Origin of the sequence: Streptomyces sp. NPDC006997 (assembly GCF_040635175.1) — a bacterium.
Classification (GTDB): Bacteria; Actinomycetota; Actinomycetes; order Streptomycetales; family Streptomycetaceae; genus Streptomyces.
In genome coordinates, this window is the sequence record NZ_JBEYHH010000014.1 from 115343 (window position 1) to 169348 (window position 54006).

The following is a 54006-nucleotide window of genomic DNA, read 5'->3' on the forward strand; positions in this document are numbered from 1 at the left end:
CCCGACGACGTCCTCGGCCACGCCGCGATCCGCCGCGCCGTCGCCCCGGTCAGGGTCGCCACCGGGGAACACGCCCAGAACCGGATCGTGTTCAAGCAGCTGCTCCAGGCCGGAGCCGTCGACGTCGTCCAACTCGACGCCGCCCGCGTCGGCGGCGTCAACGAGAACCTCGCCGTCCTGCTGCTCGCCGCCAAGTTCGGCGTGCCGGTCTGCCCGCACGCGGGCGGCGTCGGCCTGTGCGAACTCGTCCAGCACCTGGCGATGTTCGACTACCTGGCGGTCTCCGGCACCACCGAGGACCGGGTCGTCGAGTACGTCGACCATCTGCATGACCACTTCCTCGACCCGGTGGTGATCCGGGACGGGCACTACACGGCACCCACCGCGCCGGGCTTCTCGGCCGCCATGCGGCCGGAGTCGCTCGCGCGGTACACCTATCCGGACGGCGCCTACTGGGCCACCGCGGCGGGGAGGACGACGGCATGAGCGACTTCACGGGCCTGACGGCCCTGGTCACCGGCGGCGCCTCCGGCATCGGCCGGGCCACCGCCGAACTCCTCGCGGCACGCGGCGCCCGGGTCGCCGTACTCGACCTGGACCCGTCAGCGGTCGGCCCGCCGCTGCTCGGCTACCGCGCCGACGTCACCGACGACCACGACGTCCGTACGGCGCTGGCGGCGGCCGTCGCCGACCTCGGCGGCCTCGACGTGCTGGTGAACAACGCCGGGACCGGCGCCCGGGGGACCGTCGAGGACAACGACGACGCCGAGTGGCACCGCGTCCTCGACGTCAACGTGGTCGGCATGGTCCGGGTGGCGCGGGCCGCGCTGCCGCACCTGCGGCGCTCCGCGCACGCCGCGATCGTGAACACCTGCTCCGTCGCGGCCACCGCGGGGCTGCCGCAGCGCGCGCTCTACAGTGCGACCAAGGGGGCCGTGCTCTCCCTGACCCTGGCGATGGCCGCCGACCACGTCCGCGAGGGGATCCGTGTGAACTGCGTCAACCCGGGCACCGTGGACACCCCGTGGGTCGGCCGTCTGCTGGACGCGGCCGACGACCCGGCCGCCGAACGCGCCGCGCTGGAGGCCCGCCAGCCCACGGGACGGCTGGTGTCGGCGGCGGAGGTCGCGGGCGCCGTCGCCTACCTCGCCAGCCCGCTGTCCGGCGCCACCACCGGCACCGCCCTCGCCGTGGACGGCGGGATGCAGGGCCTGCGTACGCGGCCGGTGACCCGGTGAACGCGCTCGCGGGCAGGGGCGTCGAGGTGACCGCCCTCGGGCTCGGCACGGGCGGCATGGGCAACCTCTACACGGTGGTGAGCGACGAGGAGGCCCACCAGGCCGTCACCGCCGCCTGGCGGCAGGGCGTCCGGTACTTCGACACCGCGCCGCACTACGGCCTCGGCCTCGCCGAACGCCGCCTCGGCGCGGCCCTGCGCGACCACCCGCGCGGCGAGTTCACCCTCTCCACCAAGGTCGGCCGCCGCCTCGAACCCACCGGTGACGCGGCCCCGGGCGACGACCTCGCAGGCGGCTTCGCCGTCCCCGCCACCCACCGCCGCGTCTGGGACTTCACCGCCGACGGCATCCGCCGCACCCTCGACGCCAGCCTCGAACGGCTCGGCGTCGACCACGTCGACATCGTCTACCTGCACGACCCCGACGACCACGCCGAAGTGGCCTTCCGCGAGGGCTACCCGGCGCTGGAGCGGCTGCGCGCGGAGGGCGTCGTCGGCGCGATCGGCGCGGGCATGAACCAGACGCCGATGCTGACCCGCTTCGTGCGCGACACCGACGTCGACGTGGTGCTGTGCGCCGGGCGCTACACCCTCCTCGACCAGTCCGCCCTCACCGACCTGCTGCCCACGGCAGTGGACCGCGGTACGGCGGTCGTCATCGGCGGCGCCTTCAACTCCGGGCTGCTGGCCGACCCCCGGCCGGGCGCCCGCTACGACTACGCCGCCGCGCCGCCCGAGCTGCTGGACCGCGCCCTGCGCCTGAGGTCCGTCGCCGCCCGGCACGGCACCACCCTGCGCGCCGCCGCCCTCGCCTTCTGCGCCGCCCACCCGGCCGTGGTGAGCGTGCTGGCGGGGGCCCGCTCGGCCGCCGAGGCCGACGACTGCGCCGAGCAGTTCCGCGCCCCGGTGCCCGCGGCCTTCTGGCGGGAGCTGAGGGAGAGCGGCCTGCTCCCGCCGGACGCCCCCGTGCCCGCCACGGAGACGCCGTCATGACCGGCGTGGACGCCCACCACCACGTCTGGGACCTCTCCGTCCGGGACCAGCCCTGGCTGAACGCGCCCGGACTCGCCCCGCTGCGGCGGAACTTCACCGCGGCCGACCTCGAACGACCCGCCCGCGCCGCAGGAGTCTCCCGCACCGTCCTCGTCCAGACGGTCACCGTGCCCGAGGAGACCCCCGAACTCCTCGCCCTGGCCGCCGACCACGACCTGGTCGCCGGTGTCGTCGGCTGGACCGACCTCACCCGCCCCGACGCCGCCGACGAGATCGCCCGGCTCCGGGAACTCCCCGGCGGGCGGTACCTGAAGGGCATCCGGCACCAGGTGCAGGACGAGCCCGACCCGGACTGGCTGCTGCGCGCCGACGTACGCCGGGGCCTGACCGCCGTGACCGCCGCCGGACTCGCCTACGACCTCGTCGTACGGCCCCACCAACTCCCCGCCTGCGCCCGCGCCGCCGCCGAGCACCCCTCCCTCACCTTCGTCCTCGACCACCTCGGCAAGCCGCCCGTCGCCGACGGCCACCTCGAACCCTGGGCCACCGCCCTGCGCGCCCTCGCCGCCCTCCCCCACACCGTCGCCAAACTCTCCGGCCTCCTCACCGAGGCCGCCCCGCACTCCCGGAACGCCGCCGCGCTCCGCCCGTACGCCGACACGGCCCTGGACGCCTTCGGCCCCGACCGCCTGATGTTCGGCTCCGACTGGCCGGTGTGCACCCTCGCCGCGCCCTACGGCGACGTCGTCGAGCTGACGGGCGACCTGCTCACCGGCCTGGGCAGGAGCGAGCGAGCGGCGGTCCTCGGCGGCACGGCCAGCCGGGTGTACGGGCTCTCACGGGCGGAGTAGCCCCCTGTGTCAGACTCCCTGGCATATTCGGTGATGAGGCAGGGGTGGGCCATGCGTGGGGTGGGAGCGACCGTCGCGGTGCTGGCGGTGGCCGTGGCGTTGACCGGCTGCGGTGGTGGTGGCGGTGACGGGGCGGCGGAGAAGCCCACCGCGAGCGCGCGTGCGGCCGAGGCCACGGGCACGGACGTGGACACGGCTGCGGTGACCAGCCGGGAGGTGCGCCGTGACATCCGCGCGGCGGCCCAGGCGGCGGGGGAGGGGCGGTTGCGGTTCGTCGAGGTGCCCGGCCGCCTTCGGGACAAGGTCAACCTCTGCGACGCGTACGCCTTCCTCCAGACGGAGAGCGAGCCGGAACGCGTCAGGACCGAACGGGTCCGCGCTGTCCTGGAGGGCCGTGGCTGGCTGGTGGACGGCGACCTCCCGGTCGAGGAGGACGGCGCCTACGGCTGGACCATGAGCAAGGGCCAGTGGACGATGTTCCTGGCCGCGGGCGAGGTCCCCGAGGGCGCGGGGATCGCGCTCAGCGCGTCTGCCTCCCGCTGCGAGCTGTGGGAGCCGTCGCCCAGGACCACCGGGATCGCACCACCGGAGCCGCCCACCCCGCCCGCGCTGCGCTGAGTCCGTCACATCAGCCGCGTCGGTGGCAGGTACTCCCGTACGAAGCTCCGCTCCCAGCACGCGCCCGTCTCGCGGAGTTCGGGCCAGGTGGTGAAGCGGTAGTGGAACAGGCGGGCGCGGACGAAGCGTGGGGGGTCGTCGGGTGGGAACGGGGAGCGGCGCAGGAGCTTCAGGGTGGGGCGGTCGTTCTCCAGCAGCCGTTCCACCAGCGCCGCGAACCACGCCCCGGCGTAGCCCGGTGACAGCGCGGCGAACCACATCAGCCAGTCCAGGCGCAGGTGGTAGGGCGCGAACTGGCGCGGCCAGTGCCGTGGGTCGCCGGGCTTGCCCCTGAACTCGTACTCCCGCCAGTCGGAGTCCTCGCGCGGGGCGGCGTCCGAGGTGCCCTCGATCACCACCTCGTAGCGGACCCGGCTGACGCTGCCGAACGCGCCGTAGGTGTTCACCAGGTGCAGCGGGTCGAAGGAGCGGTTCATCACCTGGCTCCGGGAGACCATGTTCCGTACCGGCTGGTAGCTCAGGAACAGCAGCAGCGCGGCCACGGCGAGGACCACCACGACGTACCAGAGGGGCGCGTCCGGTGTGGTCGGCGGGTCCGTCGGGAAGCGGATCGCCGACAGGGCCAGCACGATGGTGATCCAGTTCAGCCAGGAGAAGTTGCCGGACAGCACCAGCCACAGCTGGGTGACGGCCATCAGCGCGGCGGCGGCCGTGGAGACCGGATGCGGGACGAACAGCAGCACCGGGACGACCAGCTGGGTGACGTGGTTGACCGCCACCTCGGCGCGGTGCACCGGCTTCGGCAGCCGGTGGAAGAACCAGCTCAGCGGGCCCGGCATCGGCTGGGTCTCGTGGTGGTGGTCCAGGCAGGTCAGCTTCCGCCAGCACTCGTCCCCGCGCATCTTGATCAGCCCGGCCCCGAACTCCACCCGGAACAGGACCCAGCGCAGCAGGAACAGCACCACCACCGGCGGCGCCACCTCGTCGTTGCCGAGGAACACCGCGAGGAAGCCGACCTCCAGCAGCAGCGACTCCCAGCCGAAGGAGTACCAGGTCTGGCCGACGTTGACGATCGACAGGTACAGCAGCCACGGCACCAGCCACAGCAGCATCCCGCCCCACAGCGGCAGCAGCCCGTCGAGCCCCGCCAGCAGCGCCGCCGACACCGCGCAGCCCGCCCAGGCCCACAGCGCGTAGAACCGGTCGGAGTAGTGCAGGTGGAAGACGCTCGGCGACCGCCGGAACGGCACCCGTGCCACGAACCGGGGGACCGGCAGCATCCCGCGCTCCCCGAGCAGCGCCCGGAACTGCAGGGCCGCCGTCAGGAAGGCGACGAGGTAGACCGCGGCGAGCGCCCGCTGGAAGACCAGTCGGCTCAGCCAGTAGTCGGAAGCGGTGAACCAGTCCACGGCCGTGCGCTCTCCTCCGTAGCGGGACCGCGTTCCTCGGTTGCGGTACCCGTGCGAGTGAAGCAGACAATAGTGACGAATCAGGACGATATCGAGCGGAAGAGAGCGGTGCGTACCTCCACCGGAATCCTGGCCACCGCCTGTCTGCTCTGGGTGGCGCTCCTCGTCACCGGCTGCGCCGACGGCGGCGGCAGCGGGACGGGCCCGGCCCTTCTCCTGCACCCCGCCGCGGCCCCGGGGCCGGACCCCTTCACCCGCTCCACGGCCACCACTCCGGCTACCCCGGCCGCGCCGCCCCGAACGCCGGGCGCACCACCGGCCCGGACCGGCCCGCGCACCCTCTCCGGCGGCACCCCCGGCCTCTACGGCGGCACCCGGCGGACCCTCAGCTGCGACGTCGAGCGGCAGACCGACCTGCTCACCCGGGACCCGGCCCGCGCGGGCGCCTTCGCCCAGGCCACCGGGGTGGCCCGGGAGGAACTGTCGGCCTATCTGCACTCCCTCACCCCGGTCGTCCTGCGCGCCGACACCCGGGTCACCGACCACGGGTACCGCGCGGGCCGCGCCCGGGTCCGGCAGGCCGTCCTCCAGGCGGGCACCGCCGTCCTGGTCGACGAACGGGGGCTGCCCCGGCTGCGCTGCGCCTGCGGCAACCCGTTGGCCCCGCCGCTCGCGTTGCCGCACGGCGCGGTCACCGGGGGCAGACCCTGGCCGGGATACCGGGCCGCCGGAATCGTGGTGGTGACCCGGGCGCCCCGGGTGATGGCCGGCCTCACCCTCCTCGACCTCACCCACGGCACCTGGCTCGAACGGCGGATCGGGCACGCGGTCCTGCACGACCGGGGGCTGCCGCCACCGCCGCGCACGGAAGCGCCGGTGACACCGGAGGCGCCGGTGGCCGAGAGTCCGGTCGAGGCCGAGAGTCCGGCCGAGGGGGAGACGCCGGGGACGCCGAGCGGGTCAGCGGAGCCCTCCGGCACCCCCGCGCCCACCCCCACCCCCACCCCCGTCCCCACCCCCGTCCCCGAGACCGTCCCCGACACCCCCGACCTCCCCGACGGCGGCGGACTGATCCCGGACGCCACCGACGAACCCGGTGAACCGGAGGAACCCGACGACCCCTCCCCGCCCGTCGAATGAGACGACGACAAGTCGAAGAATCGGTCGAACACTGGCAAGGTGGGCGCATGGCTGATCGGGGAGCGAGCGCCCTTTCCCTCCCGGACGACTGGCCCGCCCACCCGGACCCGATCCTGGCGCTCAACCGCATGGGCAGCTTCGACTGGGACCTGGACACCGGACTGATGGCCATGGACGCCCAGGCCCACGAGATCTTCGACCTGCGCCCCGACGAATACGACGACGACCCGGACACCCTCGGCAAACGGGTGCCGCCCTTGGAGGCCAGACGGCTCGACACCTACGTCTCCCGGGCGCTGAAGGAGGGCAGCGAGAACTACGGTGCCTACTTCCGTGTCCGCCGCCGCGACGGCACCCTGCGCTGGGCCCACACCCAGGGCTACATCCGGCGCGACGAGAACGGCCACCCGCGCCGGATCATCGGCATCGTCCGGGACGCCACCCAGGAGCTGAGCGACACCGCGGCCCGCCGGGACCAGGCCGCCCGCGACGACGCCCGGCGCCAGCAGACCAACGTCGTGGAGCTGACCACGGCCGCCCTCGCGCACGCCCGTACCGTCCAGGACGTCATCGACGTGCTCAAGGACACCCGCGGCCTGAGCCACCTCGGCGCCACCAGCCTGGTGATGGGCCGGGTCGAGGCGCACCGCATCCGGCTGATCGCCGAGGGCCCGGCGGGCAGCTTCGTGCCCGGCACCCTGGTCACCGGCATCGACGAGCAGTACCCGATGAGCGAGGTCGTCCGCACCCTGCGCCCCCGCTTCATCGAGTCCCCGGAGGACTTCGCCGAGAGCTACCCGCTGCTGTGGCCGCACATCACCGACCTGCACATCACCTCGGCCGCCTATCTGCCGCTGATCGTGCAGACCCGGCCGATCGGCGCCATGGGCCTGCTCTACAGCGACCGCCGCGGCTTCACGCCCGAGGAGCGCAACATCCTCATCGCGCTCGGCAGCAGCATCGCGCAGAGCCTCCAGCGGGCGATGTTCTACGAGCAGGAGAAGGACCTCGCCGAGGGACTCCAGCAGGCGATGCTGCCGCGCACCATCCCCAGCGTGCGTGGCGCCGACGTGGCCGTGCGCTACCGCTCCGCGGAGATCGGCGGCTCCCTCGGCCGGGACATCGGCGGTGACTGGTACGACCTGATCCCGCTGCCGGGGGGCCGGGTCGGCGCCGTCATCGGCGACGTCCAGGGCCATGACACGCACGCCGCCGCCGTCATGGGCCAGCTGCGGATCGTGCTGCGCGCGTACGCCGCCGAGGGGCACACCCCGGCCACCGTGATGGCCCGCGCCTCGGTCTTCCTGCACGAACTGGACACCGACCGCTTCGCCACCTGCCTGTACGCGGAGGCCGACCTGGGCACCGGGGTGGTGCAGGTGGTGCGCGCCGGGCACATCGACCCGCTGGTGCGGGCCGTGGACGGCTCCTGCCGCCGGGTGCCCGTCGACGGGGGGCTGCCGCTCGGCCTCTCGGCGGAGTTCGGCAGCCTGGAGTACCCGGTCTCGACCCTGGAACTGGACCCCGGCCACACCCTGCTGCTGTGCACCGACGGCCTGGTGGAGCAGCCCGGCACCGACCTCGACGACGGGATACAGATCCTCACCGGCCTCGTCGCCACCGGCCCCGACGACGTACGCGACCTCGCGGACCGGCTGATCGAGGTGGCCGGGGAGCGCGGCGGCGAGGACGACGTGGCGCTGCTCCTGCTGCGCCGCCGCGGCCTGGACGCGCCGCGGACCGGCGGCCGTCTCCAGCAGCACGTCGCGCCCGGCGACCCGGAGGCGCTCACCCAGGCCCGGCACATGATCCGCGCCGCGGTCCGCTCCTGGGGCGCCGCGGACCGGGCCGACGAGATCGAACTCGTCGCCGACGAACTGGTCACCAACGCGCTGATGCACACCGAGGGCGCCGCCGTCCTGACCCTGCGCGTCCTCACCGGTGGCGACCGGCGGCTGCGCGTCGAGGTCGAGGACACCTCCAGCGCCCTGCCCCGCCGCCGGGAGGCGGGCGAGTCCGGGGTGTCCGGGCGCGGACTGCTCCTCGTCGACCTGCTCGCCGACGTCTGGGGCGTGGAGGCGCGCGGCGGCGGCAAGGCGGTGTGGTGCGAGTTCGTGGTGCCGGTACGGCGCTGAGCGCCCGCCCGGCGTCCCTGGCACCCTGGACGTATGCCGGAACTGCCCGAGGTGGAGGCGCTGAAGGACTTCCTGACCGAGCACCTCGTCGGTCGCGAGATCGTCCGCGTGCTGCCCGTCGCCGTCAGCGTCCTGAAGACGTACGACCCACCCCTGTCCGCCGTCGAGGGCCACGAGGTCACCGCCGTGCGCCGGTACGGCAAGTTCCTCGACGTCGTCACCGGCGGCGGCCCGCACCTGGTGACCCATCTGGCCCGCGCGGGCTGGCTCCAGTGGAAGGACCGCCTGCCCGACGGCCCGCCCAGGCCCGGCAGGGGACCGCTGGCGCTGCGGGTGGCCCTGGCGGACGGCGCGGGGTTCGACCTCACCGAGGCGGGCACCCAGAAGCGGCTCGCGGTGTACGTCGTGGCCGACCCGGAGCAGGTGCCGGGGGTGGCCCGGCTCGGACCCGACCCGCTCGCCGACGACTTCGACGAGGCGCGGCTCGCGGCGCTGCTGAAGGACGAGCGGCGCCGGATCAAGGGCGCGCTGCGCGACCAGGGCCTGATCGCCGGGGTGGGCAACGCGTACAGTGACGAGATCCTGCACGCCGCGCGGATGTCCCCGTACAAGCTCGCCGCCACCCTCACCCCCGAGGACGTCACGACGCTGTACCAGGCGCTGCGGGGCACCCTCACCGAGGCCGTGGAGCGGTCCCGGGGGCTCGCGGCGGGGCGGCTGAAGGCCGAGAAGAGGAGCCGCCTGCGCGTGCACGGTCGGACGGGGGAGCCCTGCCCGGTGTGCGGCGACACCATCCGCGAGGTGTCCTTCAGCGACTCCTCGCTCCAGTACTGCCCCACCTGCCAGACGGACGGCCGACCGCTGGCCGACCGTCGGCTGTCCCGGCTGCTGAAGTAGGGGTACCGCGCCGGGTCAGGGGGCGGTGAGCGTCACCAGCCGGGTCCCCTCCGTGGTCCGCACCTCGTAGTGGTCGATCTCGTCGAGGTGCAGGGCCGCGCCGCCGTTCACGGTGTGGGGGCGGGCGTCCCGCCGGGGCACGGTCCAGGTGGTGACGGTCTCCTCCGAGCCGTCGTGGCCGACCGCGACCAGTCTGCACACGCGCGGGCCCGCCGCGTCCTTGACGGTCACCTCGACCCGGCTGCCCCAGGTCTCGTCCGCGCTGGTGACCCGCGCCCACACCCCCGAGCGTTCGTCCGTCGCCGTCACCCGCACGGCCGTCCCACCGTGGTCGCCGCCGCCACTCGCGAGGACGACGGCACCGGGTCCGGCGACCGCGAGCGCCACCGCGGCGGCCACCGCGTACAGCCGCAGCCTGCGCCCGGCCCGGTGCCGGGCCGCGACCTCGCCGAGCAGCCGCTCCAGGAGCCGGGCGCCGGGCCCCGCCAGGGGGTGCACCGAGCGTGGGGTCGCCCGCCGGTAGAGCATCAACTGCCGCGTGGCGGGCCCGAATTCGGTGACGTGCGCGGTACAGCTGGCGCAGTCCATGAGGTGGTCCTCGAAACGGAAGGACTCCGCCTCGTCCAGCACGCCGAGCGCGTACGCGCCGACGTCGCGATGCCTTTCCAGGGACCTCATGCCGAATCCTCGTGCCGTGGGGTGCGGGTGGGGTTGCGGTTACTCCTTGCTCCCACCGGTACGCACCGGGCAGCCGAATCACTCAAGGCGTACACCGAATCGCAACCTGGTGATTCGGAGCCGTCCGGCCCGCGGATTGGTACGGATCCCCGCCCGGCGCGCGTTTCCCGCCACACCCGGCCGGGCGGGGCGCGCCGGGCGCGTCAGAACAGGTGGATGGCGAGGTGCCCGAGCGGCAGCCCGAGCTGCCACGCCGGGGTCCACACCTTCGGCCCGTCGTCCTCGCCCACCGCCGTCGCGCCGCCCGGTACCGCGTTCAGGTCCGGCGCCAGCAGCTCGGTCTCCTCCAGCCAGCGCCAGGCCGCCCGGGCCAGCTCCAGGTCCGGGGCGTCCGCACCGGAGGCGGCGGCCTCGGCGGTGAGCTGCGTCATCCGCTCACCCACCCAGTCCTGCCAGGGCTGGTCGTACGCCGTCAGCGAGAGCCAGGTCTCCAGCTGGGAGACGACCCGGATGCCGGACAGGTCCTCACCGCCGTCGGAGAGGAAGATCGTCAGCGCCAGGGCGTCGCGCCCGGCGCGGAACTCGAAGGACGTCGGCGGCATCAGATCGCCGGTCCGCAGCAGTTTCTCGGCGATGTACTCGGCGTACAACCAGGCCATGGGGACGGCCAGTTCGCCGTCTCCGGTGCCGCCCGTACTGTGGTGACCTCTGTCCTGCATCCCTTCCTGCCTTCCTCCGGTGCCTGCGCGCGTCGCCCGACCCCCCGAGTCCCGCTCCGGAACACGGATGAGGACAGCCGATTACCCAACCGGGGTCAGCGGCAAGGCGCTTTACGGAGGCTTGACCCGACCCCCGGTTTCACCGCAGGTCGGCCGCGTAACCGGGAAGAACCCGGCGCAGGGCGCGCAGCGCGTAGTACGCGCGCGACTTCACAGTACCGGGCGGGATGCCGAGGGCCTTGGCCGCTTCCGCCACACTCGCCTCCTGGAAGTACACCAGCACCAGGACTTGCCGGTGCTCCGGAGTGAGTGTCTTCACAGCCTCCCGCACGTCGACGGCCGCCGCCGACCGTTCGGCGTGGTCCGCGCAGACCCGGGCGTTCTCCAGCACCGCGTCGCCGACCTCCGGCGGACGGGCCTGCCGGGCCCGGCGGGCGTCGATGGCGAGTCGTCTGGCCACGGTGAGCAGCCAGGGCCGTACGGACTCGAAGGCGTCGGCGCGCAGGGCCTCGGGGTGCTGCCAGGCGCGTACCAGGGTCTCCTGCACGAGGTCCTCGGCGCGCTGCCGGTCTCCGTCGCAGAGCCGCAGCAGCAGCGAGAAGAGGGGCCGGCCGTGCTCGCGCTGGAGGGCGGCAAGCTCGTGCTCGGCGGTCGTCGTCACGTCGGTGAGTGTGGTTCCGGCCGTCATGGCCGTATCGCATCGCAGGGCGGGGCGCCGGGACAGACGACGGACACGGCTCTGCGACGGACGGTCGATCGAGTCGACGAACGGTTCGACGAACGGTCCGTGAGCCCCGCGGGCGGACACCGGACGGGTTAAAGGGAGCGCTGGGGTTGTTTGCGCGCCGATCCACCTTCGTACCTATTTGTGGGTAAATACTATGGATCGCACTCTGGGGTGAACGGATGATCGCACGCAGACACCAGGTGGCCCTCGCCCTGACCGCCGTGCTCGCCGCGGCGGCGGCCTGCCAGGCCGAGCACCGGGAACCACCCGACCGGCCCGGACGCCCCGCCCCCGCCGCCGCCCGGGACCGCGGCTTCACCCTGGTCGCCTCCGGGGACGTCCTCCCGCACTCCTCGGTCATCGACCGGGCCCGCTTCGACGCGGGCGGCCAGGGCTACGACTTCCACCCGATGCTCGCCGGGATCGCCCCTGTCGTCTCCCGCGCCGACCTCGCCCTGTGCCACATGGAGACCGTGTACGGCGAGAACGGCGACTACACCGGCTACCCCCTCTTCAAGTCCCCGCCGGAGATCGCCCGCGCCCTCGCCGACACCGGCTACGACGGCTGCTCCACCGCCTCCAACCACACCCTCGACGACGGCGCCGCCGGAATCCGCCGCACCCTGAACGCGCTCGACCGCGCGGGCGTACGGCACGCGGGCTCGGCGCGCACCGAGGCCGAGGGGCGCGCCGTCACCGTGCTGCGCGCCGGAGCCGCCCAGGTCGCCCACCTCGCCTACACCTACGGCACCAACGGCCGGCCCCTGCCGCCCGGCCAGCCCTGGGCCGTCAACCTGACCGACGCGGAGCGGATCGTCGCCGACGCCCGCACCGCCCGGCAGGCCGGTGCCGACGTGGTCGTGGTCTCTGTGCACTGGGGCACCGAGTGGCAGGACGCCCCGGACGAGGGGCAACTGGACCTCGCCCAGCGGCTCACCGCCTCGGCCACCGCCGACCGCCCCGACATCGACCTCGTCCTCGGCACCCACGCCCACGTTCCGCAGGCGTATGAGAAGGTCAACGGCACCTGGGTGGTCTACGGCATGGGTGACCAGATCGCCGGTGAGATGGTCAACCACCAGGGGGCGACCGACCCGCGCGGCAACCAGTCCACCCTCGGCCGCTTCACCTTCGCCCCGCCCGCCGAGCCCGGCGGGCGCTGGCGGGTCACCCGGGCCGAGTTCGTGCCCCAGCTCTTCGACGTGGACGCCGGACGGGTGGTGAACCTCAACGACGCCCTCGCGCGGGGCGCCGACGTGCGCGCCGTGCGCGACCGCATCCGCGACGTGGTGCTGAGCCGGGGCGCCGCGCAGGACGGCCTGCTCATGGGGGAGTGACGCGGCGGGACGCTCTGCCGCTGGGGGAGTGACGCGCGGGACGGGCTGCCGCTGGGGGAGTGACGTGGCGGGCGGGCGGCCTACGGTACGACCGTCACCGGCCACCGCCCGGCCTTCACCAGCCGGATCGCCACCGACCCGACGATCCGGTGCCCGGCCTGCTCGGAGGCGCCGACGACCACCGCGTCCGCCTTCAGGTCGTCGGCGGCCTTCACCAGCCCGTTGTAGGGGTCGCCGCGGAACGTGTGGAACTCCCAGCGGACGTCGAAGATGCCCTTGACCCGCTCGGTGGCCTCCCTGATCTGCGCCACCAGGTCCTCGGCGATCTCGTCGGTGGTGTCGGCGACCGGCGCGCCGAGCGCCGCGCCCCCGGCGAGCACCGGCTGCACGTACACCATCGCCAGCAGCGCCCCCTGCCGCCGCGCCAGCCCTCCGGCGTACGCCGCCGCCCGCAGCGACGAGTCGGACCCGTCCACCCCGACCACGATGACCTTCGGCCCGTCCGTACCCCGCTCGAACCGCTGTGCCCGCTGTTCCGTCACGCCCCGAGATTATCCGACCGTCCCTCCGGCCCGCGGTGCGGGCGGAACCCCCGCCTCCGCCCGGTGCGGCCCCCGCCCCGCTGCGCCGCCCGGGTGGAATCGTGCCGCCGCACCGGTGCCGGGGTGGTGGGTCGGTGCTCGGGCGGGCGACTGATGAGTCATGAAGAAGGATCAGTTGCTCACGCGGCGCCGGGCGTTGCTCGCGGGGACCGCCGCCCTGGGTGCCGGTGCCGCCGGAACCGCCGGGCTGTTCACCCTCGGCACGGGCGACGCGACGGTCGGATCCGCCGCCCCCGCCGCCGGGCCCCCCGCGCGCCGCCCGCTGAAACCCTCCGCCCACCGCCTCCAGCCCCTGGCCGGATACGGCCCGCCCCGAGCCGTCCGCCACCTCCCGCCGGTGCGCCGCGCGCCCCTGCTGCGGGTCTCCGGACTCGGCCGCACCGTGGTGCTGACCTTCGACGACGGCCCCGACCCCCGCTACACCCCGGCCATCCTGGACACCCTGGGGGAGTACGACGTCCGCGCCATGTTCTTCGTCTGCGGCGAGATGGCTACCGCGCACCGCGACCTGCTCGCGCGGATGGCCGACGAGGGCCACGTCGTCGGCAACCACACCTGGTCCCACCCCCTGCTCACCCGGCTGCGCCGGTCCCGCATCCGCGCGGAGATGGAACGCACCAGCGACGTCATCGAGGAGGCCTGGGGCGACCGCCCCGAGTGGTTCCGCGCGCCCTACGGCGCCTGGAACCGCGCCGCCTTCCAACTCGGCGCCGAACTGGGCATGGAGCCGCTCGCCTGGACCGTCGACACCCTCGACTGGACCAGCCCCGGCGCCCGCACCATCGTCTCCCGCGTGGAGGACGGCGCCGCCCCCGGCGTCGTCGTCCTCTCCCACGACGCCGGGGGCGACCGCAGCCAGAGCGTCCGCGCCCTGCGCGACTACCTGCCGGACCTGCTGGACTCCGGTTACCGCGTCGCCGTTCCCCGGCGCCGGTTCGACTGACCCGGAATCCGTCGACCCGGAGTCCGTCGACCCGGAATCCGTTGACCCGGAACCCGGGTCAGCGGACCTCGGTCAGACGGGCGAAGACGACCACGTTCCCGTCGTATCCGTTCTGTTGGGAAAAGCCGCCCCCGCAGGTGATGACCCGCAGTTCCGCGGCGCCTTTCGAACCGTAGACCCGGTCACCGGGGAAGTTGTTCTTCTCGAACACCTCGATGCCGTAGATCTCGAAAAGCGCTGTCTTCCCGTCCTGCCGGGACACCTCGACATGGCTGCCCTTCTTCAGCGCGCCGAGCCCGTAGAAGACCGCGGGGCCCTGTTTGTTGTCGACGTGGCCGACGACCACCGCGGTGCCTTTCTCGCCGGGGGAGACCGCGCCGGTGAACCAGCCCGCGAGGTTGGGGTCCTCCGGCGGCGGCGCGTCCACCCACCCCGCCGCGTCCAGCCCCACCGGCATCACGGGCGCGTCCACCTGGATCGCCGGGATCCTGACCCGGTCCGGGACGGCGTACGGCAGTGGCTGGACGGGGGCCGGGAAGGTGTCGGGCGCGCTGCGGCTGTCCGCGTCGGCCGCCGCCGCGGTGGCGGGCTGCGGCGGGCCCACGTCGAACTCTCCCGAACCATTCCGAATAAGCGCGAGACCGGTCAGCAGAACAAGCGCTATCACGCCCCACGGGGCGCGCTTCTTCCGCCGCTCCTCCTCCTCGGCCAGCTCGGAAACAGACATTCGCCATCCCCTCTCGACACGGCCGTCGCCGCGTCATTCCGCGCATAGGAGAACGCTAGACGGCACACGCGGAACGGGCGACGGGGCAGATACGAACGGGTGGCCCCGGCGTGGCGCGGTGCGCCATCCGAGTCGCCGCCGACAGGAAATTTCTGACGGTCCGTGACCTGCGGTGATATCCGATTGTGTGGTTTTCCGTCGGCGTGTCGGCTCACCAGGACGGACCATTCCCGACATGCGGGCCGGTGCGGCGCGTTCGAGGGTCGTGTGCGGGAGACGCTTTCTCGCCGATCGACCGGGGACGGGCCCCGGGGGGCGTCTTCCGCGGAGGATCACATGCGTAGAACACGTGCCCTGGCGGTCTCGGCCGCCGCGGTCGCCACGCTCGGGCTCGCCGCCCCGGCCGCCGTCGCCTGGGACACCCCGAGCAACATCGTCGCCCTGCCCAGCGTCATCGCCCGCGGCGGCCAGCTGACGGTCACCGTCGACGGCTGCCGCACCGGCGGCACCATGACGTCCGGCGCCTTCCCGAGGACCAGCCTGACCCCCATCCACGGTGCCAACGAGACCGCCAAGGGCACCGCCACCATCAACAGCAACGCCCGGCCCGGCGCGTACGACATCACCGTCAACTGCGGCGGCCGGACCCTGACCCGCCCGGCCGCGTTCACCGTCATCGGCGGTGTCCGCGGCGGCCTCGGCGGCAGCAGCACCAGCGGCGCGACGCCGACCGACATGGCCATCGGCGGTGGGCTGGTCGCCGCGGCGGCCGTCGGCGGCGGGGTGTTCTGGATGCGCCGACGGGCCGAGCGGCGGGCCTGACCCGGCCCTCCGGTCGCTGACCGCCCCCTTCGGTCGCTCCGTCCTTCGCACGTGGCAGGCCCTTCGCCCCGGCACCTTCCCTCCCTCGTCAGTCCGGGAGGAGGAGGTGCCAGGGCGAAGGGCATGACGGGCTCAGGCGCCGTCCGTACCACTCCGGCGGCGTGAGAGGTGGTACGCCGCGCCCACCGAGCCGGTGACCAGCGCCAGCCCGAGGCCCATCTCCCGCAGGTCGAGCCCGCCGAGCGTGCCGCCCTCACCGGCGTGCACACCCCGCTGCGGCACGCCGGTCTCCGGCGCGGGCTCGTGGTGACGCTGCTCGGGCTGGTGGTCCGGCGGGGGCTGCTGCTCGGGTCGGTGCGGCTGTTGGGACGGCTGCTCACGCTCGTGCGACTTTTGGGACGGCTGCTCACGTTCGTGCGGCTGTTGGGGCTGTCGCTCGTGTGGCCGCTGCGGCTGCTCGGCGGGACGGTCCCCGGCGATGGTGAGGTCCGTCGACCCGCTCGCCCCGTCACAGGTGAACGTCACCCGGTACGTCGCCCCCGCGCGGGCGTCCCGGTCGACGACCGCGTTGGCCCGGTCCTGCCCCGGCCGGATGGTCACGGTGTCGAAGACCCCCGACGTCACGCTGGCGGCCCCCCGGCACCCCCCGCCCGCCCGCTCCACCCGCAGCGAGACCTGCCCCCCGGCCGCGATGGTCGAGGGCATGACGCTGAAACCGAACGGCGTGACGTTGTCGTCGCCCTTCGCCATGGCGGCGGGCGCACAGGAACTCAGGGCGCTGACGCCCAGCAGAGCGGCCGAAGCGACGCGTATCGCGCGCATGGTGAATCCTCCGGGTCCCCGAGGAGCGGCGGCGGACCTGTTCCGCTCGCGCCAGGAACGCACCTCGATGCCGGAAACGCTAGGAACGCTCCCCTGGTACCGCGATCGCAGTAGCGCGAACGGGTTACGGGTGTGGGTCGGCCGGGTGAGAGCACGGCCGCGGCGCCCTCGGCGGCCCCTCAGCCCCCGGCGCCGGGGAACAGCGTCACGAACGGTTCCGCCGTCGCCGCGAGGCCCCGGCTGAAGGGGGCGTCGAAGTCCCAGATCAGGAAGAGCAGGAAGGCGATCAGCGAGGAGAACACCGCGGCGAGGACCAGTTCGCGCGGGGTCCTCCTGATCTGCAGGGCGAGGATCATCCCGACGGTCACCACGGCCCCGACGATCAGTCCGAACCACACCACCCCCGGCATGGTCGGGTCCGTCGAGTCCGCCCGCGCCGCCCGCGCCTGGTCCGCGGCGGCGGCCTGGTCGACCAGCGGCTGGTACGCCTGGGCCTCGAACTCCGTCGCTGGTTCGTAGTCGGTGACGTCCTCACGGATCCGCTGCATCATCGCGTCCCCGCGCGCGGTGACCCCGCCGCCGTCGGTCATCTCCTTCCACTCGGTGTGGACGACGTGTCCGACATAGGAGTTGACATCGTCCCGAATCCGGTCACGGACATCGGCGGGGTAGACCCGGACCCGTTCCGAGATCTCGTGCAGTGCCTGGGCCTCCGCGCGCACGTGGTCCTGGGCCATGCCCCGGGCCTCCCAGACCCCGGCGATGGCCAGACCCAGGACGATGGCGTACACCACGCCGATCCACATCGTCATGTACTCGATGACGTCCGGGGTCTCGCTGGGGTCCTCGTCCTCGTCCGCCCTGCGGTTCCGCATCAGCGTGATGACGACCACCAAGGCGCAGGCGGCCACCATGGCGAGGGTGAGAACAAGCCATTCCGGCAAGGGGTTCCTCCAGGAGGTCTGCGGGGCGCGGCGTCAGCGGGGCCGCAGCGCGGCCACGGCGATGACCGCGGGCAGGGTGATGAGCAGGACGAAGGTGAGCGGCGAGGTGCGCCGGTGCGCGACCGGCCGCGGCGGTGTGGCCCGGTACTCCGGATAGGTGACCGGCGAGGCCGACGGCCGCGGGGTGGGCGTACGGGACGGACTCGGCGAAGGCGGAGGCGACGGCGACGGCGTGGGCGTAGGCATGGGCGTGCGCGCCGGGGTCGGCCGTGGAGCCGCGGGAGCCACGGGAGCCGCGACCGGCGGCGCGGGCGCGGGCGGCGTCGGCCGGGGCTTCGGTGGCTTCGGAGTGGGCTTCGGCGGAGGCGGCGTCGGGGGCGGCGGGGGTGGTGTCGGCGTCGGCGTCGGGGGCGGCGGGGGAGTGGGCGTCGGGCACGCCGGGATGGGCGGCCAGGTGAAGCCGTCACCGTCACCGTCCCCGGCGACCGCCACCGCGTCCGTGCCGCCCGGCCCCGTGGAGGCGTACGCGCAGGCATCGGCCACCGCGGTACCGGCCGGGGCGCCGACGAGCAGCCAGGTGAGTGCCACCAGCGCCAACCCCCGTGCGACGACGGGGCGGTGGGTCGGTTCGGGTCCATGCACGACGGAGATCCTGGGCCGCCACCCGGCGCGGCACGCCCGCCCGCGGGCGGATTGCCCCGAAGGAGGTACGCGGGGTGAACCCGGGTCCGCCCCACGGGCGTTCGCCCGTTCCCGCGGGCGCACACCCGTACGGCGTCACGGCCGCCGTGGAGAAAAACCGGGCCGCGGTTTGAACGCCACCCGTGTCCCCGTGCGTACCCCATGCCGTGCGGCGGCGCAGCGGGCGCTGCGACACCCATGTTGACGATTCGGGGAGTTGACGATGAAGACCTCCTGGCGGAGCGCCTCGCTCGTGGCGAGCGCCGTGGCCGTACTGGCGCTGACGACGGCGTGCGGTCAGGACCAGCCCGCCGCCCAGCCGGGCAGCCAGAACGTGGGCGCGGCGGCCTCGGCCACGGCCTCCGTGGGCGCCGGTGACGGCTCGGGCCTCGGCACCGGCTACGGCGACGGTTACGGCGACGGCGCGAGCGAGCAGGGCGGCGCCGGGACCGAGGCGGCCCCGGCGGGCGAGCTGGCGGTGTCCGCCAACGCCGAGATCGGCGACCTGGTGACGGACAGCGCGGGCCGCACCCTGTACCGCTTCGACGAGGACACCGCGAAGCCGCCCAAGTCCAACTGCGACGGCGACTGCGCCACCGCCTGGCCGCCGGTGCCCGCGGACGACGCCGCCGCGGGCGCGGGCATCGACGAGGCGAAGCTCGGCGAGGTCACCCGGTCCGACGGCACCAAGCAGCTGACCGTCGGCGGCTGGCCCGCGTACCGCTACGCCAAGGACGTCAACCCCGGCGACACCAAGGGCCAGGGCGTCAAGGGCACCTGGTACGCGCTCGCCCCCGACGGCAAGAAGGCGACGCTCGCCGACCTGCCGGGGCTGTCGACCCGGGAGGACCCGAAGCTCGGCGAGATCGTCATCGACAAGAACGGCATGACGGTCTACCGGTTCATGAAGGACACCCAGTGGCCGATGTCCACCGCGTGCACCGGCGAGTGCCTGAAGAAGTGGCCGGTGGTCGCGCCGGTCGCCGCCGAGGACACCAAGGGCATCGACCTCCAGGGCTCCACCCCCAACCGGGGCTACGTGGTCTTCAACCGGCCCGACGGCCTCAGGCAGCAGAGCATCGACTGCGTGCCGATCTACACCTTCGCCGGTGACAAGGCCCCCGGCGACACCAACGGCCAGGGCGTCGGCGGCACCTGGTACGCCGTGGCCCCCGACGGGAAGCCGGTCGGCCTCCCCGACTGACAGGCGTACGGCCGTACGCGACGTCCGCCCCTCCGCAAGCCGACGCGGAGGGGCGGACCGCTGTGCGCTGCCCGTTTCCCCTCCGTGGTCGGATTGGCACGTGCCGCAGGCAGTGACCGGGAACGGATGGTCAATTTCCGTTTCTGCTCGCTCCATTGGCGGGCGATCAGTAGCCTCAGCTCGAACACCGGATCGCCTATGCCTTGGAGAGATAGATGGAGCGTCCCGCCTGGGCCCCACGGAGCATCGACATCTCGGTGCCGAGCGTCGCGCGGATCTACGACTACTACCTGGGCGGTTCGCACAACTTCGAGGTCGACCGGCAGGCGGCCCGCAAGGCCATGGAGTTCATGCCGGGCCTGCCGAAGATCATGCAGGCCAACCGGGCGTTCACGCGCCGCGCGGTACGCTACGCCGCGGCCCGGGGCATCACCCAGTTCCTGGACATCGGCTCGGGCATCCCGACCTTCGGCAACGTCCACGAGGTGGCGCAGTCGGCCAGCCCCGGGGCGCACGTCGTCTACGTCGACCACGACCCCGTCGCCGTCGCGCACAGCCAGGCCGTACTGGACGGCAGGGAGAACACGGACGTCGTCGCCGCCGACCTGCGCAAGCCGCAGGAGATCCTGGCGAGTCCCGAAGTGACCCGACTGATCGACCGGAACCGCCCAGTGGCGCTGCTCCTCGTTGCCATACTGCACTTCGTGGAAGACGCGGACGACCCGTACGGGGCGGTGGCCGAGCTGCGCGACGCGTGCGCGCCCGGCAGCCTGCTGGTCCTCACCCATGCCTCGTACGAGGGAATCCCCCTCCCGGCGGAGCGGTCCGAGGGCACGGTGGGCGTATACAAGGACATTCGCAACCCGCTGATCATGCGCTCGCGCGACGAGATCGCGCGGTTCTTCGAGGGGTACGACATGGTGGAGCCCGGACTCGTGCCGATGCCGCACTGGCGGCCGGACACCGCACCGGAGGACGAGGACCCGTACGCCTTCTCCGGCTTCGCGGGCGTGGGGCGTACGGCGTGAGCGGGGAGCCGGACGGACCTCAGGACAGACTGCGCCGGTTCGCGACGATCTGGAGCCGGGCGGTGTTCCCGGTGACGTCGACGTCGCTCACCCGCCCGGAGTTCGAGCGGGAGCTGCTGCCGCTGGCGGCCCGGTTGAGCGAGGCGCTGCGTGAGCGGACGTTCCACGCGGAGGCGGGCCGGGCGGTCGGCGCCGCGCTGGTCTCGGCGCACTGCACCGACCCGGAGGCGCTCAGTCGGACGCTGGACTGCGTCGACGCCTACCTGGTGCTCTACTGCGGCGGCGACGGCCCGCACGAGGACCTGCGGGCCCGCTCCGCGCGCCTCCAGCACGCGATGGCCGCCGGTTTCGCCCAGGCGCTGCGGGAGCGGACGCTCGCCGAGCAGGAGGCCATCGCCCAGGCCGCGTTGCAGGCACAGGGCGTGGTGGCGCAGGCCCTGCACGCCAGCGAGGCCCGGTTCCGGGCGCTGTTCGAGGGCGCGGCCATAGGGATCGGCATCGCCGACCTGAGCGGCACCATCCTGGAGGTCAACGACGCCCTGCTGCGCATGTTCGGCGGCTCCGAGCAGGGGATGCGCGCCCGCAACGTCCAGGAGTGGACGCACGCCGAGGACGCGCCCACGGTGTGGCGGCTCTACGAGGAGCTGGTGCGCGGCGAGCGCGAGCACTACCACGTGGAGAAGGCGTTCTACCGCCCCGACGGCACGGTCCTGTGGACCAATCTCACCGTCTCCCTGCTGCGGGACGCCGACGGCAACCCGCAGTACCAGCTCGCCATGATGGAGGACACCACCGAGCGGCGGCTGCTCAACCTCCGGCTGCGCTACGAGGCCACCCACGACGCCCTCACCGGCCTGCCCAACCGCACCCTGTTCTTCGAGCGGCTGGAGAAGGCCCTCAACGCGGGCGAGGACCAGCGCTTCGCACTCTGCTACCTCGACCTCGACGGCTTCAAGACCATCAACGACAGCCTCGGCCACGCCGCCGGTGACCGGCTGCTCGTGGAGGTCGCCGACCGGCTGCAGTCCTGCGCGACCGCGCCCGGCGAGATGGTCGCCCGGCTCGGCGGCGACGAGTTCGTGGCGCTGACCTGTGGCCCCGACGCCAGCCGGGAGGTCGACGAACTCGCCTCCCGGATCATGAACGCGCTGCTCGCGCCGGTCCGGATCGAGGGCCGGGAGCTGACCGTGCGCGGCAGCATCGGCATCGTCGAGGGTCCGGCGGGCGGCCAGCGCAGCCCCGCGGAGGTGCTGCGCAGCGCCGACATCACCATGTACCGGGCCAAGTCGGCGGGCGGCAACCGCTTCGAGCTGGCCGACCCGGAGGCCGACGCCCGCGCCATCACCCGGCACGGACTGACCACCGCGCTGCCGACCGCGCTCGACCGGGGCGAGTTCTTCATCGAGTACCAGCCGCTGGTCAACCTCGACGACGGCAGTGTGCGCGGCGCCGAGGCGCTGGTGCGCTGGCTGCACCCGCAGCACGGCGTCCTCGGCCCGGACCGCTTCATCCCGCTCGCCGAGCACACCGGGCTGATCGTGCCGCTGGGCCGCTGGGTCCTGGAGCAGTCGGTACGGCAGGCCCGGGAGTGGCGGGAGCGGTACGACCAGAGCGCCGCGGGTCCGCTGCGCATCAACGTCAACCTCTCGCCCTGCCAGCTCACCCACCCCGGGCTCGTGCAGGACACGGTGGAGATCCTCCAGGCCGCGGGCGTCACCCCGGACGCGCTCTGCCTCGAAGTCACCGAGTCCGCGCTGATCGGCGCCGACGACGACCTGCTGAAACCGCTGCGGCGGCTGGCCGAGATGGGCGTCGACATCGCCCTCGACGACTTCGGCACCGGCTACTCCAACCTGGCCAACCTGCGCCGCCTGCCGGTGAGCGTCCTCAAGCTGGACCGCTCCTTCACCCAGTCCATGCAGCAGTTCCCGGCCGACCCCGTCGACCTGAAGATCGTCGAGGGCATCGTCTCCCTCGCCCACAGCCTGGACCTCGCGGTCACGGTCGAGGGCGTGGAGACCGGCGCCCAGGCCGACCAGCTCCGCATACTCGGCTGCGACACGGCCCAGGGCTGGTACTACGCCCGCCCGGGCCCCCCGGACCGCCTCCACGAACTCGCCCTGGTCGACGCGACGGGCTGAGGTACCGGAGCGCCCCGCCCCCTGACACGGGTGGCGGGGCAACGCCCCCGGGACAGCGTCGTAAGGGGCGCGGGGCTGTATCGATGTGCTGCTCCGCCGCGTGGGCGCGACCAGCCACGGACCACCCGCACCCCGCCACGGCGCACCACACCAACGGCGCACCCCGGCTACCGCTCCAGCAACATCCGCTGCAACTCCCGCGCGGCCCGCGGCGGCGCCACGTCACTACGGTGCGCCAACGCGATCGTCCGATGCAGCCCGGGCCGCGCCAGCGGAGTCACCCGCAACCCCCGCCCCGCCCGCGCCGCCACCATCCGCGGCACCACGGCCACCCCGAGCCCCGCCCGCACGAACCCCAGCACCGCGTCCATCTCCCCGCCCTCCACCGCGAAGGACGGCTCGAACCCCTCGGCACGGCACGCCGCCACCGTGAGTTCCCGCAGGTCGTACCCGTGCCGGAACATCACCAGCGGCTCGCTCTCCAGGTCGCCGATCCGCACGGTCCGCCGCTCACCCCCCGGCCGCGGCGCCTCCGGCGAGGACACCACCACCAGGTCCTCCCGCAGCAGCTCCACCGTGGTCAGCGCCGGTGACGGCGTCGGCAGCGGCAGGACCACCAGCGCCAGGTCGAGCGCGCCGCGCGCCAGCTCCCGTACCAGGTCGTGGGAGCCGCCCTCCTCGATCATCAGCCGGATCCCGGGATAGCGGTCGTGGAAGGCGCGCAGCACGTCCGGCAGCAGCCCGGTGCACAGGCTCGGCGTGGCACCGAGCCGCACCCGCCCGCTCCGCAGCTGCGCCAGCTCCTGCACCTCGTGCCGGGCGGTGTCCGCGTCCGCGAGGATCCGCCGGGCCAGCGGCAGCAGCGCCTCCCCGGCGTCCGTGAGGGTGATGTTGCCCCGGGCCCGCAGGAACAGGTCCGCCCCCAACTCCCGTTCCAGTGACTTGATCTGCTGGGACAGCGAGGGCTGGGCAACGTGCACCAGCTCGGCGGCCCGGGTGAAGTGCCGGGTCTCGGCGACGGCCACGAAGTACTGGAGCTGCTGGAACTGCACCCCGCCATCCTAGCCCGGCATAGGCAGCACCTATTGAAACAAGGCGTTCCATGTCTTGGACCGATGGGGACCTTCGGCCCTAGCGTCTTGAGTCATGGCTCTGGCAACGCGGACGGACCGACGGCCGTCCATGGCACGCACGATGTGGGACAGCTCCGTCGGCAAGAAGACGGTGATGGCGGTCAGCGGACTGATCATGCTGCTCTACCTGGTCATCCATGTGATCGGCAATCTCAAGATCTTCTTCGGACCCGGCGAGTTCAACCACTACGCCCACTGGCTGCGCACCCTCGGCGAGCCGTTCCTGCACTACGAGTGGGCGCTCTGGATGATCCGGGTGGTGCTGGTCGTGGCCGTCGTCGCGCACGCCGTCTCCGCGTACCAGCTCAGCCGCCGCGACCTCAGGGCGCGCCCCAGCAAGTACGTGCACACCAGGGCCCGCGCCTCCTACGCCACCCGCACCATGCGCTGGGGCGGGATCATCCTCGGCCTGTTCATCGTCTGGCACATCCTGGACCTCACCACCGGCACCGTGCACACCGGCGGCTTCGAGCACGGCAAGCCCTACCAGAACGTCGTGGACACCTTCTCCACCTGGTACGGCAACACGATCTACCTCACCGCGATGCTCGCCCTCGGCCTGCACCTCCGGCACGGCTTCTGGAGCGCCGCCCAGACCCTCGGCGTCGGCAGCCGCACCCGCGACCGCGCCCTCAAGACCACCGCCAACGTCCTCGCGCTGACGCTCACGCTGGGCTTCATCGCCGCACCCGTGGGCGTCATGACCGGATTGGTGAGCTGACATGTCCGCTGAGTACACGCACTACACGACGGGCGAGCCGGTCGCCGACACCAAGGCCCCGGCCGGTCCGGTCCACGAGCGCTGGGACAAGCGCCGCTTCGAGGCGAAGCTGGTCAACCCGGCCAACCGGCGCAAGCACACCGTGATCGTCGTCGGCACCGGCCTCGCGGGCGGCTCCGCCGGGGCCACCCTCGCCGAGCAGGGCTACCACGTCGTCCAGTTCTGCTACCAGGACTCCCCGCGCCGCGCCCACTCCATCGCCGCGCAGGGAGGCATCAACGCGGCGAAGAACTACCGCAACGACGGCGACTCCGTGCACCGGCTGTTCTACGACACCGTCAAGGGCGGCGACTTCCGGGCCCGGGAGTCCAACGTGCACCGGCTCGCGCAGATCTCCGTGGAGATCATCGACCAGTGCGTGGCGCAGGGCGTGCCGTTCGCCCGCGAGTACGGCGGTCTGCTCGACACCCGCTCCTTCGGCGGTGTCCAGGTCTCCCGCACCTTCTACGCCCGCGGCCAGACGGGCCAGCAACTCCTCCTCGGCGCCTACCAGGCGCTGAGCAGGCAGATCGCGGCCGGGAACGTCGAGATGCACCCGCGTACCGAGATGCTCGACCTGATCGTCGTGGACGGCAGGGCGCGCGGGATCGTCGCCCGGGACCTGGTCACCGGCCGGATCGACACCTACTTCGCGGATGCCGTCGTCCTCGCCTCCGGCGGCTACGGCAACGTCTTCTACCTGTCGACGAACGCCATGAACTCCAACGCCACCGCCGTCTGGCGGGCGCACCGGCGCGGCGCGTACTTCGGCAACCCGTGCTTCACGCAGATCCACCCGACCTGCATCCCGCGCACCGGCGACCACCAGTCCAAGCTGACCCTGATGAGCGAGTCGCTGCGCAACGACGGCCGGATCTGGGTGCCGAAGGCCAAGGGCGACGACCGGCCCCCGCACCAGATCCCCGAGGACGAGCGCGACTACTACCTGGAGCGCGTCTACCCGTCCTTCGGCAACCTGGTCCCGCGCGACATCGCCTCCCGCGCCGCGAAGAACGTCTGCGACGAGGGCAGGGGCGTGGGCCCCGGCGGGCAGGGCGTCTACCTGGACTTCGCGGACGCGATCCGGCGGATGGGGCGCGAGGCCGTCGAGGCGAGGTACGGCAACCTCTTCGACATGTACCAGCGGATCACCGACGAGGACCCGTACCAGGTGCCGATGCGGATCTACCCGGCCGTGCACTACACGATGGGCGGCCTGTGGGTCGACTACGACCTCCAGACCACCGTACCCGGGCTGTTCGCGATCGGTGAGGCCAACTTCTCCGACCACGGCGCCAACCGGCTCGGCGCCTCCGCGCTGATGCAGGGCCTGGCCGACGGGTACTTCGTGCTCCCCGCCACCCTCAACGACTACCTGGCCCGCAACCCGCACCAGGAGCCGCTGACCGGCGACCACCCGGCCGTGCGCGCGGTGACGGCGGAGACCAGCGAGCGCCTGGAGCGGCTGCTCGCCGTCGACGGCGACCGCACCCCGGACTCCTTCCACCGCGAACTCGGCGAGCTGATGTGGGAGTTCTGCGGCATGGCCCGCACCGACTCCGGACTGCGCAAGGCGCTGGAACGCATCCCGCAGATCCGCGAGGAGTTCTGGCGGCGGATCAAGGTGCCCGGTACCGGCGAGGAGTTCAACCAGTCGCTGGAGAAGGCCAACCGCGTCGTCGACTACCTGGAGCTGGCCGAGCTGATGTGCCTCGACGCGCTGCACCGCGCCGAGTCCTGCGGCGGCCACTTCCGCGAGGAGTCCCAGACCCCCGACGGTGAGGCCGCCCGCCGCGACGAGGAGTTCTCCTACGCCGCGGCCTGGGAGTTCACCGGCACCGGCACGGCCCCCGTGCTGCACAAGGAAGACCTCGTCTTCGAGTACGTCCACCCCACCCAGCGGAGCTACGCATGAGGCTCACCCTGCGCGTCTGGCGGCAGCGCAACGCCGACGCCGAAGGCGCCATGTCCACGTACGAGGTGGACGGCATCTCCTCCGACATGTCCTTCCTGGAGATGCTCGACACCCTCAACGAGGAACTCATCCTCAAGGGGGAGGACCCGGTCGCCTTCGACCACGACTGCCGCGAGGGCATCTGCGGCGCCTGCTCGCTCGTGATCAACGGCGACGCGCACGGCCCGGAGCGCACCACGACCTGCCAGCTGCACATGCGGTCCTTCGAGGACGGCGACACCATCGACATCGAGCCGTGGCGGGCGTCCGCGTTCCCGGTGATCAAGGACCTGGTGGTGGACCGGTCGGCGTTCGACCGGATCATCCAGGCGGGCGGCTACATCACCGCCCCCACCGGGTCCGCGCCGGAGGCGCACGCCACGCCGGTGCCGAAGCCGGACGCGGAGTCCGCCTTCGAGCACGCGGAGTGCATCGGCTGCGGGGCGTGCGTGGCCGCCTGCCCCAACGGCGCGGCGATGCTGTTCACCTCCGCGAAGGTCAACCACCTGAACGTGCTGCCGCAGGGGGCGCCCGAGCGGGAGACGCGGGTGCTCGACATGGTCGCGCAGATGGACGACGAGGGCTTCGGCGGCTGCACCCTCACCGGGGAGTGCGCCACCGCCTGCCCCAAGGGCATCCCGCTGATGTCCATCACCAGCATGAACAAGGAGTGGCTGCGGGCCACGCGGAAGGCGGGGAAGCGGTAGCCCCGAGGACGTTCGCCGGGACGGCGGGCGGGCGGGGCCGGGGTGGTGCTCATTCCCGGCCCCGTCTGGTTTCTGCCGTTCAACAGGTTCACATCAGCTCTCCCGGCGGTCGTCACGTGGGCGCCAACCGGTCTCGGAAGAACAAGGGGCGACGGCACCGCTCGCCGTCACCCCGCCCTGACCAGGAGAAACCCATGACCGGCGTGTCCACGCTCGACCGTCCCCGACAGCCCGCGGCCCCCACCCGCTACACCGTCACCGTGGCCCGCGACGAGGCCGACGTCCGCGCCGCCCAGCGGTTGCGGCACGACGTCTTCGCCGGGGAGATGGGCGCGCTGCTCGCCAGCGCCGAGCCGGGTGTCGACGCCGACGCGTTCGACGCGTACTGCGACCACCTGCTCGTCCACGACAACCACACCGGGCAGGTCGTCGGCACCTACCGCCTGCTGCCGCCGGAGCGGGCCGCCGTCGCCGGGCGGCTCTACTCCGAGGCCGAGTTCGACCTCACCGCGCTGGACCCGATCCGCGGCCAGCTGGTCGAGGTCGGCCGCTCCTGCGTCCACCCCGACCACCGCGACGGCACCGTCATCGGCCTGATCTGGGCCGGGATCGCCCGCTACATGGTCGACCGCGGACACGAGTGGCTGGCGGGCTGCTGCTCCGTACCGCTCGCCGACGGCGGTGCCCTCGCCGCCGCCACCTGGGACCGGGTGCGCGACAAGCACCTGGCGCCGCCGGAGCACCGGGTACGGCCGCTGCTGCCGTGGAACCCGGACGGCGTGGCCCGCCCGGCCGGGCGCACCGAACTGCCGCCCCTGCTGCGCGGCTACCTCCGCCTCGGCGCCCGGGTGTGCGGCGAACCCGCGCACGACGCGGACTTCGGGGTCGCCGACCTGTACGTGCTGCTGTCGATGCGCCGGGTCAACGAGCGCTACCTGCGGCACTTCCTCTCCCTCGTCCCGTCGGTCTGATGAGCGTCTGGCTGCCCGGCGCGCCCTGCACCCCGCGGGCGTGCGTCGAGCCCGCGGGGCGGGGCGCGGTGACGGCGCGGGCCGTGCTGCGGCTGACGGCCGTGGCGGTGGTGCTGCTCGCCGGGGTCGCGCTGCTGCCGCTGGGCGGGCGCGTCCCGGCCGGGCTGGTGCGCCGCTGGGCGCTGACGGTGGTGCGGGCCGCGGGCGTGCGGGTCCGGGTGCGCGGGGGCGCCGCCCCGTCGGGCGGGGTGCTGCTGGTCGCCAACCACATCTCCTGGCTGGACATCCCGCTGCTGGCCGCCGTACGCCCCGCCCGGCTGATCGCCAAGGCGGAGATACGGCGGTGGCCGGTCGCCGGGGCGCTGGCCGCGCGGGCCGGGGTGGTCTTCCTCGAACGCGACCGGCTGCGCGCCCTCCCGGGCACCGTCGCCCACCTCGCGGACGCGTTGCGCTCCGGCGCCGCGGTCGGTGTGTTCCCCGAGGGGAGCACCTGGTGCGGGCGCGCGCGGGGCACCTTCCGGCGGGCCGTCTTCCAGGCGGCCCTGGACGCGGGCGTCCCGGTGCAGCCCGTACGGCTCGGCTACCGCCTGGACAGCGGGGCCGTCAGCACGGCCGCCGCCTTCGTCGGCGACGACTCCCTGCTGGCCTCCCTCTGGCGGGTGGCCGCCACCCGTGGCCTGGTCGCGGAGGTGGACGTACGTCCCGTGATCCCGCCCGGCAGCCACCCGGACCGGCGCACTCTGGCTCGATCCGCCCAGAAATGTGTGACTAGAGGCGCTTTTGTCCTGTTTCTCGATTCTTGTGGCGGTGACTCGGAACAGGTCGCACCGCATTCCGGAAGGAGGGTGATGCCAGATGATCACCCGCGACCAGATCAGCAACGTACTCGACCACCCCGTCTACGACGGAGAGGGCCACAAGATCGGTGAGGCCAAGCACGTCTTCTTCGACGACATGACCGGCCGCCCCGAATGGGTGACCGTCAAGACCGGGTGGTTCGGCTCCAACGAGTCCTTCGTCCCGATCCGGGAGGCCCGCCTCGTCGAGGACCACGTCGAGATCCCGTACCGCAAGGACCAGGTCAAGGAAGCCCCCAACGTGGACGTCGACGCGGGCGGCCACCTGTCGGAGTCGGAGGAGCACCGCCTCTACGACTACTACGGCATCACCTGGGACAGCGTCCTCGACGACGGCGGCGAGACCGGCCAGTACGGTCAGGGCGAGCAGTATGGCCAGACCGGCTACGCCGCGGGCACGGCGGGCGCGATGGGCGCCGCGGGGACGGCCGGTACCGCGGGGACGGCCGGTACCGCCGGTGCGGCGGGCGGGACCGGGCAGTACGCCGACGACGACGCCATGACCCGCTCCGAGGAGCAGATGCACGTCGGCGTCGAGCGCCGGGAGGCAGGACGGGCGCGGCTGCGCAAGTACGTGGTCACCGAGGAGGTCGAGACGACCGTGCCGCTGCGGCACGAGGAGGTCCGCGTCGAACGGGAGCCCATCACCGATGCCAACCGCGACGCCGCGCTCTCCGGTCCGCAGATCGGCGAGGCCGAGCACGAGGTCACCCTCCATGAGGAGCGCCCCGTCGTGGAGACCGAGGCGGTGCCCGTGGAGCGGGTGCGGATGACCACCGACGAGCAGACCGAGGAGGAGACCGTACGCGGCCAGGTCCGCAAGGAGCACATCGAGGCCGAGGGCGTCGAGCCGGACGACATCCGGCCGCAGGACGGCTGACCCGGCGCCCCGTGGCGGCGGGCGGCCGTCCGGGCCGCCCGCGTCAGCCGGCGAACAGCTCAGCCAGCCGCCGGTAGGAGTCCAGCAGGGCGGCGCGGTCAAAGGTGCTGGTCGTGACCAGCACCTCCTGCGCCCCGGTCTCCTTCAGCACCGTCTCCAGCTCGTGCGCGACCTGCTCCGCGGTGCCCGCGACCTGACCGGCGAGGCCCTCCTCGTAGAAGCCGCGTTCCCGCGCGGTGAGGGTGAGCGCCTCGACGCGTTCGGCGGGCGGTAGCGGCGGGAAGGTGCCGTGGGTGCGGGAGTGGGCCATCGACCAGGCCTCGGGGACCAGCAGTCGCCGGGCCGCGTCGGGTGTGGCGGCGACCGCGACGGTGCCGGAGACCACGACGTACGGCTCGGCCGCCCAGGGGGAGGGGCGGAAGCGCTCGCGGTAGCGGTCGACGCCACGGCGCATCCGGTCCCGGTTCCTGAGGTCGCCGATCACCATCGGCAGTCCCGCGCGGGCCGCGATGTCCGCGCCCTCGCCCATCGCCAGCACGAACGGCGGCACGGTCAGACCCTCGGCGGGGCGGGCCCGTACCCCGGTCGGTGAGGTGCCGCGGAAGAAGCCGAGGAGGTCGTCGAGCTGGGCGGCGAAGTCGTCCGCGGCGTGCCGGTCCCGGCCGAGCGCCCTGCGCACCCCGCCCGTGAAGCCGACCGAGCGGCCCAGACCCATGTCGATCCGCGCCGGGTACAGCGACTCCAGGACGCCGAACTGCTCGGCGACGACGAGGGGCTGGTGGTTGGGGAGCATCACGCCGCCGGTGCCGACCCGGATGGTGCGGGTCGCGGCGGCCACCGCGGCGGCCAGCACCGTCGGCGCGGAGCCCGCGACCCCGGGCACGCCGTGGTGCTCGGCGACCCAGAAGCGGTGGTAGCCGAGCCGTTCGGCCTCCCGCGCCAGCTCCACGGTGTCCCGCAGTGCCTCCCCGACCGGCCGTCCCTCGCGGGTGCGGGATCGGTCGAGGACGGAGAAGCGCGTCGACGCCAGCACGGAAGTCACGCAAGGGTCAACGCCTGGGAGGCCCGGGCATTCCCGCGCGGCCGTTGTCTAGGGTGGCCGGGTGACAGCCCACAGCGAGCGCCCCGTCGCCGTGTTCGACCTGGACAACACCCTCGCCGACACCGCCCACCGGCAGCGGTTCCTCCAGCGCGGGCCCCGGGACTGGGACGCCTTCTTCGCCGCCGCGCCGCACGACCCGCCGCTGGCCGAGGGGGTGGCGCTGGTCCGGGAGAGCGCCGAGGAGTGCGAGGTCGTCTACCTCACCGGCCGTCCCGAGCGGTGCCGGCGCGACACCGTGGAGTGGCTCGCGGCGCACGGACTGCCCGGGGGCACGGTGCACATGCGCCGCGACGACGACCGCAGACCCGCCCGCCGCACCAAACTGGAGGTCCTGCGCCGCCTCGCCCGCACCCGGGACGTCCGGGTGCTGGTCGACGACGACGAACTGGTCTGCGACGACGCCGAACGGGCGGGTTTCACCGTCGTCCGCGCCCGCTGGGCGACCCCGTCCGTCGCGCTGAAGACGGCCCAGGAGCGGGAGGGCCGCACCTGACCCCCGGGCGCGCTGCCCGTCAGTCCGCGTCGTCCAGGCGGAAGCCGACCTTCATGCTCACCTGCCAGTGGGCGATCTCCCCGTCGTTCAACTGGCCCCGCACCTCGGTCACCTCGAACCAGTCGAGGTTGCGCAGGGTCTGCGAGGCGCGGCCGATGCCGTTGCGGATGGCCTGGTCCACGCCGTCCGGCGAGGTGCCGACGATGTCCGTGACCCGGTAGGTGTGGTTCGACATACGGGGGTTCCTTCCGTCGTGTTCGGTGTGTCGTACGTCACTCAACGGTGCCCCAGGCTGCGACGGAGCGCGAGGCGTCGCCTCCGGGTTCCCCGTTCCGCTTGACCTCCGCATTGGTCCATACCAAAATCCAGCACACCCGTGCGAGCGACGCGCTCGTCCCCCCACGTCGGGCCCCTCGACCCTGTCCACAGACAGAACAGGACCCCTCGTGAGACCACCCGCAGGCCGTCTGCTCGCGTGCGTATGTCTGTCCGCCACCCTGACCAGCGGCTGCGGTCTGCTGCCCGGGGACGACGGAGCCGAGCGGCACACGGTCACCGTGTGGCTGATGAAGGGCAGCGCGTCCCAGGAGTTCATCGACCGGTTCACCGAGGAGTTCGAGAGCGAGCACACCGACCTCGACCTCGACATCCGCATCCAGGAGTGGACCGGCATCGGGGACAAGGTGCACACCGCCCTCCAGGGCGGCTCCCCGGACGGCCCCGACGTCATCGAGGTCGGCAACACCCAGGTCTCGCAGTACGTCGACGGCGGCGGCCTGCTCGACCTGACCCTGGAGTCCATGCGGGACTGGGGGATGCGCGACTGGCTGCCCGGCCTCGCCGAACCCGGCGAGCAGCTCTCCCAGCAGTACGGCATCCCCTGGTACGCGGCCAACCGGGTCGTCGTCTACCGCAAGGACCTCTTCGCCCAGGCCGGGATCGACGAACCGCCCAAGACCCGCGAGGAGTGGCTCACCGCCACCGAACAGCTCAACACCGACGGCAACCAGGGCATCTACCTCGCCGGACAGGACTGGTACACCCTCGCCGGGTTCATCTGGGACGAGGGCGGCGACCTCGCCAAGGACACCGGCGGGAGCTGGCAGGGCACCCTGCACAGCCCCGCCGCCCTGCGCGGCATGGACTTCTACCGCCGGCTCCAGGAGCTCGGCGAGGGCCCCGTCGACGCCGACGAGGAACACCCGCCGCAGGCCGGAATGTTCGCCGCGGGACAGGTCGCGCAGATCGTCGCCGTCCCCGGCACCGCCCGCACCATCCTCCAGGAGAACCCCGACCTGGAGGGCAAGCTGGGCTTCTTCCCGGTACCGGGACCGACCGCCGAGCAGCCCGGCGCCGTCTTCACCGGCGGCTCCGACCTCGTCGTACCGAAGAACACCGACCACCGGGAGGGCGCGATCGCCGTCGTCTCCGCGCTGGCCGGGGAGAAGTGGAACACCGAGCTGGCCCGCACGATGAACTACGTGCCCAACAAGACGACGCTGGCCAGCGCGGTCGCCGGGGAGGAGGGCGTCGCCGCCATGGCGGCCGGGGCGGCGCGGGGCCGGGCGACCCCCGCCACCCCGGAGTGGGCCAACGTCGAGGCGGACAACCCGATCAAGGAGTACATGACCAGGGTCCTCAACGGCGCCGACCCGGCGACAGAGGCCCGCAACGCCTCCCGGCGCGTCACCGAGGCGCTGGCGGTACCCCTGTCCTGACCGCTACGGCACCACGCTCAGCGACAGCGCGAACCGGTCCTCGGCATCCGTCCACCAGTGCGTCAGCTCAAGGCCGGCCACGGCGAGTTCCGCCCGTACGCCGTCCTCGCGGAACTTCGCCGACACCTCGGTGCGCAGTTCCTCGCCCGCCGCGAAGTCCACGGCGAGGTCCAGCGTGGGGATCTTCACGGTCTGCGCGGTACGGGCCCGCAGCCGCATCTCGATCCACTCGCACCCGGCGTCCCACAGGGCCACATGGGTGAACGCGTCCGGATCGAAGTCGGCGCCCAGCTCACGGTTGACGACCGCCAGCACGTTCTTGTTGAACGCGGCCGTCACCCCGGCCGCGTCGTCGTACGCCCGCACCAGGACCTCTTCGTCCTTGACCAGGTCGGTGCCGAGCAGCAGGGCGTCGCCCGGGGAGAGCAGCGCCCGCACCGCGCCGAGGAACTCGGCACGCTCGGCGGGCAGCAGGTTGCCGATGGTGCCGCCGAGGAACGCCACCAGCCGGGGCCCCGGTGTCTCCGGCAGCTCGATCCGGGCGGTGAAGTCGGCGATCAGGGCGTGCACCCGCAGCCCCGGCCGCTCGGCCACCAGCGCCTGCCCGGCCTGGGTGAGGGCGCTCTCGCTGACGTCGACGGGCACGTAGGTGTCCAGGCCCGGCAGCGCGTCGAGCAGGTGCCGGGTCTTGTCCGAGGAGCCGGAGCCCAGCTCCACCAGGGTGCGCGGGCGGGCCGCCGCGGCGATCTCGGCGGCCCGGTTGAGCAGGATCTCCCGCTCCGCGCGGGTCGGGTAGTACTCGGGCAGTTCGGTGATCCGCTCGAACAGCTCGCTGCCCCGGGCGTCGTAGAACCACTTCGGCGGCAGCGTCTTCGGATCGCGGGTCAGGCCCAGCAGGACGTCGGCGCGCAGCGCGGCGTCGGTGGCGTCCTCGGGCAGGGTCCGGGTGAGAAGGAACGGACTCACGAGCGGGGCTCCTTCGGCGGTGCGGGGAGCGAGGCGTCGCTCGGCTCCTTGAGCGGGGTGAGCCGCACCTCGGTGCGGCCGGCGGTGAGCAGGGTGCGGTCGGGGACCTCGCGCCACTGGGGGGCGTCGTCGGCGGGCTCGGAGGCGACGACGGTGCCGCCGCCGGGCAGCGAGCGGTACCAGAGCGTGTCGCCCCAGGCGGTCGCGGCGATCGAGGTGCCGTCGGTCAGCAGCAGGTTGAGCCGGGACTCCGGGGCGGCGGAGGCGACCTCCGCCACCGCGGCGGACAGCGCCAGACCCGGGTCGTCCCCGGCCCGCAGCCGGGCCAGGACCAGCGCCCAGACCAGTGCGGAATCGTTTCTGGCCTCCAGGCTCAGCAGGTCCTCGGGCGGCAGGCTCCGGGACAGCGCGGCCAGCGAGCCGGGCCAGCCCCGGACGGCGCCGTTGTGGCTGAACAACCAGCGCCCCGAGGCGAACGGCGCCGCCGCGGCCTCGGCGTCCGCGCCCGCCAGGGTGGCGTCCCGTACGGCGGCCAGCAGTGCCGCCGAGCGCACCACCCGGGCCAGGTCCGCGAACGACAGGTCGGCCCAGATCGGCCCGGCCCGGCGGTAGCGCGCCGGAACCGGGTCGCCCCCGGCGTACCAGCCGACGCCGAACCCGTCGGCGTTGACCGTCCCGTGGCGCTGCCGACGCGGCGCCCACGACTGCCGGTACAGCCCGTGCGGTGGCTCGACCAGGAGTCTGCCGAGCGGCACCTCCGGCCCCACGTAGGCGATATGACGGCACATCAGGCCGCCACCGGCGCCGAGCGGGCGGTGCGGAAGCCGGAGAAGATCTGCCGCCGGACCGGGTAGTCCCAGTTGCGGAACGTGCCCCGGCAGGCCACCGGGTCCACCGCGAACGAACCGCCGCGCAGCACCTTGTGGTCGGGCCCGAAGAACACCTCCGAGTACTCCTTGTACGGGAACGCCGTGAAGCCCGGGTACGGCGTGAAGTCGCTCGCCGTCCACTCCCACACGTCGCCTATCAACTGCCGTACCCCCAGCGGTGACTCCCCGGCCGGGTAGCTGCCCGCCGGGGCCGGGCGCAGGTGCCGCTGGCCGAGGTTGGCGTGCTCGGGCGCCGGGTCGGCGTCGCCCCACGGGTAGCGGGTGGAGCCGCCGGTCGCCGGGTCGAAGCGGGCCGCCTTCTCCCACTCCGCCTCGGTGGGCAGCCGCCGCCCGGCCCAGCGGGCGTAGGCGTCGGCCTCGTACCAGCACACGTGCAGCACCGGCTCGTCGGCCGGCACCACCTCGGTGACGCCGAAGCGGCGGCGCAGCCACTGCCCGCCGTCCCGGCGCCAGTACAGCGGCGCCCTGATGGCGTGGCGGCGGATGTGGTCCCAGCCCTCCGCCGTCCACCAGCGCGGCTCCTCGTAGCCGCCGTCCTCGACGAACGCCTGGTAGGCGCCGTTCGTCACCGGCGTGGTGTCGATCCAGTACGGCGCCACCTCGCGCCGGTGCGCGGGCCGTTCGTTGTCCAGCGCCCAGGGTTCGGTGGAGGTGCCCATGGTGAACGGGCCGCCGGGGACGAGCACCTCGGCCGGTCCGGTGAACAGCGGCACCGGCTCCGGGTCCGGGGCGGTGAGCGCCCGCGGGCCCGTGCGGAGCTGGTGGGTGATCAGCATCGTCTCGTCGTGCTGCTGCTCGTGCTGGGCGATCATGCCGAAGGCGAAGCCCGCCTCCGTCAGCCGCGTGCCCTGGAACGCGGTCGACGCCAGCACGTCCAGCGCCCGCCCGCGGACCTCGGCGGCGTACCTGCGCGCCTCCTCGGGCGACAGCAGCGGCAGGCTGGGGCGTTCGGCGCGCGGGTGCTCGAAGGCGTCGTACAGGCTGTCGATCTCGGGCCGGATCGCGTCCTGCCCGGCGACCGCCCGCAGCAGCCACAGCTCCTCCTGGTTGCCGATGTGGGCCAGGTCCCACACCAGCGGCGACATCAGCGGCGAGTGCTGGGCGGTGAGGTCCGGCCCCTCGACGCAGGACGTCAGCAGGGTGGTCCGGTCCCGGGCGGTGAGCAGCGAGGCCAGCGCACGCTCCCGGAACGCTTCGGTGTCGACGGCGGTTTCGGTGACGTGCTCGGTCATGTGCTCAGGTCCTTCCCGTCCAGCTCGTCCAGCAGGTCGTCGGCGGGGCAGCGGCCCGGCACGACGTAGCGGTCCCGGTACCCGGTGACGGCGCCGACCACGTCGGCGGTGGCGCCGAGCCGGGGCAGGCCCGCGAGGGCCGCCTCGAAGCAGGCCACGGCCGCCTCGTGCAGCTCCGGGTCGGCGAGCCCGTGCCGGGCGGCGTCGACCCACAGCGGGTTGTGCGGCGCGGGCAGCCCGAGCGCCCGCTCGGCCAGCGGCTTCACGGTCCGGTAGGCGGTCTCGGCGGCCTGCGCGTCGTCGAACAGCGCGGCCGTCACCGCGAGCGGCACGATCCACCCGTCCTCGCCGGGCTGCGCGTCGATCATCCGCAGCTCCAGGTGGCCCCGGGGCCTGACCGGCGGGAACAGCGTCGTCAGGTGGTAGTCGACGTCGTCACGGGTGGGCGGCCGGGGACCGCCCGACCGGGTCCACTCCCGTAGGGTCAGCCCCTCGGGCACCTCCCACGGCCCGCCGTCCCGCCGTACGCACATCACCGGGGCGTCCAGCACGTGCCGGGCCCAGGCGCCGCGCGGGTCGGCGTCCAGCGGAGGCGCGCCCGCCCGGTCCGCGCCGATCTCCGTCCAGGTCAGCTGCCGGGTGGAGCGCCAGCCGGTCGGTTGCCGTCCGGCGAGCGGGGAGTTGGCGAACGCGGCCACCAGGACCGCGCCCAGCTGGTGGGCCAGCCACCAGCGGCGGACGTGCCCGAGCGGGCCCGGCTCCTCGGTGCCCGCGTCCAGACAGACCTGGACGGAGGCGGAGGTGCACATCATGGCGCGCCCGGCGGGGCCGGCGCGGTCGAGACAGGCTTCCATGGCGTCGTAGCGCGGCTGGCGCAGGAAGCGCCGGGGCGGGTGCCAGGGGTCCTGGCCGATGCCGAGGAGGCCGAGGCCGTGCTCGCGCAGTGCCGCGCGGACGGCGTCGAGGTCGGCGGAGACGGTGCCCACGCACTCCATGAGGGAGGCGGCGGGCGGCGAGCTGAGTTCCAGCTGGCCACCGGGTTCGACGGTGAGCGCCGAGTTCAGGGGCACGGTCCGCAGGGCGGCGTAGGCCGCTTCGAGACGTTCGGTCGAGACGGGGAGCCGCGGGGCGCGCAGCTCCTGGACGAGCCATTCCACTTCGACGCCCAGGGAGCGCGGCGGTCCGGTCTTGAAGCAGATGCCCCTCACGAGGGCTTCCACCTCGGCGTCCGTGACGGCGGTGCGGGTATCGGTGCCCCCACTCCGGTGGGGAGTGGTTCTTGCTTGGGACATGTCGGGATCCTCCTGAGATTCCACCATGTCGCCGGACCCGGCCCGTGAGGGCCCGACCCGGCACACCCGTCCCACCCAAGACCGTCGCGCCGTTCCGCACAAGGGTGCAAGGCGGGCTTTTTCCGGACCCGGCCGCCGGATCCCGTGGGAGTTCCGGCGGCCGGGAAACTCTGTTGCACCGCACGACCAGCATCGCTCACGATGCGTTCACGGGCACGGCGGGGGAGACGACGGGGAGATGACCGAGTGATGACGTCCGCGGGGCGCGCGCCCATGGCGCACACGGGGGTGGCGCCATGAGCGCGCGCCTGCGCGGCATCGCCCGCGAGACGGAGGAGATCGTCGCCGCGGGCGGCTACCGCGCCTCGGACGGGCGGTGGGTCTCCCTCGCCGCGGCCGTCGACGCGGCCCGGGACGGTACGCGGATGCACGGCCCGGAGCCGGTGCCGGTCGAGGTGGTGCCGTCCGTGCCGACCTCGTTCGAGGTCACCGGCGAGAGCAGTCTGGAGGCCGCCCGCAGGATGCTGTGGGCGGACCCCGACCCGGTCGCCGTCCTCGACTTCGCCTCGGCCCGGAACCCCGGCGGCGGCTACCTCAACGGCGCGCAGGCGCAGGAGGAGGCCCTGTGCCGGGCCTCCGCGCTCTACACCTGCCAGCTGCGGGCGCCGGAGTTCTACGACCACCACCGCGCCCACCGCGACCCGTTCTACACCGACCGGGTCATCCACTCACCCGCCGTGCCGGTCTTCCGCGACGACCGCGGCCGTCTCCTCGACGAGCCGTTCCACGCCGGGTTCCTCACCGCCGCCGCGCCGAACGCGGGCGTGGTGCTGAGCCGTACCCCGCAGCGGGCGGCCGAGCTGCCGACGGCCCTCGCCCGCCGCGCCGAGCGGGTGCTGGAGACGGCCGCGCACCACGGCTACCGGCGGCTCGTCCTCGGCGCCTGGGGCTGCGGCGTCTTCCGCAACGACCCGGCGCGGGTCGCGGGCGCGTTCCGGGCGCTGCTCGGGCCCGGTGGGCGGTTCGCCGGGACCTTCGCGCAGGTGGTGTTCGGCGTCCTTGACCGCACCCCGGGTCACACGGTGCGGGCCGCGTTCGAGCAGGCGTTCCCGGAGCGTCAGCTCCAGCCGTAGGGTCCGTCGCCGCTGTCGTACGGCGTGGGCGGGGTGTCAGTCCCAGCCGTAGCGCTCCCGCAGCCGGTGGCGTACGGAGTTGAACCGCATCCGGTCCAGCGCGCAGGCCTCCCGCCGCATCCCCCGCTCGTGCAGCCGCAGGACGCGGTCCACTCCGACCCAGGAGTCCCGGCCCGACCGGTCCCACGGTCCGCTGCCGATCGGCAACCAGTCCCGCTCCCCGTCGTGCCGCCTGCTGGACAGCTGTACGGCGAGCAGCGTGCCGGCCGCCTCCCGGGCCACCACCAGCACGGGACGGTCCTTGCCCCGTCCGTCGTTCTCCTCATACGGCACCCACGTCCAGACGATCTCGCCGGGGTCGGGGTCCCCGTCGTAGGCGGGCGCGTACTCGGTGCGCACCCGGCCCACCTCGCGGCAGTCGGCCTCGGTGGTCGCGGTGGGGCCGTGGCGGCCCGGGGCGTTCTCATCGGTCGGAGCGGTCACGGTGATCACCGTAGCCGGTGGACCGTGAGGCGGACCAGGGGCCGCCGTGGGCGGAGCGGCAGCCGGGGGCGCGGCCCGTCTCAGCGGTAGCGCAGCAGCAGCATCGCCGCGTCGTCCTGGAGCGGGCCCCCGACGTGCTGGAGCAGGTCCCGCCGTAAGGCGTCCAGGGCGGACTCCGGGTCGTGCTCCTTGAGCAGGTGGGCCCGGTCGGCCAGCGGGTAGAAGCGCCCCTCGCCGTCCCGGGCCTCCGTGATGCCGTCGGTGTAGAGCAGCAGTTGGTCCCCGGGGCGGAAGTCGGCCCGGTACGGCCGCGGTTCGGACGTGCCGTGCGCGCCCAGCCCCAGCGGCAGCGCGTAGACGTCGGGTTCCGGCAGCGCGGAGGAGCCGTCGGCGCGGATCACCAGCGGCGCCGGATGGCCGTAGTTGAGGAAGGTGACCTCGTGGTCGGTCACCTCGGCGAGGATCGCGGTGACGAACTTCTCGCCCTCCAGCTGCCGGTCCACGGACCGCGAGAGCCGGTGCCCCACCCGCGTCAGGTCGGCCTCGTCCAGGGCGGCCTCGCGGAAGGCGCCGAGGACCACGGCCGCGGTCTCCACCGCCTCCAGGCCCTTGCCCTGCACGTCACCCACGACCACCCGCACCCCCTGCGGCGCCGCGACCACCTCGTACAGGTCGCCGCCGATCCGGGCCTCGGCCACGGCGGAGGTGTACGACACCGCGGCCCGCAGCTGCCCCGCGAGCCGCGGCACCGGCTTGAGCAGCACCCGCTGCGCGGCCTCGGCGATCGACCGCACGCTGGCCAGTTCCGCCTCCCGCCGCTGCCGCATCGCCACCGCGACCAGGCCCGCCGCGGTCACCCCGAGCACCGACAGCACGCTCACATAGCCGCGGGCCCCGTCCAGCAGACCGTCGTACAGACCGAGGCCGACGGTGAGCAGCATCGACACCAGCCCGACCGCGGCGGTCCGCCGCCAGCCGCCGACCAGCGGGGCGAAGGCGGGCCCCAGCGACAGCAGCGGCAGCAGCCCCACCGAGGGCCCGATGGCGATGTCCACCAGTGACACCAGGGTCATCATGGTGAACGGCAAGGCGGACAGCACGGCGATCCGGCTGTTCCCTTCCCACACGTCCCCTCCAGCGCCGGTGGCTGTTCCGCGCTCCCCGCGACGCGGGGGGTGGCCACCGACGCCCCGACCCGTCGCACGCTCCCGACGGAGCTGGGTCCATCGTCGCAGACGGCGCCGCCCGGCGAACCGGTCAGGCGGTGTCATCCGCGCCGGGCGGCCCGCCGCTGGTACCCCACCAGGCCGAGGAGCCGGCGAGGAAGCTCGCGACCAGCCCGGAGACGCCGTGGTTCAGCGCGTTGACGGTGGCGTCGGCGGGCATCCCCGCGACGGCGTAGTCGGCCAGGGCGCTGGTGACGGCGCCGGCGGACCCGGCGATCGCGCCCCCCATGAGGGCCGGCCGGAGGTCACGGGCCGCTGCCGTACCGCGCGGTGCGGTCATGGGTGGTTCCCTTCCCGGGCGTACCCGCCAGGCGCGGGGACGTGACCGCCACCCTGCGGCCCGCGCGGCCCGGTGGGAACGCCCCGTCCGGGCCGATCTCCGGGTACGGCCATCGACGGTGTGGATGCCCGTCCGCCCGTGCGCAGGGCACGCCCCCGGGCCGGGGCCCCGGCTCAGGCCCGTTCCGGGCGCCGGAAGGCCCACTCCATCCTCGGCTCCACCACGCCCCGGAAGACCGCGCGCACCGGCGGCGAGCACAGCAGCGTCACACCCGCCGCGGCGACCAGGGTGACGGTGAGCGCCCCCAGCGGCCGGTGGAACCAGGCGTGGTCGGCCCAGTTCCAGTGGCTGGCCGCCTGGATGAAGAAGCCGTGCAGCAGATAGCCGTACAGGGTGCCCGCGCCCAGCGCGGTGAACCACATCCGGCGGCGCGGCACGAGCGCCAGGAAGCAGGCGGCGAGGACCGTCGAGCAGCCGAAGACGGCCAGCGTCATCACGGGCCCGTACCAGGACGGTACGCCGAACTCCTCGGCGGCCGAGCGGTGGAAGAACCAGGCGTAGTCCATCCGCGGCACCGCCCAGTACGCGGTGAGGGCCGCGCAGCAGAACACCGGCACCGCCAGCATCCGCACGGCCCGGCGGCGCAGCAGCTGGAAGTGCTCCGGCTTCAGCAGCAGCCCCAGCACGAAGTACGGCAGGAACTGGAGCGCCCGCTGGAGGTCGAGGTCCTTGCCGATGCCCGGTGACAGGGTGGCCAGCATGGCGACCCCCACGGCGACCGGCAGCGGCCAGCGGACGAGCTTCCAGAGCGGGGTGGTCAGCCGCCAGATGAACAGCGCCGCCAGGAACCAGGTCAGGTAGTGCGGGTCCAGCAGCGTGATCGGACGGTCCGGCACGCCGTCGGTCCACCGGGTGAAGAGGGTGTACGCCACCTCGAAGACGACGTACGGCACGACGATCCCGGTCAGCAGCCGCCTCAGCCGTCCCGGCGCCCCGTCGAAGCTACGCGAGAAGTAGCCGGAGACGATGATGAACGCGGGCATGTGGAAGGCGTACACGAGCATGTAGAGCGCGGTGACGGTGCGGCTCCCGGCGCGCAGCGGCTCCCAGGCGTGCCCCACCGCGACCAGGACGATCGCCAGGTACTTGGCGTTGTCGAAGAACGCGTCCCGCCCCTTGCCCGGCTGCCGGTCCGCCCGGTCGGTGGGTCTGCCGGAGGCCGCCGGTGGCGGCGGCGCCTGCGCGGGGTCGCGTGGCAGAGTCTCGCTCACGATTCCTTCGTGCGGGAACCCAGACAGGACGGAACACCTCTTACTGGAGCTGCGGGAGTGGCCGGTGGGCGAACACCGGGTCACCCTAGCCACGGCGTTCCCGCGCGTAAACCTGGCAGGCCGTGGTGGGGGCGCGGGGCCTCAGGGGCGGCCGGTGAGCTGTCGGTGTACGGCGAGTACCGACTCCTCGGGGCCCAGGTGCCCGTTGACGCGGACTTCCAGGTAACGGGTGTCCCTGGCCCGGTGCCGGGCGCGTACGGCGGCCATGGCCCGGGGCGCGCAGGGGACCACGGCCACCACGCCGTTGCGGGCCAGCACCTCCGCGACGATTCCGACCCGGTGGGCGTCGGTGCACAGCGCGTCGAACCGGTCGAGCACCTCCACCCGCCGCCCCTCCCCGAGCAGCCGCTCCGCCAGCGCGTACGCGGCGGCCAGCCGGTCGGCCACGGGACCGCCCGTCACCCACACCGTGGCGCCGGGGCAGGTGCAGCGGCAGCGCACCCCCCGGCGGTCGCCTCGCGCGGTCAACTCGGATATCCCCAGGCGCGGGTGATCTCGCGCAGCGGCGCCGGGACGTCCTCGGGCGCGGGGAGCGGGCGGGCCCGCTGGATCCTCCCCGACTTGATGTTCTCGCTCCAGTCGCCGATGAACGGCACGAACGGACCGTGGTCGACCTTGCGGTAGTCCAGCATCCTCGGCGTCCACTCCACGCCGAGGAAGGCGCAGATCTCGCGCGTCACGTCCTCGGGCCGCTCGGTGAGCGTCTCGTAGCGGACGGTGAGGCCGGGCAGCGCGGCGCGGGCCGCCTCGACGGCCTCGACATAGCCGAGGACCTCCTTCACCGTCGCCCCCAGCTTCCGGTCCGGGCGGTTGTTGATCAGCGAACTCACCATGGACGCCGGGTGCCGCAGCAGGAAGACGTACCGCGCCTTCGGCCACGCCTCGTGCAGTCGCTCCCACACCCCGGCGTTGCCGGGCGTCTTGTCCACGATGATCTGCTTGCCGCTGCGCACCAGCTCCCGGTGCAGCACGCGGTCCCACAGGAGGTACTCCAACTCCCGCTGGTCAAGTCCGAGTTCGGACATCGCCTTCTTGGAGTACGGCTTGCCGAGGTCCACCGTCAGGGTGCGCAGGTGCATCTCGTGCGGGGCGCGGATCAGGGGGTGGCTGTTGAGCAGGACCCGCAGCAGCGTGGAGCCGGAGCGGACGGAGGAGATGATGAACACCGGCTCGGGCACCAGCCGGTGGGCGGACTGGGGCACCGGGGGCTCCGCCAGTCTGCGTAGGCGTCGTCTGACCCCGCGGGCCACCCGACGGAGTTCCGTGCCGGTCCGGGTCATCGCTGCCGCCTCCCTGCGTCACCGTGTACGACGTCGATCCCCCCGTCCCCCTCGTGCGTCCCCCTCGTGCGTCCCCCTCGTGCCCCCTGGGTCCACCCGACGATACTGCCTCCCCCGGGATTGTCAGTCGTCGGTGTCGGTGCCCTCGGGAGGTGACTCGGCGGTGGTGGGGCGGTCGGTGGGGGCGTCCTCCGACTGCTGGACCATCGAACCGCCCGGCGTCTCGTACCCCTCCCGACCGCTTCCCGGGCCGCCGGAGGCCACGAGCAGGAACAGCACCACCGCGGCGGCGGCGCCGAGCGCGCGGCAGACCAGCCGACGGCGGCCCGGGCCGTCCAGGTCGCGCCAGGCCGGGGTCTCCCGGGCGTCGTCGGGCTGCCACAGCTCACCGACGGCGTCCGCCGGCCCCGGCGCCGCCACCCGTGCCCCCGCGGCCCGTTCCCGCGCCGACGGCTCCCGCGGCACCCCGGTGGCGGGGGACCGACGGCAGTCCTCGGCGAAGCGGCGCCACACCTCGTCCGGGGCGCCGCCGCTGTCGTCACCGCGCTCGCGACTGGCCACTGCTCCAGCTCCTCATCGGCAGAACGGTTGCACAGCCTAAAGGAAGGGCGGGGAAAGCGGGGTCCGCCGACGGGGACGGACCCGCTCCGGTGCCGTGCGTCAGGTGGGGAAGGCCAGCGACCAGCGCGGGGCGCTGCCCGTCAGACGGCAGGCCAGGAAGTACAGCGGGAGCGGCGGGGTGTACGGGGAGCCCGCGTCGGGGCTGTGGATCAGGTGCGGCACGGGCCGCGGGCGGGTGGGTGTCCAGGACGGGTCGGACAGCCGGGCGCCGACGGCGTAGCGGACGGTCGGGGGCCAGTCGACGCCGATGTGGGATCCGGCCGGCACGATCCACCACCAGCGCTGGTCGTCGGCGAAGACACAGCCGACGCGGGGCAGGCAGGCCAGGATGCGCTCGCCGTGCTCGCGCGGGGTGCCCACGGCGTCGTAGCCGAGGCTGGTGGGGAGTTGGGCGGGGATGGGCAGGGCGCGGGTGGCGCGGCGGCGCGCGGGGCGGGGGCAGGACAGGTCAGGGGTGTGCGATCGGTCCATGGGCGTCGAGTCCTTCGGCCGAGTGGGGGGTGGGCCGGGCGGTCGCGGGGCCGCCGCTGGCGGGCGGTGCGGGGGACCGGGGCGCGGGTCCGGGCAGTTCGGCCCAGACCGTACGGCCCTGGCGGTGCCCGGGACCGGTGACGCCCCAGGCGCTGCTGAGCGCCTCGACCAGGAACAGGCCGCGTCCGCTCTGGTCGCCGGGGCCGGACCGGCGGGGGCGGGGGTCGGCGCCACCGCGGTTCTGGTCCGCCACCTCCACGCGGAGCGCGCCGGTGGCGGTGAGGTGTGCCCGGAACACGATCCGGTCGCTCGCCGAGTGGGTGACGGCGTTGCCGACGAGTTCGGAGACGACGAGGAGGGCGTTGTCGTGGGCCTCCTCGTCGATGTGCCACGCGGTCAGCAGGGCGCGCAGCCGTCCGCGGGCCCGACCCGCCGACTCCGGGATCCCCGGCAGGACGAAGGTCTGTGTCCGGTGGGGCGGTCGAGGCCCGGAGGCGAGCCGGTCGGGGCCCTGGGGCCCGGGGAGTCGACCGTGGCGCTCGCCTCCGGGTGGCCGGTCGGGGAGATCCGGCAGGGGAGAGGGGCTGGGTAACCGGTCCCTGTCGCCGGGCAGTCGGGCCGGCGGCCGGGAGGGGGAGGGCGGAGCCATCGCGGTATGCCTTTCGTGTGCTCGCGCACAGCCCCTCCCCTCTACCAGGCTGCGGTGTCTGCCGTGCGGCGACCGAGTCGGTGTGCCTACTGTGGCACCTGCCAACATCACGTCGCAACTGGCGAGTTGAAATGTGCAGAGAGTCAAGTGCATCCTTCAACCACTCATGATGTGCCGGAACGGAACCGCCGGAGACAACCTGGCGGAGGTCGGGCAAAAAGGGGTAGCGCGTGACCGCGGAGACCGACTGGGGCGGCGCCCCTTCCGTCCTGCGCATGATCCTCGGCAGACAGCTGGAGGAACTGCGCACCCGGGCCGGACTGACGTACGAGCAGGCGGGTGCGGCGATCGGGGTCAGCCACTCCACGATCCGCCGGATGGAGTCCGCCAAGGTCGCCCGGCTGCGTCTCGCGGACGTCGAGAAGCTGATCCAGACGTACGGGGTGCGCGACCAGCAGGAGATCGACACCTTCCTCAAGTCCGTCCGGGAGGCCAACAAGCGCGGCTGGTGGCACACCTACCGCGACGTGATGCCGGACTGGTTCGCCGCCTACCTCAGCCTGGAGCAGGCCGCGATGCAGATCCGCGCGTACGAGAACCAGTTCGTGCACGGCCTGTTGCAGACCGAGAGCTACGCCCGCGCCCTGCTCGGCGCGGGCAACCCGCACGCCCCGGCGGAGGCCACCGAACGGCGGGTGGCGCTGCGGATGCGCCGCCAGGAACTGCTGGCCCGCGAGTCACCGCCCCGGCTCTGGGTGGTGATGGACGAGACGGTACTCAGATGGCCGGTCGGCGGCGCCCAGGTGATGCGCGCCCAGATCGACCACCTCGTCGAGGTCAACTCCCGGCCGCACGTGACGTTGCAGATCATGCCGTTCGCCAACGGACCGCACCCCGCCATGCGCGCGGGGGCGTACCACCTGTTCCGGTTCCGGGCACCCGAACTGCCCGACATCGTCTACCTCAGCGGCCTGGTGGGGGCGGTCTACCTGGACAAGGGCGACGACGTCGTGGTCTACCGCGAGGCCCTGGACCGGCTGGGCGCCCAGGCGACGCCCGCCCGGAAGACCGAGGCACTCCTCGGCGCGATCCGCAAGGAGCTGTGACCCGTGCACCACCCCGTACGCAGCGGAACGCCGTCCCGGGAACGCGGCGCGCTCGGCTGGACCAGGCCGTGGAGCGACGACGCCGGAGGCGCCTGCGGGGAAGTGAAGAAGCTCGCCGACGGCCGGGTGGCGGTCCGCCGGTCGACCGACCCGGAGGGCCCCGCGCTGGTCTTCACCCCGTACGAGATGACCAGGTTCCTGACGGGGGTGAAGGCGGGCGACGCCGACTTCCTGCTCTGATGTGTGTGTCACACCGACCGTGCGTGCACCAGTGAGACCGACCGAAGGGGAGGGGCGGCGTTGCCCGACAACGGATGGCCTGCCGACCGCATCGACACCCAGAGCGCCCACTCGGCGCGCATCTACGACTACATCCTCGGCGGCAAGGACTACTACCCCGCCGACCAGGAGGCGGGCGACGCCATGGCGCGTGAGTGGCCCGCCCTGCCGATCCACATGCGCGCCAACCGGGACTTCATGAACCGCGCGGTGCGCTGGCTGGCCGAGGAGGCGGGGATACGGCAGTTCCTCGACATCGGCACCGGCATCCCCACCTCGCCCAACCTGCACGAGATCGCCCAGCGGGTGGCCCCCGGGTCCCGGGTGGTGTACGTCGACAACGACCCCATCGTCCTCACCCTCTCCCAGGGGCTGCTGGCCAGCGCGCCCGAGGGCAGGACGGCGTACATCGAGGCCGACTTCCGGGACCCGGACGCCATCCTCGGCTCGCCGGAGTTCCGCGAGACCCTCGACCTCGGCCAGCCGGTCGGCCTGACGGTGATCGCGATCGTCCACTTCATGCTGGACGAGGACGACGCGGTGGGCATCGTCCGCCGCCTCCTCGAACCGCTGCCGTCCGGCAGCTACCTGGCGATGTCCATCGGCACCGCCGAGTTCGCGCCGGAGGAGGTCGGACGGGTCGCCCGCGAGTACGCCGCCCGCAACATGCCGATGCGGCTGCGTACGCACCCGGAGGCCGCGGAGTTCTTCGAGGGCCTCGAACTCGTCGGCCCCGGCATCGTCCAGGTCCACAAGTGGCACCCGGACGGCACCGGCGAGCAGGGCATCCGGGACGAGGACATCGCCATGTACGGCGCGGTCGCCCGCAAACCCTGAAACCGGTGACGGCGCCTCAGCCGCCGCGCTAGGGCAGCGGCTTGGCCCAGTCGGGGTCGGCCCAGCGGCCCGTGTCCTCCGGAGCGGGCAGCGCGTCCCGGCGGTACCCGGCGTCCCGCTCCCGCCGCAGCCGCACGGAGGCGTGGCAGCGCGCGTCCGGCGGCAGCGGCCGGGAGCGGCGGCCCGCGAGAAGCCACAGCGGGCCGTTGTCGTGCACGGGCGCGTGCGCGAACTCCTCGGTCACCGCGCAGGTCTCGGCGTAGGCGCCGGGCCGGAAGTCGAGGTCGTGCAGGACCCCGTCGGTGACCCACTTCAGGGAGACCGTGGACAGCAGCGGCGCGCCCTCCTCATGGGCGAACGTGCCGCCGACGTCGCTGTGCACGCCCGCGAACCACACCTCCTCCACCGTCTCCCGCAAATCCCCCTCCCGCGGTGTGACCAGGTACTCCCGGTACGGGCGGCGGCGCTCGTCGAGGGAGACCGCGTGGCGGATCCGGGCCGCGTTCGGCAGCATCCGGGTGTACGGCCAGCGCAGGTTCCCCAGCCGCAGCACCCCGGCCGCCTTCACGGTGTCCCAGACCCCGAGGTAGGCCACCGGCAGCGCGTAGCGCGACACCTGCCGACGGTTGTTGCGCTTGACCACCGGCCACAGCGGCTCGCCCTCGGTCACCCGGCAGAACGCCCGCGAGAACCGGGCGACCTCCCGCTGGCTCTCGTCGATGTCCTGGTTGAAGGCGTACTTCGACACCGCGTACGGCACCAGGTTCTCCGACCCGGGACGCATCAGCCCCGGCTTGTTGAGCATCCCGACGAGCGCGCGGGCCGTGTAGGCGCCCCGGCTGAAGCCGAAGACGTACACCGCGTCGCCCGGCTCCCAGTTCCGCATCAGGTAGGTGTACGCCTCGGCCAGGTTGGTCTTCAGGCCGGTGCCGAACGCGAGGCCGCCGAGCCGGGAGAGCCTGCGGGTGAGCGGACCGTAGGCGTTGGCGGACGCCATGGTGCCCACGCCGGCGTCGTAGTACAGCAGTTGCCGGGTGGGGTCGTCGGTCTCCAGCATCTCGTAGAGCCGGACCACGTTGGTGGGGTGGTGGGCGCCGACCTGGTTGCCGGTGCCGTCGAGGCAGATGACGATGGTGCGCGGCATGGGCCGCCTCCCGCTGTCGTTCAGGTGCGTGGCGGCGGCACCGCGGCATCGGCCGTGCGCGGGCCGGAGGCGGTACGGCTGCCGGGTGCGATCTGCTCCGCGAACGCCTGGAGCGCCACGGGGCTGTTGGGCGGCAGCACCGCCATCATGCTCAGCTCCTGCGCCTCGGCCACCGTGTCCGCCGCCGCGCTGCCCTCCGGTACGTGCAGCAGTCGCACGTGCCCGTCGCCGGACCCGCGCCGGCCCAGCGGGGCCACCGCGCCGTGGGTGCCGTCGGGCAGGGTCACCCACAGCTGGAAGTCGTCGTAGCGGAAGTAGTCCGCGCCCTTGACGGGCCACGGGTAGTGGTGCTCGCCGGGCACCCGGGGCAGGATGCCCTGGTGGTTGGACCGGCTCAGCGGCACACAGGAGTTGAAGAGGCCGTCGGTCCACGCCTCCACCCCGTCGGCGTCGGTGACCGGGGTGTGCAGCAGGTCCCCGGCCTCCTCGTAGCCGAGCGCCGCGAGCGCGGGCAGGGTGCGCGGGAAGGCCGCCACCAGTTCGGCGGCCTCCCGGCGCAGCCGGTCCACCTTCACCGGGTCGGCGCAGAACTGCATACTCCACTCGATGCCCACCCGCGCCCGGTACATCTGCCAGCCGCCGCTGGCCCTGACCCACAGACTGCCGCCGTGGTGCATCTCCCAGTGCTCGTCGGCGCCGGGCGGCGGGCCGTAGGGGAGGTGCTCCTCGCCGGTCTCGGCGAGGATCTTCTTCGCCACCTTCTTGGCGGCGCGGAAGTGCGCGGACTCGAACCGCTTGGGGTGCTTGACGAGCCGTATCCGCCAGGGATGGTCGCCGCTGCGCACCCCACCCGGCCGCACGTCGGCCGGAGTTCGGGACGCCGGCGTGGAAAAGGTGTCGGCCATGGCAGCCGCCTCCTCCCGCCCCGGGAGCCGCCCCGGGGGACCCCTCTTCCATGGTGGTCCCCCGACCGCCGAACGGCCAGTCAGCGGCGGGGTCGAACCGGCAAGGACCGGGGCCCGCTGGTGTGCCGACCCGTGCCGGGCGACCGACACTGCAAGGAGTGACAAGGCAGTTCACAGCAGTGACGTGGAGCCACCGGCGCTCCGACGACTCCGCGCCGGCCCGACGAGCGGCGAAAGGGCTGAACCGGGGGAGAGGGAACTGCGGATCGTCCTTTCTGTCGCGGTCCTGGCGCTGCTGCCGGCCGTCGGCTACCTGGTCCCCAGCCACCTGGCCCGACCCCGCGCACCAGGGGCGGCGGGGTCAGGCCGGGGGTCCGGCGTCGTCAGGCGGCGATCCGCGTGCCCGCGTGGCCGTGCAGCCGGGCCACGACGTCGGCGAGCTGGGCCGCCACCTCGGCGTCGTCGGCCGGGTGGGTCTCGGCGAAGCGGGTGACCGAGCCGGGGATGGACAGCTTGACGTCCTCCAGGACCTTGCCGCCCGCGATGCCGACCGCCTTGCGGGCCTCGTCCTGCGCCCAGACGCCGCCGTACTGGCCGAAGGCGGTGCCGACCACGGCGACCGGCTTGGCGGTGAGCGCACCGGAGCCGTACGGGCGGGACAGCCAGTCGATGGCGTTCTTCAGGACGGCGGGGATGGTGCCGTTGTACTCCGGCGTGAACAGCAGCACCGCGTCCGCGGCGCCCGCGGCCTCGCGCAGCCGCGCGGCGGCGGCCGGGACGGCGCCCTCGACGTCGATGTCCTCGTTGTAGAAGGGGACCTCGGCCAGGCCCTCGTAGAGCCGTACCTCGGCGCCCTCGGGGGCGAGCTTGACGGCCGCCTCGGCGAGCTGGCGGTTGTGCGAACCGGAACGCAGGCTTCCGACGAGGGCGAGGATCTGCACGGACATGGGAACTCCCAGGGCTGAGACGCGACTGCACGACTACGGTTAGAACCGGACCGAGGTCCGCTTCAATGTTGTAGCACCATAACCGGACCGCGGTCCAGTTTCTTCCCGGTGCTTTACCCTGTCCTCATGTGCGCCGCCCTGCCGCCCTTCCCCTCGCCCCAGGAGCCCCTGGACAGCGCCGAGTTGATCCAGCTCAGCACCTCGGTCGAGGAGCAGTGCCTGCGCGCCGACGCCGCGCGCAACCGGGCCCGCCTGCTGGAGGCCGCCGCCCACCTGGTCGCCGAGCACGGCGCGGCCGGGGTCACGATGGAGGCGGTGGCCGCCGCCGCCGAGGTCGGCAAGGGGACCGTCTTCCGCCGCTTCGGCGACCGGGTGGGCCTGCTGACGGCGCTGCTCGACCACTCGGAGCAGAAGTTCCAGGCCGCGTTCCTCTCCGGCCCGCCACCGCTGGGCCCCGGGGCGCCCGCGGTGGAGCGGCTGCGCGCCTTCGGCGTGGCGGCCCTGCGCCGGTCGGCCGAGGCGCTGGAGCTGCACCTCGCCGCCGAGCGCACCGCGGACCGCCGCTACACGGCCCCGTCGTGGCGGCTGCTCAACGGGCACATCCTGCTGCTCCTGCGCGAGGCGGTCCCCGACGCCGACTGCGAGGTCCTCGCCCAGACCCTGATCGGCTTCCTGGACCCGGCCGCCATCCACCACCTGACCAAGGTGCGCGGCATACCCATGGAGCGCCTGGAAGCGGGCTGGACGGACCTGGTCGACCGCCTGACGGCCCCCCGTCCCCCCGACTGACGGCCCGCGCGGCCGGATTCGTACAAGATTCACCCGTCGGGTCCCGGTCGACGGCCGGACACCGGGCTCTGCCAAGATGCGGTACGTCATGGTGCAGATACCGAAACCGCCCACGCCCGCGTCGGCCGCCGTCGGCTCCGTACCCACCAGCGCCGACGTGGCACGCCTGGCCGGGGTCTCACGCGCCACGGTCTCCTACGTCCTGAACAACGCCAGCGCCGTACGGATCAGTGAGCCCACCCGCCGCCGGGTGCACGCGGCGGCGAAGGAGCTGGGGTACGTACCGCACGCCGCCGCCCGCAGTCTGCGCGCCGGGCACAGCCGGATGGTCCTGATGCCCGCCCCGGCCATCCCGGTGGGCCCGCTCTACAGCCAGTTCCTCAGTGACCTCCAGGGGGCGCTCGGCCGCCTCGACTACACGGTCGTGCAGTACGGCGCCGTCGGCACGCACGGCGACGAGGCCGCCCGCGCCTGGGCCGAGCTGCGCCCGGTCGCCGTCCTGGTGCCCGGCTCCGGACTCGGCCCGCAGGGGGTCGCCGTACTCAAGCGCTCCGGCGCCCGTGCCGTGGTCACCCTCGGCCCCGAGACCGTCGAGGGCGCGCACGCCCTCCTCATGGACCACACGGCCGTGGGCCGGGCCGCCGCCGCCCACCTGCGCGCCCGCGGCCGGAGCCGGATCGGCGTCGTCGTCCCCGCCGAAGCGGGCCTGTCGGTCTTCTCCCGGCCCCGGCTGGACGGCGTACGGCACGCCGTGCACGGCACCGGCGCCACCGTCACCGAGCTGCCCCTCGCCTACGACGAGGAGGACGCCGCCCGCCTCGCCGCCCGCTGGCGCGACCTCGGCCTGGACGCGGTGTTCGCCTACAACGACGAGTACGCCATGCTGCTGATGCGCGCCCTCGCGGACGCGGGCGTCGACGTCCCCGGCGACACGGCGGTCGTCGGCGCCGACGACCTGATGCTCGGCCGACTGCTGCGGCCCCGGCTCAGCACCGTCCACATCGAGCTGCCCTCCGGCCGCGAGCTGGCCGAACTCGTCGACCGCGCGGTCCGCGACCCCGCCGCCCCACCGGAGCGCCGCGAGGTGCTGGGCGCCAGGGTCGTGCACCGCGAGTCCAGCTGAACACACGCGGCCGCCGCCCCCACGGACGGTGGAGGCGGCGTACCGGTGAGGACGTGGGTCAGGCCTGCTCCTCGCCCTGCGCCTGCTGCGCGGCGACGGCCTTGTGGACCTCGTCCATGTCCAGGTTGCGGGCCTGCCCGATGACGTCGGTCAGCGCCGCCTCGGGCAGCGCCCCCGGCTGCGCGAACACCGCGACCCGGTCCCGGACGATCATCAGCGTGGGGATCGACTGGATGCCGAAGGCCGCCGCCAGCTCCGGCTGCGCCTCCGTGTCCACCTTGCCGAACACGAGATCGGGGTTGTCCTCGGCCGCCTTCTCGTAGACCGGAGCGAACTGCCGGCACGGCCCGCACCAGGACGCCCAGAAGTCGATCAGGACGAACTCGTTGTCCGTGACCGTCTGGTCGAAGTTCTCCTTGGTCAGCTCCACGGTGCTGCTCATGGCGTGTTCCCTCTTCCTGATGTGGGGGCGAAGCCGTCGGCACAACGCGGCCGGACCGGCACGTATTCCGCCCGCGCCCATACCCGTGTGGCCCCGCGCCACACCACCCGACAGACTGACCCCATGACGGAAACGGATTCCATCGCATACGACGTCGTGGTGCTCGGTGCCGGACCCGTGGGGGAGATCGTCGCCGAGCGCACGCGCGCGGCCGGACTGTCCACCGCGGTCGTGGAGAGCGAACTCGTCGGCGGCGAGTGCTCGTACTGGGCGTGTATGCCCAGCAAGGCCCTGCTGCGCCCGGTGATCGCCCGCGCCGACGCCCGCAGGGTGCCGGGACTGAGCCAGTCGGTGCAGGGCCCCCTGGACACCGCGGCGGTGCTGGCCCACCGTGACTCCCACACCTCCCACTGGCAGGACGACGGCCAGGTCGACTGGCTGAACGGCATCGGCGCCGAGCTGTACCGCGGCCACGGCCGGATCAGCGGCCCCCGCACGGTCACGGTCACCGCGCCGGACGGCACCACGCACACCCTCACCGCCCGGCACGCCGTCGCCGTCGCCACCGGCAGCCGCGCGCTCCTGCCGGACCTGCCCGGACTCGCCGCGGTGCGCCCCTGGACCAGCAGGGAGGCGACCAGCGCCAAGGCCGCGCCCGGCCGTCTGATCGTCGTCGGCGGCGGGGTGGTCGCCACCGAGATGGCCACCGCCTGGCAGGCCCTCGGCTCCCAGGTGACCGTCCTGGTGCGCGGCAAGGGCCTGCTGAACCGCATGGAGCCGTTCGCGGGCGAACTCGTCGCCAAGGCGCTCACCGAGGCGGGCGCGGAGGTCCGCACCGGCACCTCCGTCAAGTCCGTCACCCGCGAGAACGGCACCGTCGTCGCCGTCACCGACACCGGGGACCGGGTCGAGGCCGACGAGATCCTCTTCGCCACCGGCCGCGCCCCGCGCACCGAGGACGTCGGCCTGGACACCGTCGGACTGGAACCCGGCTCCTGGCTCACGGTCGACGACAGCCTCCGCGTCGACGGCACCGACTGGCTGTACGGCGTCGGGGACGTCAACCACCGCGCCCTCCTGACCCACCAGGGCAAGTACCAGGCCCGGATCGCCGGTGCCGCGATCGCCGCCCGCGCCGCCGGTGACCCGCTGGCGGACGTCGAGCCGTGGGGCGCCCACGCCGCCACCGCCGACCACCACGCCGTACCGCAGGTCGTGTTCGCCGACCCGGAGGCCGCGGCGGTGGGCCTGTCACTGGCGGAGGCCGAGAGGGCGGGCTACCGGGTGCGCGCCGTCGACGTCGAGTTCGGCTCGGTCGCCGGGGCGGGCCTGTACGCCGACGGCTACGAG

The 54006-nt window shown here is 73.5% G+C and carries 58 protein-coding genes (2 of these 58 only partly in view); 29 read left to right on the forward strand and 29 right to left on the reverse strand.

The annotated features are described in order from the left end of the window. The 5 genes in view from ABZ659_RS16165 to ABZ659_RS16185 are tightly spaced (at most 51 nt apart) and all read left to right on the forward strand, a layout consistent with a single transcriptional unit that may run on beyond the window. Positions 1-486, forward strand: partial view of an enolase C-terminal domain-like protein gene (locus tag ABZ659_RS16165; RefSeq protein ID WP_360219294.1) — the end only. The gene continues 846 nt to the left of window position 1, outside the view; the window shows 486 of its 1332 coding nt (coding positions 847-1332); its start codon lies off the left edge, out of view; it ends in the stop codon at positions 484-486. Further along, positions 483-1238, forward strand: a complete 756-nt coding sequence (locus ABZ659_RS16170) for an SDR family oxidoreductase (RefSeq protein WP_360219297.1) — start codon at positions 483-485, stop codon at positions 1236-1238. Before ABZ659_RS16165 ends, ABZ659_RS16170 begins: the two co-directional genes overlap by 4 nt. Further along, positions 1235-2230: an aldo/keto reductase gene (locus ABZ659_RS16175; protein WP_360219300.1), complete on the forward strand. Its 996-nt coding sequence runs from the start codon at positions 1235-1237 to the stop codon at positions 2228-2230. The genes ABZ659_RS16170 and ABZ659_RS16175 overlap by 4 nt, the downstream gene beginning before the upstream one ends. Further along, positions 2227-3081, forward strand: coding sequence for an amidohydrolase family protein (locus ABZ659_RS16180; RefSeq protein WP_360219303.1), 855 nt, complete (start codon positions 2227-2229; stop codon positions 3079-3081). Before ABZ659_RS16175 ends, ABZ659_RS16180 begins: the two co-directional genes overlap by 4 nt. A 51-nt stretch (positions 3082-3132) precedes the next feature. Then, positions 3133-3699, forward strand: a complete 567-nt coding sequence (locus tag ABZ659_RS16185) for a hypothetical protein (protein ID WP_360219305.1) — start codon at positions 3133-3135, stop codon at positions 3697-3699. 5 nt (positions 3700-3704) lie between these two features. Here ABZ659_RS16185 and ABZ659_RS16190 read toward each other — a convergent pair whose 3' ends face one another. Next, positions 3705-5108: a lipase maturation factor family protein gene (locus tag ABZ659_RS16190; RefSeq protein WP_360219308.1), complete on the reverse strand. Its 1404-nt coding sequence runs from the start codon at positions 5106-5108 to the stop codon at positions 3705-3707. A 108-nt stretch (positions 5109-5216) separates the two neighbouring features. On the opposite strand from ABZ659_RS16190, the gene ABZ659_RS16195 reads away from it, so the two are divergent. The 3 genes from ABZ659_RS16195 to ABZ659_RS16205 are packed head-to-tail and all read left to right on the forward strand — an operon-like array spanning position 5217 to position 9280. Beyond that, complete coding sequence (locus ABZ659_RS16195) at positions 5217-6248, forward strand: DUF6777 domain-containing protein (RefSeq protein WP_360219311.1); 1032 nt, start codon at positions 5217-5219, stop codon at positions 6246-6248. Between the two features lie 47 nt (positions 6249-6295). After that, a complete protein-coding gene (locus tag ABZ659_RS16200; RefSeq protein ID WP_360219314.1) occupies positions 6296-8383 on the forward strand; it encodes a SpoIIE family protein phosphatase in 2088 nt (695 codons plus the stop codon). A 33-nt stretch (positions 8384-8416) separates the two neighbouring features. Then, entirely contained in the window at positions 8417-9280 is an 864-nt protein-coding gene (locus ABZ659_RS16205; RefSeq protein ID WP_360219317.1) for a DNA-formamidopyrimidine glycosylase family protein, read from the forward strand. Between the two features lie 15 nt (positions 9281-9295). Here the strand turns inward: ABZ659_RS16205 and ABZ659_RS16210 are convergent, their stop codons facing one another. The 3 genes from ABZ659_RS16210 to ABZ659_RS16220 all read right to left on the reverse strand — a co-directional run bounded on the left by ABZ659_RS16210 (position 9296) and on the right by ABZ659_RS16220 (position 11365). Continuing rightward, entirely contained in the window at positions 9296-9958 is a 663-nt protein-coding gene (locus tag ABZ659_RS16210) for a zf-HC2 domain-containing protein (protein WP_360219320.1), read from the reverse strand. 203 nt (positions 9959-10161) lie between these two features. After that, the gene (locus ABZ659_RS16215) at positions 10162-10677 is read right to left on the reverse strand and encodes a hypothetical protein (protein WP_360219323.1); all 516 of its coding nucleotides are present in this window, start codon (positions 10675-10677) and stop codon (positions 10162-10164) included. A 139-nt stretch (positions 10678-10816) separates the two neighbouring features. Next, entirely contained in the window at positions 10817-11365 is a 549-nt protein-coding gene (locus ABZ659_RS16220; RefSeq protein WP_360219326.1) for a sigma-70 family RNA polymerase sigma factor, read from the reverse strand. A gap of 218 nt (positions 11366-11583) precedes the next feature. Between ABZ659_RS16220 and ABZ659_RS16225 the strand changes: the two genes are divergently transcribed. After that, positions 11584-12741, forward strand: coding sequence for a CapA family protein (locus tag ABZ659_RS16225; RefSeq protein ID WP_360219329.1), 1158 nt, complete (start codon positions 11584-11586; stop codon positions 12739-12741). A gap of 80 nt (positions 12742-12821) precedes the next feature. Here ABZ659_RS16225 and ABZ659_RS16230 read toward each other — a convergent pair whose 3' ends face one another. Next, complete coding sequence (locus ABZ659_RS16230; RefSeq protein WP_360219332.1) at positions 12822-13283, reverse strand: universal stress protein; 462 nt, start codon at positions 13281-13283, stop codon at positions 12822-12824. 160 nt (positions 13284-13443) lie between these two features. Between ABZ659_RS16230 and ABZ659_RS16235 the strand changes: the two genes are divergently transcribed. Beyond that, positions 13444-14286 (forward strand): polysaccharide deacetylase family protein, encoded by an 843-nt coding sequence (locus ABZ659_RS16235; RefSeq protein ID WP_360219335.1) that lies wholly within the window; start codon positions 13444-13446, stop codon positions 14284-14286. A 58-nt stretch (positions 14287-14344) separates the two neighbouring features. Here ABZ659_RS16235 and ABZ659_RS16240 read toward each other — a convergent pair whose 3' ends face one another. Continuing rightward, positions 14345-15013, reverse strand: a complete 669-nt coding sequence (locus tag ABZ659_RS16240) for a class F sortase (RefSeq protein WP_360219338.1) — start codon at positions 15011-15013, stop codon at positions 14345-14347. A 336-nt stretch (positions 15014-15349) separates the two neighbouring features. Between ABZ659_RS16240 and ABZ659_RS16245 the strand changes: the two genes are divergently transcribed. After that, positions 15350-15835: a hypothetical protein gene (locus tag ABZ659_RS16245; RefSeq protein ID WP_360219341.1), complete on the forward strand. Its 486-nt coding sequence runs from the start codon at positions 15350-15352 to the stop codon at positions 15833-15835. Between the two features lie 132 nt (positions 15836-15967). On the opposite strand, the gene ABZ659_RS16250 is transcribed toward ABZ659_RS16245, so the two are convergent. From ABZ659_RS16250 to ABZ659_RS16260, 3 genes are all read right to left on the reverse strand, one after another. Next, on the reverse strand, positions 15968-16657 hold the full coding sequence (locus ABZ659_RS16250) for a hypothetical protein (protein WP_360219344.1): 690 nt from the start codon (positions 16655-16657) through the stop codon (positions 15968-15970). Positions 16658-16836: 179 nt separating this feature from the next. Then, on the reverse strand, positions 16837-17601 hold the full coding sequence (locus ABZ659_RS16255; RefSeq protein ID WP_360219347.1) for a hypothetical protein: 765 nt from the start codon (positions 17599-17601) through the stop codon (positions 16837-16839). A 33-nt stretch (positions 17602-17634) separates the two neighbouring features. Beyond that, on the reverse strand, positions 17635-18243 hold the full coding sequence (locus ABZ659_RS16260; RefSeq protein WP_360219350.1) for a hypothetical protein: 609 nt from the start codon (positions 18241-18243) through the stop codon (positions 17635-17637). A 262-nt stretch (positions 18244-18505) separates the two neighbouring features. Here ABZ659_RS16260 and ABZ659_RS16265 point away from each other — a divergent pair, with 262 nt between their 5' ends. The 3 genes from ABZ659_RS16265 (at position 18506) to ABZ659_RS16275 (ending at position 22655) form a co-directional block, all read left to right on the forward strand. Next, complete coding sequence (locus ABZ659_RS16265; RefSeq protein ID WP_360219353.1) at positions 18506-19486, forward strand: SCO0930 family lipoprotein; 981 nt, start codon at positions 18506-18508, stop codon at positions 19484-19486. Positions 19487-19701: 215 nt separating this feature from the next. After that, positions 19702-20514, forward strand: coding sequence for an SAM-dependent methyltransferase (locus ABZ659_RS16270; protein ID WP_360219356.1), 813 nt, complete (start codon positions 19702-19704; stop codon positions 20512-20514). After that, on the forward strand, positions 20511-22655 hold the full coding sequence (locus ABZ659_RS16275) for an EAL domain-containing protein (RefSeq protein ID WP_360219359.1): 2145 nt from the start codon (positions 20511-20513) through the stop codon (positions 22653-22655). Before ABZ659_RS16270 ends, ABZ659_RS16275 begins: the two co-directional genes overlap by 4 nt. A 167-nt stretch (positions 22656-22822) precedes the next feature. On the opposite strand, the gene ABZ659_RS16280 is transcribed toward ABZ659_RS16275, so the two are convergent. Further along, positions 22823-23707 carry a LysR substrate-binding domain-containing protein gene (locus tag ABZ659_RS16280; RefSeq protein ID WP_360219362.1) on the reverse strand — a complete coding sequence of 295 codons (885 nt, stop codon included), beginning with the start codon at positions 23705-23707 and terminating at the stop codon, positions 22823-22825. Between the two features lie 130 nt (positions 23708-23837). On the opposite strand from ABZ659_RS16280, the gene ABZ659_RS16285 reads away from it, so the two are divergent. From ABZ659_RS16285 to ABZ659_RS16310, 6 genes are all read left to right on the forward strand, one after another. Then, the gene (locus ABZ659_RS16285) at positions 23838-24509 is read left to right on the forward strand and encodes a succinate dehydrogenase (RefSeq protein ID WP_360219365.1); all 672 of its coding nucleotides are present in this window, start codon (positions 23838-23840) and stop codon (positions 24507-24509) included. 1 nt (position 24510) lies between these two features. Next, a complete protein-coding gene (locus tag ABZ659_RS16290; protein WP_360219368.1) occupies positions 24511-26463 on the forward strand; it encodes a fumarate reductase/succinate dehydrogenase flavoprotein subunit in 1953 nt (650 codons plus the stop codon). Next, positions 26460-27209 carry a succinate dehydrogenase/fumarate reductase iron-sulfur subunit gene (locus ABZ659_RS16295; RefSeq protein ID WP_360219371.1) on the forward strand — a complete coding sequence of 250 codons (750 nt, stop codon included), beginning with the start codon at positions 26460-26462 and terminating at the stop codon, positions 27207-27209. The genes ABZ659_RS16290 and ABZ659_RS16295 overlap by 4 nt, the downstream gene beginning before the upstream one ends. A gap of 194 nt (positions 27210-27403) precedes the next feature. Beyond that, positions 27404-28180 carry a GNAT family N-acyltransferase gene (locus ABZ659_RS16300; protein WP_360219373.1) on the forward strand — a complete coding sequence of 259 codons (777 nt, stop codon included), beginning with the start codon at positions 27404-27406 and terminating at the stop codon, positions 28178-28180. Further along, positions 28180-29109: a lysophospholipid acyltransferase family protein gene (locus tag ABZ659_RS16305; RefSeq protein WP_360219375.1), complete on the forward strand. Its 930-nt coding sequence runs from the start codon at positions 28180-28182 to the stop codon at positions 29107-29109. The genes ABZ659_RS16300 and ABZ659_RS16305 overlap by 1 nt, the downstream gene beginning before the upstream one ends. Then, positions 29036-29917, forward strand: coding sequence for a PRC and DUF2382 domain-containing protein (locus tag ABZ659_RS16310; RefSeq protein ID WP_360219378.1), 882 nt, complete (start codon positions 29036-29038; stop codon positions 29915-29917). Before ABZ659_RS16305 ends, ABZ659_RS16310 begins: the two co-directional genes overlap by 74 nt. A 43-nt stretch (positions 29918-29960) precedes the next feature. Here the strand turns inward: ABZ659_RS16310 and ABZ659_RS16315 are convergent, their stop codons facing one another. Further along, positions 29961-30959, reverse strand: coding sequence for an LLM class flavin-dependent oxidoreductase (locus ABZ659_RS16315; RefSeq protein WP_360219381.1), 999 nt, complete (start codon positions 30957-30959; stop codon positions 29961-29963). Positions 30960-31020: 61 nt separating this feature from the next. Here ABZ659_RS16315 and ABZ659_RS16320 point away from each other — a divergent pair, with 61 nt between their 5' ends. After that, entirely contained in the window at positions 31021-31512 is a 492-nt protein-coding gene (locus tag ABZ659_RS16320) for a hypothetical protein (protein WP_360219384.1), read from the forward strand. Between the two features lie 19 nt (positions 31513-31531). Here ABZ659_RS16320 and ABZ659_RS16325 read toward each other — a convergent pair whose 3' ends face one another. Continuing rightward, positions 31532-31747 carry a dodecin gene (locus ABZ659_RS16325; RefSeq protein ID WP_360219387.1) on the reverse strand — a complete coding sequence of 72 codons (216 nt, stop codon included), beginning with the start codon at positions 31745-31747 and terminating at the stop codon, positions 31532-31534. A gap of 250 nt (positions 31748-31997) precedes the next feature. Between ABZ659_RS16325 and ABZ659_RS16330 the strand changes: the two genes are divergently transcribed. Then, complete coding sequence (locus tag ABZ659_RS16330; protein ID WP_360219559.1) at positions 31998-33230, forward strand: extracellular solute-binding protein; 1233 nt, start codon at positions 31998-32000, stop codon at positions 33228-33230. Between the two features lie 3 nt (positions 33231-33233). Here the strand turns inward: ABZ659_RS16330 and egtD are convergent, their stop codons facing one another. The 4 genes from egtD to egtA are packed head-to-tail and all read right to left on the reverse strand — an operon-like array spanning position 33234 to position 37610. After that, positions 33234-34196 carry an L-histidine N(alpha)-methyltransferase gene (gene egtD, locus ABZ659_RS16335; protein ID WP_360219390.1) on the reverse strand — a complete coding sequence of 321 codons (963 nt, stop codon included), beginning with the start codon at positions 34194-34196 and terminating at the stop codon, positions 33234-33236. After that, entirely contained in the window at positions 34193-34984 is a 792-nt protein-coding gene (gene egtC / locus ABZ659_RS16340) for an ergothioneine biosynthesis protein EgtC (RefSeq protein ID WP_360219393.1), read from the reverse strand. Before egtC ends, egtD begins: the two co-directional genes overlap by 4 nt. Beyond that, positions 34984-36318, reverse strand: a complete 1335-nt coding sequence (egtB, locus tag ABZ659_RS16345) for an ergothioneine biosynthesis protein EgtB (RefSeq protein WP_360219396.1) — start codon at positions 36316-36318, stop codon at positions 34984-34986. Before egtB ends, egtC begins: the two co-directional genes overlap by 1 nt. Further along, positions 36315-37610: an ergothioneine biosynthesis glutamate--cysteine ligase EgtA gene (egtA, locus tag ABZ659_RS16350; protein WP_360219399.1), complete on the reverse strand. Its 1296-nt coding sequence runs from the start codon at positions 37608-37610 to the stop codon at positions 36315-36317. The genes egtB and egtA overlap by 4 nt, the downstream gene beginning before the upstream one ends. Before the next feature lie 296 nt (positions 37611-37906). On the opposite strand from egtA, the gene ABZ659_RS16355 reads away from it, so the two are divergent. Next, positions 37907-38743, forward strand: a complete 837-nt coding sequence (locus tag ABZ659_RS16355) for a TIGR02452 family protein (protein ID WP_360219402.1) — start codon at positions 37907-37909, stop codon at positions 38741-38743. A 36-nt stretch (positions 38744-38779) separates the two neighbouring features. On the opposite strand, the gene ABZ659_RS16360 is transcribed toward ABZ659_RS16355, so the two are convergent. From ABZ659_RS16360 to ABZ659_RS16400, 9 genes are all read right to left on the reverse strand, one after another. Then, on the reverse strand, positions 38780-39226 hold the full coding sequence (locus ABZ659_RS16360) for a type II toxin-antitoxin system PemK/MazF family toxin (protein ID WP_360219405.1): 447 nt from the start codon (positions 39224-39226) through the stop codon (positions 38780-38782). 80 nt (positions 39227-39306) lie between these two features. Continuing rightward, on the reverse strand, positions 39307-40302 hold the full coding sequence (locus ABZ659_RS16365) for a PP2C family protein-serine/threonine phosphatase (protein ID WP_360219562.1): 996 nt from the start codon (positions 40300-40302) through the stop codon (positions 39307-39309). Between the two features lie 181 nt (positions 40303-40483). Further along, the gene (locus ABZ659_RS16370) at positions 40484-40732 is read right to left on the reverse strand and encodes a hypothetical protein (RefSeq protein WP_360219408.1); all 249 of its coding nucleotides are present in this window, start codon (positions 40730-40732) and stop codon (positions 40484-40486) included. A gap of 173 nt (positions 40733-40905) precedes the next feature. Beyond that, entirely contained in the window at positions 40906-42003 is a 1098-nt protein-coding gene (locus tag ABZ659_RS16375; RefSeq protein WP_360219410.1) for an acyltransferase family protein, read from the reverse strand. Between the two features lie 141 nt (positions 42004-42144). Then, entirely contained in the window at positions 42145-42531 is a 387-nt protein-coding gene (locus ABZ659_RS16380) for a hypothetical protein (protein WP_360219413.1), read from the reverse strand. Continuing rightward, positions 42528-43265, reverse strand: coding sequence for a sulfotransferase (locus tag ABZ659_RS16385; RefSeq protein ID WP_360219416.1), 738 nt, complete (start codon positions 43263-43265; stop codon positions 42528-42530). The genes ABZ659_RS16380 and ABZ659_RS16385 overlap by 4 nt, the downstream gene beginning before the upstream one ends. Before the next feature lie 201 nt (positions 43266-43466). After that, positions 43467-43904: a hypothetical protein gene (locus ABZ659_RS16390; protein ID WP_360219419.1), complete on the reverse strand. Its 438-nt coding sequence runs from the start codon at positions 43902-43904 to the stop codon at positions 43467-43469. A gap of 99 nt (positions 43905-44003) precedes the next feature. Beyond that, positions 44004-44435, reverse strand: a complete 432-nt coding sequence (locus tag ABZ659_RS16395; protein ID WP_360219422.1) for a hypothetical protein — start codon at positions 44433-44435, stop codon at positions 44004-44006. Then, the gene (locus ABZ659_RS16400; RefSeq protein WP_360219425.1) at positions 44413-45084 is read right to left on the reverse strand and encodes an ATP-binding protein; all 672 of its coding nucleotides are present in this window, start codon (positions 45082-45084) and stop codon (positions 44413-44415) included. Before ABZ659_RS16400 ends, ABZ659_RS16395 begins: the two co-directional genes overlap by 23 nt. A 230-nt stretch (positions 45085-45314) precedes the next feature. On the opposite strand from ABZ659_RS16400, the gene ABZ659_RS16405 reads away from it, so the two are divergent. Genes ABZ659_RS16405 through ABZ659_RS16415 form a run of 3 tightly spaced genes read left to right on the forward strand, consistent with a single transcriptional unit; the run spans position 45315 to position 47306 of the window. Beyond that, a complete protein-coding gene (locus tag ABZ659_RS16405; RefSeq protein WP_360219428.1) occupies positions 45315-46190 on the forward strand; it encodes a helix-turn-helix transcriptional regulator in 876 nt (291 codons plus the stop codon). 3 nt (positions 46191-46193) lie between these two features. After that, positions 46194-46430 carry a DUF397 domain-containing protein gene (locus ABZ659_RS16410; protein WP_360219431.1) on the forward strand — a complete coding sequence of 79 codons (237 nt, stop codon included), beginning with the start codon at positions 46194-46196 and terminating at the stop codon, positions 46428-46430. Positions 46431-46490: 60 nt separating this feature from the next. Next, entirely contained in the window at positions 46491-47306 is an 816-nt protein-coding gene (locus ABZ659_RS16415; protein WP_360219434.1) for an SAM-dependent methyltransferase, read from the forward strand. A gap of 28 nt (positions 47307-47334) precedes the next feature. On the opposite strand, the gene ABZ659_RS16420 is transcribed toward ABZ659_RS16415, so the two are convergent. The 3 genes from ABZ659_RS16420 to ABZ659_RS16430 form a co-directional block, all read right to left on the reverse strand. Continuing rightward, entirely contained in the window at positions 47335-48450 is a 1116-nt protein-coding gene (locus tag ABZ659_RS16420; protein ID WP_360219437.1) for a DUF2235 domain-containing protein, read from the reverse strand. Positions 48451-48470: 20 nt separating this feature from the next. Then, complete coding sequence (locus tag ABZ659_RS16425) at positions 48471-49355, reverse strand: DUF6424 family protein (protein ID WP_360219440.1); 885 nt, start codon at positions 49353-49355, stop codon at positions 48471-48473. A gap of 383 nt (positions 49356-49738) precedes the next feature. Next, a complete protein-coding gene (locus tag ABZ659_RS16430) occupies positions 49739-50302 on the reverse strand; it encodes an NAD(P)H-dependent oxidoreductase (RefSeq protein ID WP_360219443.1) in 564 nt (187 codons plus the stop codon). 126 nt (positions 50303-50428) lie between these two features. On the opposite strand from ABZ659_RS16430, the gene ABZ659_RS16435 reads away from it, so the two are divergent. Together ABZ659_RS16435 and ABZ659_RS16440 are read left to right on the forward strand one after the other, a co-directional pair. Beyond that, positions 50429-51091, forward strand: a complete 663-nt coding sequence (locus ABZ659_RS16435) for a TetR/AcrR family transcriptional regulator (protein WP_360219446.1) — start codon at positions 50429-50431, stop codon at positions 51089-51091. Positions 51092-51167: 76 nt separating this feature from the next. Further along, a complete protein-coding gene (locus ABZ659_RS16440) occupies positions 51168-52214 on the forward strand; it encodes a LacI family DNA-binding transcriptional regulator (protein ID WP_360219449.1) in 1047 nt (348 codons plus the stop codon). Between the two features lie 58 nt (positions 52215-52272). Here the strand turns inward: ABZ659_RS16440 and trxA are convergent, their stop codons facing one another. Continuing rightward, positions 52273-52656: a thioredoxin gene (gene trxA / locus ABZ659_RS16445; protein WP_360219452.1), complete on the reverse strand. Its 384-nt coding sequence runs from the start codon at positions 52654-52656 to the stop codon at positions 52273-52275. A 123-nt stretch (positions 52657-52779) separates the two neighbouring features. Between trxA and ABZ659_RS16450 the strand changes: the two genes are divergently transcribed. Continuing rightward, on the forward strand, positions 52780-54006 hold the 5' portion of the coding sequence (locus ABZ659_RS16450; protein ID WP_360219455.1) for an NAD(P)/FAD-dependent oxidoreductase. It continues 204 nt past the right edge of the window; 1227 of the gene's 1431 nt are visible here — the first part of the coding sequence; it begins with the start codon at positions 52780-52782; the stop codon falls past the right edge of the window.

Coding starts and splice junctions, on each gene's coding strand:
- ABZ659_RS16300 (WP_360219373.1), top strand. CDS start 27,404: ATGACCGGCGTGTCCACGCTCGACCGTCCCCGACAGCCCGCGGCCCCC.
- ABZ659_RS16245 (WP_360219341.1), top strand. CDS start 15,350: ATGCGTAGAACACGTGCCCTGGCGGTCTCGGCCGCCGCGGTCGCCACG.
- ABZ659_RS16215 (WP_360219323.1), bottom strand. CDS start 10,677: ATGCAGGACAGAGGTCACCACAGTACGGGCGGCACCGGAGACGGCGAA.
- ABZ659_RS16310 (WP_360219378.1), top strand. CDS start 29,036: ATGATCACCCGCGACCAGATCAGCAACGTACTCGACCACCCCGTCTAC.
- ABZ659_RS16295 (WP_360219371.1), top strand. CDS start 26,460: ATGAGGCTCACCCTGCGCGTCTGGCGGCAGCGCAACGCCGACGCCGAA.
- ABZ659_RS16265 (WP_360219353.1), top strand. CDS start 18,506: ATGAAGACCTCCTGGCGGAGCGCCTCGCTCGTGGCGAGCGCCGTGGCC.
- ABZ659_RS16425 (WP_360219440.1), bottom strand. CDS start 49,355: ATGGCCGACACCTTTTCCACGCCGGCGTCCCGAACTCCGGCCGACGTG.
- egtB (WP_360219396.1), bottom strand. CDS start 36,318: ATGACCGAGCACGTCACCGAAACCGCCGTCGACACCGAAGCGTTCCGG.
- ABZ659_RS16440 (WP_360219449.1), top strand. CDS start 51,168: ATGCGGTACGTCATGGTGCAGATACCGAAACCGCCCACGCCCGCGTCG.
- ABZ659_RS16225 (WP_360219329.1), top strand. CDS start 11,584: ATGATCGCACGCAGACACCAGGTGGCCCTCGCCCTGACCGCCGTGCTC.
- ABZ659_RS16290 (WP_360219368.1), top strand. CDS start 24,511: ATGTCCGCTGAGTACACGCACTACACGACGGGCGAGCCGGTCGCCGAC.
- trxA (WP_360219452.1), bottom strand. CDS start 52,656: ATGAGCAGCACCGTGGAGCTGACCAAGGAGAACTTCGACCAGACGGTC.
- ABZ659_RS16235 (WP_360219335.1), top strand. CDS start 13,444: ATGAAGAAGGATCAGTTGCTCACGCGGCGCCGGGCGTTGCTCGCGGGG.
- ABZ659_RS16305 (WP_360219375.1), top strand. CDS start 28,180: ATGAGCGTCTGGCTGCCCGGCGCGCCCTGCACCCCGCGGGCGTGCGTC.
- ABZ659_RS16205 (WP_360219317.1), top strand. CDS start 8,417: ATGCCGGAACTGCCCGAGGTGGAGGCGCTGAAGGACTTCCTGACCGAG.
- ABZ659_RS16420 (WP_360219437.1), bottom strand. CDS start 48,450: ATGCCGCGCACCATCGTCATCTGCCTCGACGGCACCGGCAACCAGGTC.
- ABZ659_RS16185 (WP_360219305.1), top strand. CDS start 3,133: ATGCGTGGGGTGGGAGCGACCGTCGCGGTGCTGGCGGTGGCCGTGGCG.
- ABZ659_RS16370 (WP_360219408.1), bottom strand. CDS start 40,732: ATGACCGCACCGCGCGGTACGGCAGCGGCCCGTGACCTCCGGCCGGCC.
- ABZ659_RS16365 (WP_360219562.1), bottom strand. CDS start 40,302: ATGATGACCCTGGTGTCACTGGTGGACATCGCCATCGGGCCCTCGGTG.
- ABZ659_RS16285 (WP_360219365.1), top strand. CDS start 23,838: ATGGCACGCACGATGTGGGACAGCTCCGTCGGCAAGAAGACGGTGATG.
- ABZ659_RS16240 (WP_360219338.1), bottom strand. CDS start 15,013: ATGTCTGTTTCCGAGCTGGCCGAGGAGGAGGAGCGGCGGAAGAAGCGC.
- ABZ659_RS16270 (WP_360219356.1), top strand. CDS start 19,702: ATGGAGCGTCCCGCCTGGGCCCCACGGAGCATCGACATCTCGGTGCCG.
- ABZ659_RS16250 (WP_360219344.1), bottom strand. CDS start 16,657: ATGCGCGCGATACGCGTCGCTTCGGCCGCTCTGCTGGGCGTCAGCGCC.
- ABZ659_RS16200 (WP_360219314.1), top strand. CDS start 6,296: ATGGCTGATCGGGGAGCGAGCGCCCTTTCCCTCCCGGACGACTGGCCC.
- ABZ659_RS16180 (WP_360219303.1), top strand. CDS start 2,227: ATGACCGGCGTGGACGCCCACCACCACGTCTGGGACCTCTCCGTCCGG.
- ABZ659_RS16430 (WP_360219443.1), bottom strand. CDS start 50,302: ATGTCCGTGCAGATCCTCGCCCTCGTCGGAAGCCTGCGTTCCGGTTCG.
- ABZ659_RS16400 (WP_360219425.1), bottom strand. CDS start 45,084: ATGGCTCCGCCCTCCCCCTCCCGGCCGCCGGCCCGACTGCCCGGCGAC.
- ABZ659_RS16170 (WP_360219297.1), top strand. CDS start 483: ATGAGCGACTTCACGGGCCTGACGGCCCTGGTCACCGGCGGCGCCTCC.
- ABZ659_RS16355 (WP_360219402.1), top strand. CDS start 37,907: ATGAGCGCGCGCCTGCGCGGCATCGCCCGCGAGACGGAGGAGATCGTC.
- egtC (WP_360219393.1), bottom strand. CDS start 34,984: ATGTGCCGTCATATCGCCTACGTGGGGCCGGAGGTGCCGCTCGGCAGA.
- ABZ659_RS16395 (WP_360219422.1), bottom strand. CDS start 44,435: ATGGACCGATCGCACACCCCTGACCTGTCCTGCCCCCGCCCCGCGCGC.
- ABZ659_RS16210 (WP_360219320.1), bottom strand. CDS start 9,958: ATGAGGTCCCTGGAAAGGCATCGCGACGTCGGCGCGTACGCGCTCGGC.
- ABZ659_RS16435 (WP_360219446.1), top strand. CDS start 50,429: ATGTGCGCCGCCCTGCCGCCCTTCCCCTCGCCCCAGGAGCCCCTGGAC.
- ABZ659_RS16325 (WP_360219387.1), bottom strand. CDS start 31,747: ATGTCGAACCACACCTACCGGGTCACGGACATCGTCGGCACCTCGCCG.
- ABZ659_RS16220 (WP_360219326.1), bottom strand. CDS start 11,365: ATGACGGCCGGAACCACACTCACCGACGTGACGACGACCGCCGAGCAC.
- egtA (WP_360219399.1), bottom strand. CDS start 37,610: ATGTCCCAAGCAAGAACCACTCCCCACCGGAGTGGGGGCACCGATACC.